The sequence below is a fragment of the Acidovorax sp. SRI_002 genome, assembly GCF_057586455.1.
The window spans coordinates 1-55,757 of the sequence record NZ_JBYCZW010000005.1 but is presented as its reverse complement, the minus strand read 5'-3'; the positions used below and the strand labels follow the sequence as shown (position 1 = coordinate 55,757).

Here is a 55,757-nt window from a genome sequence, read left to right as displayed (position 1 = left end):
CGCACCGCGTATTCGCCAGGGCTGACCACCTGGGACACGTGGCTGTAGCCTGCCAGAGTGAGCTGGGCCTTGAACTTGGCTTCGTCGAGCTTTTGCTTGACCTTGAAGTGGAAGGTGTAGCCCGCGAGGAACGAGGGCGGCGCGAGGCGGTACAGCGCTGTGGTGGCAGGCACCAGCACCACGTCGGCTTCACCCTGGGAGATGCGCCACAGCGTGGCCAGCCGCTCGCTGATCAGGTCCTGGTGCGGCGAGAAGGTGTCGTAGGGCAGCGTCTCCCAGTCCGGGAACAGCGCGCAGCGCAGGCCAGGCGCAAAAAAGGCCATCTCGTCGATGAGCCGCTGCGCATCGGTGGCGTCGGCCGTGACGATGGCGGTGGTGCGGCCCCCTGCCTTGTCACGTTCGGCCAGACGGGCCAGTAGAAGGGAATCGGCGCTGCCCACGGGGCGGGGCAGGGTGAAACGTTTTCCGGGGGAGAGTTTGGGCAGTTCCATGCGGACGGTGTCGTCTGGGCCCACCGCATCCCCAGGGGCGCGAAACACGCACGGGCTGGATCGGAGGGCAACGGAGGATTTTAGAATGAGCGCTTCATGATTGCTCCCTTGCTCCAACCCCCGCTCGCCCCTTTGTCTGCCCATGGGCGATTCTGGGCGCTGGTGCCCTGTGCCGGAATGGGCTTGCGGGCTGTTGCGGCGGGCGCTGCTGCCCCCGCGTCCGCCTCCGGCAATGCTGCGCCATCGACCTCGACCGTGGCTGCGTTTTCGGCTGTGGAAGTTGCGGCGCCCCCGCCCACAGCCCCTTTGCCCAAGCAGTACCACCTGGTGGCGGGCCAACCGATGGTGCTGCACACGCTCGCGGCCTTTGCCGGTGTAGGGCGGCTGCTGGGCACCCTGGTCGCGGTGGCCCCCGGGGACCGGTTTTTGGACACGCATGCGCACCCCACCTTTTTTGTGGTGGAGTGTGGCGGCCCTACGCGGGCCGATACGGTGCTGGGCGGCCTCAAGGCGCTGCTGGAACGGGGCGCGCAGCCGGATGACTGGGTGCTGGTGCACGATGCCGCGCGTTGCCTGGTCACGTCCGAGCAGATCGACTCCCTCATCGACCAGTGCGCTGGCGACAGTGTCGGGGGCCTGCTGGCGCACAAGCTGGCCGACACGCTCAAGACCTCCATCGACGGCCCGGGCGGCGTGCGTGTGGCCTCCACGGTGGATCGCAGCGACAAGTGGCTGGCCCAGACGCCGCAGATGTTCCGCATCGGCCCCCTCATGGATGCCATCGACAAGGTGGGTTCCAACGTGACCGACGAGGCCAGCGCCATGGAAGCCATGGGCCTGCACCCGCGCCTAGTGCCGGGTGGGGCGCAGAACTTCAAGGTCACCTACCCGGACGATTTTGCGCTGGCGGCGGCCGTACTGGCTGCGCGTGCGCACGGCACGACGCTGGAGCGTTTTGGGGGCGACCGGGGCCAGGTGACCACCGCACCGGGCAAAAAGAATCTGTTCTAGAACCGTTTCCTTCAGTGCTTTAACCCCGGCCTCACGGCGCCGTGGATGAGTGCGGCAGGGGCGCAAGGCAATACAACGCCGCAAGGCACGCAACAACAAAGGCAAGCGGATGAATTTCAGGATTGGTGAAGGTTGGGACGTGCACGCCCTGGTGCCCGGTCGTCGGCTGGTGATTGGTGGCGTGGACATTGCCCACCCCACGGGGCTGCTGGGCCACTCGGACGCCGATGTGCTGCTGCACGCCATCACCGATGCGCTGCTGGGCGCAGCTGCCCTGGGCGACATTGGCAGCCATTTCCCCGACACCGACGCTGCCTTTCGCGGTGCCGACTCCGGCGTGCTGCTGGCCGAAGCAGCGCGGCGCGTGCGTGCGGCGGGCTATGAGATCGGCAACATCGACAGCACCGTGATCGCGCAAGCTCCGCGACTGGCGGCGCACATTCCCGGCATGCGCGCCGCCATTGCACGGGCCGTGGGCATCGCTGAGGGGCAAGTCAATGTGAAAGCCAAGACGGCCGAGCGCCTGGGGCCCGTGGGGCAGGGACTGGCGATGGAGGCTCGGGCGGCGGCGCTGATCTATGCGTCCTGAATTTTTGCGCTGACCGGGCCGGGCGGCATTGTCTGTTCGCAGCTGCGCGGCATCCCCCGTCCGGGGGGATGCCTGTCTTGCCCACGCTGCGAGGAGTGCGGGGCCTGAACCACCAGGAGAGGGCCACACACTTCGCAATCCGGTATCCTGAGCAAAAAAGAGCGTTGGGAGCCGCGCTGCGCCCCATGGTTCTGCCACGCTTGCCGCGCGACTTCACTCCATCGTGATCTGGGATGTCGTCACGATATCGCGGTACAGCTTCGCCTGCGGTTTGATGAATGTCTTGAATTCAGGTCCGTTCAAGGGGGCGACCGTAATGCCTGCTTCCTGCAGCTTCTGCCGCAGCTCGGACTGCGCAAGCGCTTCCTGCAGTGCCTTGTCGGCGGCGCTCACAGTCGCGGCGGGCGTGCCCGCCTTCATGAAGAGGCCTTGCCACAATGGCAGAGCCATGCCGGAGAACCCCTCCTCCTCTCCAATGCGCTTGACGTCAGGCAGCTGCTGCACCCGTGCGGTGTCGGAGACCGACAGCGCCCTGATCTTGCCGTCCTTGAGAAATGGCATGGCCGTGGATAGCACCAACATGGCGCTGTCCACCTGTCCGCCGACCAGGTCGTTGGTGATGTGGGTGCCACCTCGGTAGGGTACGTGCAGCATGGACACCTTCGCCTGCTTGTTGATCAGCGCGCCGTACAGGTGCTGCATCGTCCCGATGCCCGGCGTGGCGAAGTTGATGCTGTCCTTGCCACCCTTGCGCAGCGCGGCGACAAGATCTTGCAGGTTGGCGTAGGGAGACGCCTTGCGCACGGCAAAGATCATCGGGACGGTGGTCATGCGCCCCACCGGAATGAGATCATTCTCCCAGTCGAGCTTGACCTTGGGGTTGACCATGGGCACGACCACTGTGTCGGTGCCTCCCATGTAGATCAGACTGCCATCGGCCGGTCCGTTGAGCACCCGCTGTGCGGCCAGCATGCCGCTGGCGCCCGCCACGTTCTCGATGATGACGGTACGGCCTAGGCGCTTGCCCAGCTCGGTCGCAACAATGCGCGCGACAAGATCTGCGCTTCCGCCAGCGGAATAGCCCACGATCAGTGAAATGGGTTTGGTATTGCCGCTGTCGCTCTGCGCCTGCGCGGTGTGGGTGACAAGGATTCCCGTACTCAGGACCGTCATCGCGGCGGCCTGACGGAAGAGTTGTCTGCGTTGCATGTGGTAACTCCTGTTCAGAACGTGTGCTTCACGCCAAAGTCGATGGCTGTGGTGCGTGTGAGGCCGTCGCGCTTGGCTGTGCCGAGGTTCGTGTAGAGCAATGTGCGTTTGCTCAGGTCGTACTGAAGACCAGCGCCGATCATCTGCGAATCGAGTTGGGTGGCGGGTTTCAGGTGCCCAACCATGAGGTAGGTACGACCAAAACTCAGCGGCACCATGGCCGACACGCTGTAGGCCGTGGCATCGCCATTGACCCCGCCTTTGGCGCGGCTGTAGCTGGCCTTGGTGTGAACCATGCCGAAGTCGTACCCGCCTGCCACCAGAGCCAGGTGGGTGCTGGAGTCAAGCCGATCGAACGCAGCGCCCACCCATACAGGCCCGTTCTTGTACTGCAGGTTGCCCGAGGTGGCGTTGCTGCGCACTCCTTCGCCAAAAGCGCCTGCAATCTCCATGCTCACGCCAGAGATCACGGGCGATTTGTAGCCTACGGCGTTTGCCCAACGGATGTTGGATGCTTCTGCGGGAGCCGCCACTGGCGTGTAGTTGGCATAGGTGTAGGCAGAGCCCAACTGGCTCACGTAGCTCCAATATGTGGGGTCTGCATTGAGAGCCACTGTGTAGGCAGCCGAGTATTCGCGCCCCGCGTACACCTCGCCCCACTGCTTGCTGCCTACTGCCACCACCGAGCGGCCCAGCCAGTAGATGCTGGGATTGCTTGGCGCGCCCGTGTCAGCGGCAAAGCGGTGCTCGATCTGAAAGCGCGAGTAGAGACCGCTGCCCATGTCCTCGCGGCCCATGAACCCCAGGCGCGACGTGTTGCCGGCCTTCATGGTCCAGACCCGTGGCGCCACGCCGCGCCCGGGTAGCAGGGCGCCGGGGGTTGTGCCCCCATTGGCACGGGCCAGGCCCTGGTCGACGATGCCATAGATGGTCAGCGAGGACTGGGCCTGTGCTGTGCCGCAGGCCCCGAGGCTGGCCAAGGCGACGCACACAAGTGCGGTGTAGGGTGCTGAAGAGGTTGGGCAAGCCGTGCTTGCCAGGAAATGCCGTGTCATGGATTTGTCTCCGTGGATTGTGGTTTGGCGGTTGCATGTGAATTGTATGTATTGAATTTTATTAATGCAATACAATGCAATCAGTGGGTGGTCGCAAATTCGCTGGCACTTGGCATTTGGAATGCGGCTTGCCCTCGATGGACAATGCAATACAACACAATCTACGGATATACCCGTAGTTGTATGGATGGAGCACACATGGCGATCGGTATGTTCGAATCTTTCATCACGGGTCACTGGTTCAGTGCACCTGCCAAGGCCATCTGGAGCGATTCGGCCACTCTGCAGGCCTGGCTGGACGTGGAGGCGGCCTTGGCCCACGCCCAGGCCGGGCTGGGGGTGATACCTGCCGAAGTGGCTCCGGTGATCGCTGCCCAGGCTCGGGCAGAACTGTTCGACCTGCCGCATTTGGCAAAGGCCATCGCTTTCGCACAACACCCGCTGGTGCCAGTGCTCCACCGGTTCGAGGAGCTGTGCGGTGAGCCTGCGGCTGGCTTCATCCACTGGGGCGCGACCACGCAGAACATCTTCGACACGGCCAGCGCACTGCAAATGGTGCGAACCCACAGGCTGCTGGCAGGGCACCTGGATGCCGCCATAGCAGCATTGGCCGCGCTGGCGTTGGAGCACCAGGCCACGCCCATGGCAGGTCGCACGCATGGCCAGCACGCGTTACCGATGACCCTGGGCTTCAAGCTCGCGGGCTGGGTCGATGAACTGGACCGTGGCCGCCGTCGCCTTGCCGAGCGGCTTGCCTCCTCGTTTCCAGCCAGCATGGGGGGCGCCATCGGCACCTTTGCTGCCACCGGGCCGCTCGGGCCCGCAGTGCAGGCGCTGATGGCGCAGCAACTGGGCCTGCTGTCGGCCGACATGCCGCTGCGGTCGTCCTATGACCGGGCCAGCGACTATCTGGCCGCACTGGGCCTCCTGGCGGGCACGGCACAGAAGATCGCGCAGGACGTGGTCTTCCTGCAGCGCACCGAGGTCGGTGAAGTGGCGGAAGCCTTTCACATCGGGAAGGTGGGCAGTTCCACCATGGCGCAAAAGCGCAACCCTTCCATGGCACTGCTGCTGGTCAGTCTGGCGCGCATGCTGCGTACGCGCACCCAGGCCGCGCTGGAGACCATGGTGCGCATGGACGAGGGTGACTCATCGGCCACCAACGTGGCCGATACGCTGCTGCCCGAGATCGCCATCATCGCCACTTCGGTGGCCGAGACGCTGGCGCGGCTGGCGCAAGGCCTGGCGGTCAACCCGCAGGCAATGTCCCGCAACCTCGCAATGACGCGGGGGTTGATCGCCTCTGAGGCTGTGATGATGCGGCTCACCCGCCTTATGGGCCGGCATGAGGCGCATCGCCTGCTCTACGCGGCGGCGCAGCGCTCGCAGTCTGAGGGCGTGCCTTTCATCGACGCGATCCGCGCACAGCCGCCGTTCAATGGCGGTGCCTTGCCGGATGACTTGCTGCAGGCGCTGGATGCACAAGCCTATGTCGGCGAATCGGCGCGGCTCGTGGTGGACACCGTGGCGCGCGTGGCACCCGGCTGCGTGGAGTCATAGCTACCGCGCAGGGGCTGCTACCGATGTGCCCGCACGGTGCGTGACCGGCGTCAGGTGCACGCCGTAGGGTGTCCCTGCGTCAGCCCAGCGCGCCGTGATGGCGCGGTGCAGGGCATCGACCTGGTCAGCCACGCTGCAACCGATCACCTCGAAAAAGTCCGCATGTTCGCTGGCCAGGTCCGTGCGGCCGAGCAATACCACGCTCAGCTGCGCGGGCACCGAAATCCCGCTGTGGGCCAGCAGGCGCTGGAAGAGTGCGCCATCCTCGATGCCCCAGGCCACCAGGGCTGTAAAGGGCAAAGCGCTCGCGCTGTCGGCGCCCTTCGCGCGGACCTGGATCTGTTCCACCAGTCGGGCGGTGTAGTCCTCGTGCGGCAGCATGTCCAGCGTGATTTCCTGCAGCACCACATCGGACAGCGTGGCTTGCAAATACTTAAAGCGCCGACGCCCGAGCTGGGTGGCCAGAAAGGGGTGGGAGGTGCATGCGTAGGCAATGCGCCGGTGGCCGTGCTCCATCAGCAAGGCGATGGCGGCTGCCAGCGGCTCGCCCCACTCGGTGCCCACGGCCTCGACGTCGGCACCCACCAGCGCCGCCCCGTCCACGGCCAGCACGTCGCACTTGTCGCGCAGAGCCGCCAGAAGGGCGATGGGAATGGCCTTGAAGGTGGATTGCACCACGCAGGCATCGAAGCGCGGCAGGCCCTTGAGCACCGTGAGCGCATGGTCCGGGTCGTTGTACGACAGCTCCAGTACCCGGTGCCCGTCGGCCGCAAGGCGGTGCTGCAGACTTTCGATCAGCACGCGCCCGCGCGCAATGCTGATGGAGCGGCGCAGCAGCAGCACCGATTTCACAGTGGAGGTGACTGCCGCAGGGGCTTTGGGATGCGGGCTTTTGCTCGGTAAGGGACTCGTTTCAGTCGTCGTCACAGGTTGCGAACCTGCGCCCAGGAAGTAGGTGCCCCGACCCACCTGGGCATCAATCAGCCCCTTTTCCTTGAGGCCTTGGAAAGCCCGCTGAACCAGCATTTGCGATGCGCCAAAGCGCTTCATCAATTCGCGGATGGTGGGGAGTCGGTCGCCCGGGCGGGCTTCGTGGGCGAGTTGTTCCAGGAATTGCTCGAGATCTGGCGAGGGGCTGCTGCGCATGGTGTTCATACAATACACCACAAATTGAACGGTATTGGCCTGTAGAGGGATGCCCGTGCGTCCGGCCTGGATCTCTGGTGGTGCCGGGCTACCCGCTATGCGCTCTCGCGCTCCATGATCGAAAAGCCGATATCCACCACCGGCTCCGCCACGGTCTTTCCCTCCGCGCGGTCGGCAATGAAGCCTGCCGCCGTCTGGCCCATGCGCGTGCCATCGATGCGCACGGTCGTGAGGCTGGGGATCACGGTCTGGGCGAACTCGATGTCTCCGAAACCGACGACGGCCAACTGGTCGGGGACCGCCATGGCGCGCGCCCGCGCCTCGGTGAGGACCCCCAAGGCCAGCATGTCGGAGCTGCAGAACACGGCATCGATGTCTGGCTGGGCGGCCAGCAAGGCCGCCAGACCCGCACGCCCTTCGGTGTGGGAGGTGGGTGATTTCTCCAACTGCAGGGCGGGCTCGCGCAAGCCCAGTCGGCCCGCTTCGGCATAGAAACCTTTGCGCCGCCGCGCGGCGCGCTCATCGTCGCCGCTGAGCAGCGCCAGCCGGCGCCGACCTTTGGCATGCAGGTGCTTGCACACGGCGGCGCCCAGTTGTTCGTGCGACAGCCCGACCAGCATGTCGATGGGGTTGGGGGTGAAGTCCCAGGTCTCCACCACAGGGATGCCAGAGGCCTGCAGCAGCCGCCGCCCTTGGGGCGAATGCATGATGCCAGTGAGCACAATGCCGTCGGGCCTGCGGCCCACGATGGCGCGCAGCAGTTCGTCTTCGCGCGAATGTGCATAGCCCACCTGGCCCAACATCACCTGGTAGCCGCGCAATTCCAGCGCGTCGGTGAGCGATTGGACCATCTCGCCGAACAGCTGCCCCGTGGTGGTGGGCACGAGGGCCGTGACCAGGTGGCTGCGCGCCGAGCGCAAGCCCCCCGCGATGAGGTTGGGCACATAGCCCAGGCTGGAGATGGCTGCCTGTACCCGGGTGCGTGTGGGCTCGGACACCTGGCTGGGCGTGTTGATGGCGCGAGAGACGGTGATCATGGACACCCCCGCCTGCTCTGCCACTTCGCGCAAGGTCACCACCGGTCGGTTGCGAATAGGTTCCGGTGTCTCTGGCAGGGTACTTGGGGGAGGGCGCGGCATCCGCCGAGTCTATCCACGAAGCGATGATTCCTCAGGACGGGCGCCTCGCTGTTGGTCAGAAACCGCCCAGCAGTCCGTCGTGTGGGGCGCCCGCCGAACCAGTCCTGCTAGATGGCGTACACGTTGATAACGATAGCCCCGGCAGCATGTCCAATCATTGATTGAAATTTGACCGAAATATCGGGCGTGCCAGCGCCGTTGCTCAACTTGTAGATTTCTTCTGTGCTGAATACCGGGATGCCAGGAACGAGCGTCACGTTGGTGAGGCGGTACTGGCCAGGTTGCAGGGTGTCGTAGTTGTTGGGGCTGTTTGCCAAAATGCCTGTCTGGCCAAAGCCGGTTGAGAGAGTGCTGGGCATGGTGCTTCCTTGAAAGTGAATAAGTAATGCGGAGACAGCAGTCAAATGCAATTGCATTGACTCTTGTGTACTGCAGGTCCTTTGAAAAAGAGGCCCTTGAGGATGACCTGCACAACTCCCTGCGGTCTGTGATAGCGCGGTCTCGGGCGGTCCACTGCGTTGCTTTTCTTGCCAATAGCACGGCTATTGGCTGCAAAAAGACGCCTTGTGCCCCATCTCCATCCGCGCTACCACCGTCTCGCGAGGGTTATGCCGGTCTTCCTTAACAGCACCACTTCAGAATATCGAGCGGGTTGGGCGCAGGCGATTACAGTCCATTACGCCAGCTGCAAATCCACGCGCGCGAGCGCAACCATCAGGACAGCGGCAAGCTGCGATGCTGTGCACACCCACCCGGGTGCGATGGCCTGCGAGCCTCTTTTTTGCACAGTGGGTGCATATGGCTTTGGCTGAGGGCCACAGGATCAAAGAAGCGCGGTCCGCTGATACCGCTGCTACCGTTTCCGCCTTTTCGCTGAAAAGCGAAGTAGGGCGTGTAGTTACCCAGCCTCAGGTAGATATGCCTTGAAAAGCTGCTCGTGCAAGGCTGCCGGGGAGGGCGTGACCTGCGGATTGCCGAGGTCATAGGGGTAGGCGGGCAGGGCGGTCAGACCCAGGCGCAGAAACCATTGGCGGGTCTCGTCGAACGTTCCGCCGTAGCAACACTGGGTCAGGATGGCACCCGCGATGTTCGCGGTTCCGCACACCGAGAACTGCGCTTCGTTGCTCAGTTGCACCACCACACTGTCGGCAATGGGTGTTGACGACGGCCCGCGCCAGTAGCCAAAGTAATTGCCTTCATCATCGGCTACCACAAAAGCAATGTGGCGGCAGACCTCGGCGATGGCCCGAAGGTTCGCAGCAATCTCGGGGTCGGCCCGCTCGGCTTCGCTCAGGTCGCTGGTGTCCAACCAGGGGGCCCAGTCGGCCGCTGTGCCCATACAGACGCCGGTGCGGCGTTGCAGCTCTTCCTGGTGATGGAGAAGGACTGCAAGGTCCTGTGGCAGGGGCTCGCCCTGCAATCGGAGAAGAGAGAACTGTGTTTGGATGCTCATGGGCTGGTTAGGCGGGTGGATGCCTAGCGTAACGCAGACTGCAGGCCAAACGCTCTGGGGCTTCCAAGCGCTTTTCCCATCAATGGGTTGGTGGTCCTATAACTAAGGGTTTTCCATGGTCTTTGATGCCACTGTTAACGTTAACATTTGCCCGTCCAGGCATTCAGAATGCGCCTGTTAATAGGTGTTTGAGGCTTGAATCCGGGTTGATTGATTGAATGAATAGCTGCTTGTATGACCTCTTGCTTTTATTGAGCGGATGTTCACGTTGGTGCCAGCTCGTCGTCAACCTGGGCACACCCCGGTTCACTTTCCCCAACCAAGGCCCCGTAGAAGGCCCTTCCACAACTGTTCAGGAGACCTCCCCATGTTCAAGAAACTGCTGCTGATTGCCAGTACCTGCACCATCGCTCTGGCTGCATCGGCCCAGACCGCCGCCACCCCCTGGCCCGAAAAACCAGTCACCGTCGTCGTGCCTTTTCCGGCAGGGGGCTCCACCGACATGGTGGCCCGCGCCATGGCGCAGCACATGGGCGACAAGCTGGGCCAGAACTTCGTGGTGGACAACCGCCCCGGTGCCACGGGCACGCTGGGGCTGGTGCGGTGAAGCGTTCCGCACCCGACGGCTACACGCTGCTGGTGTCGTCGCTCGGTGCGTTTGTGGTGGCGCCGCACTTGCTCAAAAGCGTGCCGTACGACGCCCTCAAGGACTTTGACTACATCACCGTGCCCGTGCAGGCACCCAACGTGCTGGTGGCTGCCCCCAATCAGAAGGCGCGCACCGTGCAAGAGGTGATTGCCCAGCTCAAGGCCAATCCTGGCAAGGTGAGCTTTGCAAGCTCGGGCAACGGCTCGTCGGACCACCTCTCGGCCGAGGTTTTTTGGCAGCAGAGCGGCACCGAAGGCCTGCACATCCCTTACAAGGGCGGAGCACCGGCCATCAACGACCTGCTGGGCGGGCAGGTGGAGTTCTCGTTCCAGAACGTGAACGCCGTGCTGCAGCACATCCGGGCGGGCAAGCTGCACGCGATTGCCGTCACCGGCGACAAGCGCAGCCCCGTACTGCCCGACGTGCCCACCTTGGCCGAGGCTGGCGTGGCCGGTGCCGAGGTCTACTCGTGGCAAGGCATGGCCGCGCCCAAGGGCCTGCCTGCCGCCGTGAAGAAGAAGCTTTCGGACGCAGCCATCGCCACCATGAACGACCCCGCCGTGAAGAAGCGCATGCTCGACCAGGGCCTGGAGATCGTGGCCAGCACGCCCGAAGCCTTCACCGCCTACCAGGCGCGCGAATTCGCGCGCTGGAAGACCGTCATCGAAACCCGAAAAATCACTGCCGATTGAGCCTTGTCACGGGGCGCTTTAGCCCGCCCCATCTTCGTTTCCAGACCACCATGACCACCTCCTCCATCCCTTCCGTCGCCAGCACCCCCGTTGTCACCGAGCTGCGCGTGGTGCCCGTGGCGGGCCACGACAGCATGCTCATGAACCTGAGCGGCGCACACGGCCCCTTCTTCACGCGCAACCTGATCATCCTGCGCGACAGCGCGGGCAACACCGGGGTGGGTGAGGTGCCCGGCGGCGAGAAGATTCACCAGACCATCGAGGATGCGCGATCGCTGATCATGGGCCGCCCCATCGGGCACCACAACGCCGTGCTCAACGCCATGCGCGCGCAGTTTGCCGACCGCGATGCAGGCGGACGCGGCCTGCAAACCTTTGATCTGCGCGTCACCATCCACGCCGTCACGGCCGTGGAGTCCGCCTTCCTGGACCTGCTGGGCCAGCACCTGGATGTGCCCGTGGCCGCGCTGCTGGGCGACGGCGTGCAGCGCGAGGCGGTGCAGATGCTGGGCTACCTGTTCTACGTGGGCGACCGCGAAAAGACCGACCTGGCCTACCGCACCGAGCCCGGTGCCGACAACGACTGGTTCCGCCTGCGCAACGAGAAGGCCATGTCGGCCGACGGCATCGTGCGCCTGGCCGAGGCGGCGTACGAGCGCTATGGCTTTGCCGACTTCAAGCTCAAGGGCGGCGTGCTGCGCGGCGAGGAAGAGGTCGAGGCCATCCGCGCGCTGCATGAGCGCTTTCCCGAAGCGCGCGTCACGCTGGACCCCAATGGCGGCTGGTTGCTGAAAGATGCGATTCGCCTCACGCGTGATCTGCACGGCGTGATGGCCTATGCCGAAGACCCCTGCGGCGCCGAAGGCGTGTTTTCGGGCCGCGAGGTGATGGCGGAATTTCGCCGCGCCACGGGCTTGCCCACCGCCACCAATATGGTCGCCACCGACTGGCGCGAAATGGCGCACAGCCTGGCCCTGCAGTCGGTGGACATCCCGCTGGCCGACCCGCACTTCTGGACCATGGCCGGGTCGGTCCGCGTGGCGCAGATGTGCCAGGCCTTCGGCCTGACCTGGGGTTCGCACTCGAACAACCATTTCGACGTCTCGCTGGCCATGTTCACCCACGTGGGCGCCGCCGCCCCTGGCCGCGTGACGGCGATTGACACGCACTGGATCTGGCAGGACGGTGAGCGGCTGACGAAGGAACCGTTCCAGATCAAGGACGGCTTCATCCAGCTGCCCAAGAAGCCCGGCCTGGGCGTGGAGCTGGACATGGACGAGGTCGAGCGTGCCCACCGCCTGTACTTGCAGCATGGCCTGGGCGCACGCGACGACGCAGTTGCCATGCAGTTCCTGATCCCAGGCTGGAAGTTCAACAACAAGGCGCCCTGCATGGTGCGCTGAGGGCTCTTGCGGTCTGGTCGCCGCCACCTTCGGATGCCGAGAGGATGCGCCAAAAACAAAGCCCTCCAGGTGAGGGCTTTGTACATGGGGCAGTGCGGGGCGATCACGCCATCCGGTCTTCGGCGCGACGCCGCGGCAGCTGGCGTTTGACGGACGGGCGCTGCAGCCGCTGCTTGGGGTCTGCACCCTCGGGCAGATCAGTGGCCCGCTGCAACTGCAGGTGGGCTACCAGGCCGCCGGTGCTGGAGTTGGCCAGTGCAAAGATGCCGCCCATGCGCTGCACGGTTTTGTCCACGATGGAGAGCCCCAGCCCCGCGCCTGCCGCTGCGGTGCGCGCAGAGTCACCGCGAAAGAAGGGCTTGGTCAGATTCGACAACTGCTCGGGTGGCACGCCGGGGCCATGGTCGCGCAGTTTGACCAGCACCCAGTTCTCACGGCCTTTGGCGGCAATGTCCACGTTGGTGATGCCGGTGTCCTCGGCCTTGCCGTAGCGCCGCGCGTTTTCGAGCAGGTTGGAGATCACGCGGGCCAGTTCCACTTCGTCGGCCAGCACGTTGAGGTCTTCGGGCACGGACATCGTGATCTGCAGTTCGCGATGGTCTTGCACGGCATAGACGCAGGACGACACCACGGCATGCAGGTTGACCGGTGTCAGCGTGACATGGTCCGGCCGAGCGTAGTCGAGGAACTTGTCGATCGTGGCGTCGAGCTGCACGATGTCTGCCACCATGTGCTCGCGGGCCACTTCATCGGTCACGCTCATCTCGGTTTCCAGCCGCAGGCGCGCCAGCGGCGTGCGCAGGTCGTGCGAAATGCCCGCCAGCATCACGGCGCGGTCCTGCTCCAGCTTGGCCAATTTTTGCGCCATGCGGTTGAAGCCGATATTCACTTCGCGGATTTCGCTGGTCACCACTTCCTCGTCGAGGTGGCTGGCTGCGAAGTCGCCGTCCTTGACGCGGTTGGCCGCGTAAGAGAGCTGCTTGAGAGGCCGGTTGATCAGCCGCGCAATGGCCGCCGCACCGGCCAAGGACAACGCCCCTGCCGTGATCAGCCAGATCAGCCAGGTGCGGCCGCCCGCCGGGCTGAAGCGCGAGCGGTCCATCAGCAGCCAGTTGGGATCGCCATTGATGTTGAAGCCGACCCACAGGCCGGTTTCCCCATTCACGTTCTGCGCCACGATGGTGTCGGGCCCCAGGCGCTGGGTGAGTTCGTCGGTCAGGCGGTTGCCCAGGGCCGTGCCCTCCAGAAGCTCGAACTTGTCGCGCGGCTCGCGCGGCAGGATGCGCACGCCTTCCTGGTCGGCCATGGTCTTGATGAGCGACACACGAGCAATGGCGTCGGAATGCACCAGCGCCGCGCGGCTCAGGTTCACCAGCGATGCGATCTGCTGCGCGGTGTGCAGGGTGCGCGGCTCGAACTCCAGCGCCCGCAAGGTCTGCAGCCACGCCAGAATGCTCCCCACCAACAGCAGCGCCAGCAGGAAGAAAGTGCGCCAGAAGAGATTGAGGCCCACACGCGCCCGCTGCTCCCGGGCCTGTCGCAAGGACTCCAGGGGGGCGGGGCTGGTGGCGTCGGGGGAAGCGGTCACGGACTGCCGGACCGATGATGAAGATCTCGACCTCGAATTGCCGTCGGAATTGTGCATACAGGCAAGGAAAGAGGGGTCAGCTGGTTCCGTCCGGCACGAACACGTAGCCTACCCCCCACACGGTCTGGATGTAGCGCGGGGCGGCGGCATCCACCTCCACCAGCTTGCGCAGGCGCGACACCTGCACATCCAGGCTGCGGTCAAACGGCTCAAACTCGCGGCCACGGGCCAGCAGGGCCAGCTTTTCGCGCGAAAGGGGCTGGCGTGGGTGGCGCACCAGCGCCTTGAGCATGGCAAATTCGCCGGTGGTCAGGGGCAGTTCTTCGCCATTGCGCTGCAGTGCGCGGGTGCCCAGGTCGAAGGTAAAGGGACCAAAGGTCACGACCTCGTTGTCGCCCGAGGGGGCGCCAGGCGCTTCCTGTGCGGGGCGGCGGCGCAGCACAGCGTGGATGCGGGCCAACAGTTCGCGGGGGTTGAAGGGCTTGCCCAGGTAGTCGTCGGCGCCCACTTCCAGGCCCACGATGCGGTCCACGTCCTCGCCTTTGGCGGTGAGCATGATGATGGGGGTGCGGTCATTGGCGGCACGCAGGCGGCGGCAGATGGAAAGCCCGTCTTCGCCCGGCATCATCAGGTCGAGCACGATGATGTCCACGGTTTCGCGCAGCAGAAGGCGGTTGAGCGCCTTGCCGTCTTCGGCGACCATGACTTCAAAGCCTTCCTGCGTGAGGTAGCGGCGCAGCAGATCACGGATTCGTGCATCGTCGTCCACCACCAGAACTTTGTCGGTGCGATTGGTTGTTGTGGCCATCTTGATCCCAAGTCCAATTTGTAACAGAGCCGATTCTGACCACTTGGAACGCCGAAGTTCGGGTTTTGGGGCTGGGTTTGACCAACTGTTACAAGTTTTGCCCAGCTTCGCATGCGCGGTGGAGGGGCTTCATCGCAACGCATGGGCAGTGCGGTTAAGGTGGTGCCCCGCATGGCCCGGCCCCGGGCCGTGCACCGATATCAAGGACACCTTTGTGATGAAAATTACTACTAAATTGATAGCTGCTGGCGTTTTGATTGCTTGCGCTGGTGCCTCTTTTGCTCAAAATTCTCCACCCCCCGAGCTGCGCAATGTCGTGCAGCTGTCGGCCACGGGCACGGTGGAGGTGCAGCAGGACCTGCTGGTGCTCAACCTTGCCACCAGCAAGGAGGCTGCCGACGCCGCCACAGTACAGACACAGCTCAAGCAGGCGCTGGACGCAGCCCTGGCCGAAGCCAAGCGCAACGCCCAGCCCGGACAGCTCGATGTGCGTACCGGCCCCTTCGGGCTGTACCCGCGTTATGGCAAGGACGGGAAGATCAACGGCTGGCAGGGTCGTGCCGAGCTGGTGCTGGAAGGCCGCGACTTCGCGCGCATCACGGCCACGGCCGGCAAGATCCAGACGCTGGCCATCAGCAATGTGGCTTTCGGCCTGTCGCGCGAGGCCCGGGCCAAGGTGGAGGGCGAAGCCCAGACCCAGGCCATCGAACAGTTCAAGGCACGCGCGGCCGAACTGGCCAAGGGTTTTGGCTTCAGCAACTACAGCCTGCGCGAGGTGGCGGTGAACAGCAATGAGATGGTGCCCGGGCCACGTCCGCGCATGATGGCCATGGAGGCCAAGGCGGGCTCGTTCTCTGATTCCGCCGTGCCGGTCGAAGCGGGCAAGGCCCAGGTCATCGTGAACGTGTCGGGTTCGGTGCAGATGCGCTGATTTTTTAGGAAATATTGGCCGCCAGCGCTTATCTGGTAAGCGCTGGCAGCTATCAATTTTGCAGTTTACCGGGCGCCTGTGCTGGCATGCCACCAGCGATCAGACGCTCGCGCGTGCTTTCTCACTGCGCTGCCCAGCCGCCATCCATGTTCCATGCCACGCCACGCACATTGTTGGCGGCGGGGGAGCAGAAGAACACAGCCAGCTCGCCCAGTTCTTCGGGCTTGGTGAACTGCATGGACGGCTCTTTTTCGCCCAGCAGCAGCTTCTTGGCGTCATCGTTCGACAGGCCGTGTTCGGCCGCCTTGGCATCCACCTGTTTTTGCACCAGGGGCGTCAGCACCCAGCCAGGGCAGATGGCGTTGCAGGTCACGCCGCTGGTGGCGTTCTCCAGCGCCGTCACCTTGGTCAGACCCACGATGCCGTGTTTGGCCGCCACGTACGCAGCCTTCTGTGCCGAGCCCACCAGGCCGTGCACCGATGCCACGTTGATGATGCGGCCCCAGTTGGCACTCTTCATGGCCGGCAGCGCCAGGCGCGATGTGTGAAAGGCGCTTGTGAGGTTGATGGCGATCACTGCATCCCAGCGCTCCACGGGGAAGTCTTCCACATTGGCCACGTGCTGGATGCCTGCGTTGTTCACCAGGATGTCCACGCGCCCGAACTGCGCGGCGCTGTACTTCATCATGTCCTCGATGTCGGCCACCCGGCTCATGTCTGCACCGTGGTAACCCACTTTGGCGCCAGCAGCTTCGCCAGCTGCCAGCACCTCGGCGCGGGGGCCATCCACATCGCCAAAGCCATTGAGCACGATGTTGGCACCTTGGCGGGCCAGCGCCTTGGCGATGCCAAGACCAATGCCACTGGTGGAGCCGGTGACGAGGGCGGTTTTGCCTTTCAGCATGTGAGTCTCTCCGAATGAATTACGATGCAACGCAAGAAAAAGTCGGCACGCATGAACGAACAATGGGTGCCGACGGCTCCTGCATTATCGAGCGCTGCCCCCGGATTTCGCACCCATGATTGAACCTACGCTGAACTACGTACTGTGCCCTGGCCCGGGGGCGCCTGTGGTGTCTTCCGGTAACTCCTCCGCATCTGCGGCTACACACCATCGCATGGCTTACTGGGAGTGGAATGCCACGGGCAATCCGGCGCATCCCCATGTGGTGGTCTGTGTGCATGGCCTCTCGCGCCAGGGGCGCGACTTCGACACCCTGGCCCGTGCGTTGAGCCAGCATGCCCGCGTGATCTGCCCCGACGTGGTCGGGCGCGGCCAGAGCGACTGGCTGACTGACCCCATGGGCTACCAGATTGCCCAATACGCCGCGGACATGCTGGCCATGCTGGCCCAGGTGCACCAGCATGCACCCATCACCACCCTCGACTGGGTGGGCACCAGCATGGGGGGGCTCATCGGCATGGGCATTGCGGGCCAGCCGGGGTTGCCTTTGCCGGTGCCTGTGCGCAGGCTGGTACTCAACGACGTGGGCCCCGTCATCCAGTGGGAGGCCCTGCAGCGCATCGGCTTGTACCTGGGGCAACAGGCGCGGTTCGAGTCGCTCCAGCAGGCGGCCGACGCCATGTGGGCGATTTCCACCAGCTTTGGCCCCCATACACCCGAGCAGTGGCTGGACTTGTCGCGTGCCATGGTGCGCGCGTTGCCGGAATCTGCGGGTGGTGGCATCACGCTGCACTATGACCCGGCCATCGCGGTGCCATTCAAAACATTGACGCAGGAGTCTGCTGTGGCCGGCGAGGCCATGCTGTGGCAGCTGTACGACCACATCACGGCCCGCACCTTGCTGCTGCGCGGTGCACAGTCTGACCTGCTCTTTCGCGAAACCGCGCAGGCCATGGCGCAGCGCGGGCCCCGGGCACACGTGGTCGAATTTGAAGGCGTGGGGCATGCTCCCACGCTGGTGGCGGGCGATCAGGTGGCTGCGGTCACCGGCTTTTTGCTTTCGGCGGAAGGTGTTGTGGCCGGATGAAAACCTACCCTCCCGCACAGGCGTCCCACACCCCCCAGGCCGACGCCGTCCCCCAGCTCATTGCCGCTACCGCACACACCCTGCCTGAGCAGGTGAACGCGCTGGCGCGTGCGCGCGCGTTTGCCGAGCCCTTGATGGCTGGCGAAACGCTGGATTCCGGCGAAAACACGCTGGCCCACGCCGATGCCGTGGCTGCCATCCTCAAGGGCATTGGCGGCTCGGAGGCCATGCAGGCCGCCAGTTACCTGGTGCATGCGTGCATTCATCTGAACAAGCCTGAGGAGGTGATCGCCAAGGCCTTTGGTGCCAACTTTGCCGCGCTGGCGGTAGAGACCACCAAGCTCATGCGCGTGCAGCAGCAGGCCCGCACCGCAGAGCACCTGGAAGACCCCGCCGTGCAGACCGAGAACGTGCGCAAGATGCTGCTCGCCTTCTCGCGCGACCTGCGTGTGGTGATGCTGCGCCTGGCCTCGCGCCTGCAGACGCTGCGTTTTCATGCGGCCAGCAAGCGCCCCGTATCGCCCAGCCTGGCGCGCGAGTCGCTGCAGGTGTTTGCACCGCTGGCCAACCGCCTTGGTATCTGGCAGGTCAAGTGGGAGCTGGAGGACCTGTCCTTTCGCTTCCTGGAGCCTGACACCTACAAGGAAGTGGCCCGCCTGCTCGACGAAAAGCGGGGCGAGCGCGAGGTGTACATGGAGCAGCTGCGCGCGCGGCTTGAATCCGACCTGCGCGCACGCAGCATCAGCGCCAGCGTGCAGGGGCGCCCCAAGCACATCTACAGCATCGTCAAGAAGATGCGCGGCAAGTCGCTCAACTTCGATCAGGTGTTTGACATCCGCGCGCTGCGCGTGGTGGTGCCCACGGTGAAGGACTGCTACGCGGCCCTGAGCTGGGTGCACGAGCAGTTCAAGCCCATCGTTGAGGAGTTTGACGACTACATCGCCAAGCCCAAGCCCAATGGCTACCAGTCGCTGCACACCATCGTGCGCGACGACAACGGCAAGCCCATCGAGATCCAGATCCGTACCCAGGCCATGCACGACCATGCGGAGCACGGAGTGGCGGCGCATTGGGCCTACAAAGAGGCAGGCAGCAAGGGCTATGCAGGGGTTTCGGCCACCGGTGAATACGACGCCAAGATTGCGGTGCTGCGCCAGTTGCTGGCCTGGGAGCGCGATCTGTCGGGTGCCTTGCCCAACCGGGGCCTGTTTGAAGACCGCATCTATGTGCTGACCCCAGATGCTGCTGTGGTGGAGCTGCCCCAGGGCGCCACACCGGTGGACTTTGCGTATGCCGTGCACACGAGTGTCGGGCACCGTTGCCGGGGCGCCCGGGTGGACGGCGCGATGGTGCCGCTCAACACACCGCTGCAAAACGGACAGACGGTGGAGATATCTACCGTCAAGGAAGGCCGCCCCTCACGCGACTGGCTCAATGCTGAGCTGGGCTACCTCACCAGCAACCGCGCCAAAGCCAAGGTGCGTGCCTGGTTCAACGCCCAGGCCACACACGAAACCGTGGCCCGTGGGCGCGAGGCGGTCGAAAAGCTGCTTCAGCGCGAGGGCAAGACTGCCATCAAGCTCGACGATCTGGCGGTGCAACTGGGCTTCAAGTCCGCCGATGCCTTGTTCGAAGTGGTGGGCAAGGATGAATTCTCGCTACGCAACATCGAAACGGTGCTGCGACCGCCCGAGCCGGTTTTGCAGCCCGACGACTATTTGTTGCTCAAGAAAACACGCACCAACGATGCCGCACCCAAGGGCGGCGTGCTGGTGGTGGGCATTGACTCGCTGATGACCCAGCTGGCCAAGTGCTGCAAGCCAGCTCCGCCGGACCTGATCCGTGGTTTTGTCACGCGGGGCAAGGGCGTGAGCGTGCACCGGGCCGACTGCAGCAACTTCCGCGAAATGGCCGCACGCAGCATTGAGCGGGTGATTGATGTGGAGTGGGGCTCCACCTCCAAATCGGCTGCACTGGCTGCCGTGTACCCCGTGGACGTCGCCGTGGAAGCCGCCGACCGCCAGGGCCTGCTGCGCGATATCTCCGAAGTCTTTGCGCGCGAGAAGACCAATGTGATCGGCGTGCAGACGCAGTCGGTGAAAGGCACGGCGTGGATGACCTTCACGGTGGAGGTTGCCGATTCGGGCCGGCTGAACAAGGTGTTGGGCATCGTGGCCGGCGTGCCCGGTGTGCGCTCCGCGCGCAGACGCTGAGTGGCGGGACGGTAGGCATGGAACAAGAGCCACGAACATCTCTTTGCCGTTTGCTGTGCTGTTTTGATCGAAGCACCCGATTTTTATGGCTATAATCGTGGTCTAAACAACGACAGGCGCGTAGCTCAGCTGGTTAGAGCACCACCTTGACATGGTGGGGGTCGTTGGTTCGAGTCCAATCGCGCCTACCAAGTTTTTCCCTGAAAGAAACCAGCTTTCAGACCACTGAAAAACTTGTGGAAACCTTGAGCAGGTTTCAAAAAGCAAAAAGCCACCTTTTTACAGGTGGCTTTTTCTTTGGTCGCGCTCGAATCAGTCCTCTTTTTATGCGGTGTCGGGCGTCGCGGTCGTTCATCGCCCTGGGGATACCGACGAACTTCTTTGTTGGCTCCTTGCACCCATTGGGTTCACCGAGGGTGACGGCGCCTGCGTGCCTGGCGGCAAATCAATGAATTGGTTTTTGTCTGACACGAAGACGCACGGGGTCGCGATAACTTTGGTGGCTTCAAAGAGAAGGGATGCCACCATGAACACTCCATCCAATTCTTCAAGTGTCCACCAGGGTTTTGTGGACACTGATCCTGAACTGGGTCTGTACGACATCCGGATCTTCTGGCTTGCTGCTCTCGCCGCCATCGTCGCGGTGCTTGCCGTGGCGTACTTCAAGATGGGCTATTGAGGAAGAATGCCCATGCTCCGGCATGGTTGCTATCGTGGCGACATGTGGCGGGGCTTCTTGTGGGTGCATCGATAGCGCTGCCTTGGCTCAGGCCTTCAACAGGGGCTCTTGCTCGAGTGGTCTCGTCGGTGCTTCATCCCCCTATGCAGGCACACGCACTTGTGGAAGGCAGTCCGGGTATTCGCGTTGAATGAACGTCACCAGCGCTTCGCGCACCCTGCACCGCAGGTCGAACGCCAGGCTGGATGATCGTGCGGAGACCAGCACGCGGATCTGGATGGTGCGCTCGGTCACATCGGTGAGCTGCAGCACGTTCACTCGCCTGTCCCACTCTGGTGCGGTTTCCAGCACCCGCTGCAATTCGGCCCGCAGCGGGTCCAGCGGCAGGCGGTAGTCGGCAAACAGGAAAACGGTTCCCAGGATTTCAGAGCTGGTGCGTGTCCAGTTTTGAAACGGGTTTTCTATAAACCACTGCAGCGGGATGATCAAGCGCCGCTCGTCCCAGATGCGCAGCACCACATAGGTGCTGGTGATTTCTTCTACCCGTCCCCATTCCCCTTCGACAATGAGCACATCGTCGATGCGGATGGGCTGGGCCAGTGCGATCTGCAGGCCGGCGATCATGTTGCTGAAGACCGGGCGCGCTGCAATGCCCGCCACAATCCCCACCACCCCGGCTGACGCGAGCAAACTGGCACCTACTTGCCGGGCCCCTGGAAAAGTCATGAGCATGAGCGCGAGGCCCGCCATCACCACGCCGGTCATCGCCGTGCGCGACAGCACGCGTGCCTGGGTGGCGATGCGTCGGGCGGTGAGGTTGTCTTCCACATCTGCGGGGTGTTGGGCAATGACGCCATTGGCCAGGCCGCCAATTGCGGCAATCAGCAGCCAGCAGGCCCCGCCAATCACCGCCAGGCCATTGAGATGGCGGATACCGCCGATGTAAGGCAGATCATCGCTGGCGGCTTGCCATACCAGTTGCAGCGCGATCAACGGCAGCAGAATCCGCATGACCGGTATGCATGCCAGCACCACGGTCTGCACCACAGGGAGGGGGGTTGTTGCGCGGCGCAGAACGATGGCGACCATCCGATGGGCGATGGCTGCCAAGGTCGTGGCAAACAAGGCCGCTACCGCCGTAGCGAGCCAGGGGGAGAGCTGCAAACTTTCGAGCATCGTGTGGAAAAGAGGGCAAACGCCCACTATCGCACCGGCAAACGTATTCAGCTGTCAGACGGTGCGCCGCACCGGTTGATGGGCTGGTGCAGGCCTGTGACGGCTGCGCCTAGCGTGGTGACGCTACCTGGTCTGGCCAGTGTCACCCCGGCGACAGTGGCGCGCAGCTAGTCATCAGGGTATTCCTTTGCTGGTGCCGGGCTGCCCGTTCCCTAGAATGTGCTGCACTGCAATACATGGGCTTCCAGCCCGAGGAGTTCGTCGTGTCCGAACAGAAAAGTGCCGCGCCCAAGTCGGCGCAGCGTGTCATCAAAAAATACCCCAATCGCCGTCTGTACGACACAGACACCTCCACCTACATCACCCTGGCCGAGGTGCGCCAGTTGGTCATGGCCAACCAGCAGGTGGTAGTGCGCGACGCCAAGACGGGCGAAGACCTCACGCGCAGCATTCTGCTGCAGATCATTCTGGAAGAAGAGGCCGGTGGCGCACCCATGTTCACCGAGGCGGTGCTGGCCAACATCATCCGTTTTTATGGCCATGCCATGCAGGGTTTCATGGGCGCGTACCTGGAGAAGAACGTACAGGCGTTTACCGACGTTCAGGCCAAGCTGGCCGAGCAGTCGCAGAGCGTGACGCCAGAGATGTGGGCCCAGTTCATGAGCCTGCAATCGCCCATGCTCAAGGGCATGATGGGCAACTATGTGGAGCAGTCGCAGTCCATGCTCACGCAGATGCAGGAGCAGATGCAAAAGCAGACGGAGCAGATGCTGGGCGCGTTTGGACTCAAGCGGTAGCCCCCCCGGAGCCGCTTCGCGGCTTCCCCCCAGGGGGACGCCGCCAGCGCGGCGGGGCGGCGCTTGCGCGGTGGCCGCTGGCCTAGGATCGCGCCAGTTTCATAGGTCGCGGCGAGTCGCAGGCATTGCAGGCAATTGCCCGTCCCACCGGTCTGACGCCGGAACTGGGACAATACGGGGATATGAGCGAAGCAATTGCCCCCACCAAAACACCCAAAGTCGGATTCGTCAGCCTGGGCTGCCCCAAGGCGCTGACCGATTCCGAGTTGATTCTCACGCAGCTGAGCGCGGAGGGTTACGAAACCTCCAAGACCTTCCAGGGCGCGGACCTGGTCATCGTCAACACCTGCGGCTTCATTGACGACGCCGTCAAGGAAAGCCTAGACACCATTGGCGAAGCCTTGGCCGAGAACGGCAAGGTCATCGTCACCGGCTGCCTGGGCGCCCGCACGGGCGACGACGGCGGCAACATGGTGCGCCAGATGCACCCCAGCGTGCTGGCCGTGACCGGTCCGCATGCCACACAAGAGGTGATGGATGCCGTCCACCTGAACCTGCCCAAGCCGCACGACCCGTTTGTGGACCTGGTGCCGGGCAGCTTTGGTATTGCGGGCATCAAGCTCACGCCCAAGCACTATGCGTACCTCAAGATCAGCGAAGGCTGCAACCACCGTTGCACCTTCTGCATCATCCCCTCCATGCGCGGTGACTTGGTGTCGCGGCCCATTGGCGATGTGCTCAGCGAGGCCAAGGCCCTGTTTGAAGGTGGCGTCAAGGAGTTGCTGGTCATCAGCCAGGACACGTCGGCCTACGGTGTGGATGTGAAGTACCGCACCGGCTTCTGGGACGGCAAGCCGGTCAAGACGCGCATGCTGGAGCTGGTGCAGACGCTGGGCGAGATCGCCGAGCCCTACGGCGCCTGGGTGCGGCTGCACTACGTGTACCCGTACCCCAGCGTGGACGAGGTGATCCCGCTCATGGCCACGGGCCGCGTGCTGCCCTACCTGGATGTGCCTTTCCAGCACAGTCATCCCGACGTGCTCAAGCGCATGAAGCGCCCGGCCAGCGGCGAGCGCAACCTGGAGCGCATCCAGCGCTGGCGCGAGGCCTGTCCCGAGATCGTGATCCGCAGCACCTTTATCGCTGGCTTCCCTGGCGAGACGGAAGAAGAGTTCCAGCACCTGCTCGATTTTGTGCGCGAGGCGCAGATCGACCGTGCGGGCTGCTTTGCCTACAGTGATGTGACGGGTGCTGCTGCCAATGAGCTGCCGGGCATGTTGCCTCTGGAAGTGCGCGAAGAGCGCCGTGCCCGCTTCATGGCTGTAGCCGAAGAGGTGTCGATTGCCAAGCTGCAGCGCCGCGTGGGGGCCACCATGCAGGTGCTGGTGGATTCGGCTCCCGGCCTGGGCCGCAAGGGCGGTGTGGGCCGCACCTATGCGGATGCGCCCGAGATCGACGGCACCGTGCAGCTGCTGCCGCCCGAGAAGATCAGCAAGACCATGAAGGTGGGCGAGTTCACCAAGGCGCGCATTGTCGGCGTGCGTGGGCACGATCTGGTGGCGCAACCCATTTGATAGCTATGTAATTGATAGCTATCTGCGCTTTGCAGATAAGCGCTGGCGGCTAAAAATGCCATGAAAAAAGGCTTCCCGAGGGAAGCCTTTTTTTGTGGTCGTTCTCCCGCAAGGGAGAACTGCGCATGGCAGCTTACACGCGCTTGCGGTATTCGCCGGTGCGGGTGTCGATTTCGATCTTGTCGCCTTGGCTGACAAACAGGGGCACGGGCACTTCAAAGCCGGTGGCGATCTTGGCAGGCTTCATGACCTTGCCGGAGGTATCGCCCTTGACGGCGGGTTCCGTCCAGGTGATTTCACGCTCGACGCTGGTGGGCAGTTCGACCGAGATGGCCTTGCCGTCGTAGAACACCACTTCCACGGTCATGCCGTCTTCCAGGTAGTTCAGCGAGTCGCCCATGTTTTCGGCTTCCACTTCGTACTGGTTGTACTCGGTGTCCATGCACACGTACATGGGGTCGGCGAAGTAGGAGTAGGTGCACTCCTTCTTGTCCAGGATCACGTTGTCGATCTTGTCGTCGGCCTTGAACACGACTTCGGTGCCGAAGTTGCCGATCAGGCTCTTGAGCTTCATGCGCACGGTGGCTGCACCGCGGCCGCCGCGGGCGTATTCGGTCTTCAGGACCACCATGGGGTCCTTGCCGTGCATGATGACGTTGCCGGCGCGGATTTCTTGAGCGATTTTCATAGCAAGTTGCTTGGGTTGGGGCCGCTCAACGCGCGGGCTGGCAAACCGCCTGGTTTGCGCGCCGGTGCATGTTCTGCGGCGAAAGTGCGCGGGGTGGTGGCACTGCTGTGCCGTACCTGATTTGCGCAAAGCCTCGGATTTTACCGTTTTTCGGCGACAAAGCCCAAAAGTTGTGCGACGAGGTTGTCCTGCATCAGCAGGCGCGCACGGGCGGCCTGGGTGCAGGCCGTCCACTCGGCCAGGGTGTCGTCGCCGGGCCATTGCAGCGGCTCGGCGTCCAGTCCGTTCCAGGTCGCGTGGAACTGCCGCAGCGATGTGGGGGCCTGCAGCCAGTCCAGAAACGCCCAGAGCTTGTCGTGGTGCGCGTTGTCGTGCTGTGGGTAGATCTGCCACACAAACGCCTGGCCCGCCCACAGCGCCCGCACCAGCGAGTCCTCGCCGCGTACGGCGTTGAAGTCACAGGCCCAGAGCATCTCGTCAAACGCAGGCTGGGGGCGGTGGGGTAGATATGAAATTGATAGCTGATCGCGCTTGTCAGATAAGCGCTGGAGACCCTTTTGAGCGATATTTTGATCACAGCCCTCAGCCAATGCAGCCCGCACGGCGGCCGTGGGGCGGCCCGGAGTCACCAGCAACTGCGTGGGCCGTGTCTGGCTGTGCCGCAGCAGCTCCGGCAAGGCAGCGGGTTCGTAGCAGAACAGCGAAACCCAGCGCTGCTCGGCGCAACCATCGCCCAGCCCGAAGGCGGCGGCGTGTTCTGCACGCCAGGCGCTGCGGTCAAACGCCTCGCGCCGTGCCATCAGGTCGGGTTCGCGCAGCAAGCCGCCCGTGCCGGGCGTGAAGCCAGGGTAGAAGAACCAGCGCGTCCACCCTGCGGCGGGGCCGGACAGGATGGGCGACGGCAGCCTGTGGTTGCGCTCCACGTAAGCTTCTGCCGACAGGTATTCCAGGTTGATCCAGACTGGTTTGGAGTATTTTTTGCCTTTAGCGCTTGATGGATAAGCGCTATAAGCTATGAATTCAGGAGCAATATCGCAGCCGAAGGCCTCCACCATCACATCGGCGGCGGGTTCATCAGGGCTCGGTGGTGGCGAACCCCAGGCGCGCAACTCCACGCCGGGGCAGCCTTGGGGCGCCATCCACTGCAGGGCCGAAGCGTCGTCCACCCACAGGCGCACGCGGTGGCCCAGCGCGGCCAGTTGCGCCACAAGGCGCCAGCACACGCCGATGTCGCCAAAGTTGTCGATCACGCGGCAGAACACATCCCACTGGAGCGGGGGCAGGGGGCGGCTCATGGTGATGGCCCCGTTGGCTGCGCGCGCAGGTGCTCCACCAGCAGCCGGGCAACGCTGGAGAGCGATTCTTCAGACCGCACACACAGCGCCAGCCGCCGCTGCGCCCAGGTCTCGTTCAGCGTGACGGTGCGGATGGCCAGCGTGCCCCGGTACAGCGCGGCGCTGCCACGGGGCATCACGCCCACACCCAGGCCCGCGTTGACCATGAGGCACAGCGCGTCGTAGCTCGTCACCTGCATGCGCAGGCGCAGTGGCAGGCCCGCCTCGGCGGCCGCGCGGGTCAGCTGGTTGTTGATGGCGCTGCCCGGGTGCGCGCCCACAAAGTCAAAAGGCAGGGCGTCTGCCAGGCGCACGGACTTGCGCCGCACCAGCGCGTGGCCGGTGGGTACCACCAGCACCAGTTCGTCGGTGTGGTAGGGCAGCAGCGTCACGCGTTCGCCGTAGCTGCCTTCGTTGAGGATGCCCACGTCGGCGGCGTTCTCGGCCACGGACTGGGCAATCGCGGTGCTGATCTGCTCCTGCAGCCGCACATCCACCTGAGGGTGTTGCTCTAAAAAGCTCTGCAACTCGGCGGGTAAAAACTGCGTGATGGCCGAAATATTGGCCACCACACGCACGTGGCCGCGCACGCCCGTGCCGTAGTCGCGCATCTGCGTGGCGATGCCGTCCAGATCGTTCAGCACACCGCGCGCCAGGTTCAGCAGCGCAAACGCGGCGGCGGTGGGCTCGGTGCCTTTGTTGCTGCGGGTGAACAAGGCCACCTGCAGCGCGTCTTCCAAGTCGGCCAGGCGGCGGCTGACGGCCGATGCGGCCAGGTGCTCGCGCGCGGCGGCAGCGGCGATGGTGTTTTCTTCCATCACGGCAACGAACAGGCGCAGGGAGACGGGGTCGAGTTTCATGGGGCACCGATGGTAGCAAGCCGCTTGCTTGCCATGCCGGATTGCGATGGTGGCTTGTTGCTTGAGCGTTTTGCAGGAGGGCCGCAGGTGCGCATCATTCCCGCCCAGCATCACCGCCCGCAGGAGACACACATTTCCATGGATTCCATTGCATCCCCCGCCGCACTGCAAGGCGTGCGCGTCATCGAAATGGGCCAGCTGATTGCCGGGCCGTTCTGCGGCAAGACGCTGGGCGAGTTTGGCGCCGACGTGATCAAGATCGAAGCGCCCGAGACCGGCGACCCGCTGCGCAACTGGCGCCTGATCAAGGAAGGCACCTCCGTCTGGTGGCAAGTGCAGTCACGCAACAAGCGCTCGGTGGCGCTGGACCTGCGGCAAAAGGAGGGGCAAACAATAGCTCGCCAGCTGATCGCCGAGGCCGATGTGCTGGTCGAGAATTTCCGCCCCGGCACGCTGGAAGGCTGGGGCATGTCGCCCGAGGAACTGCACGTGCTCAACCCCGGCCTGGTCATGCTGCGCATCTCGGGCTACGGCCAGACCGGGCCGTACCGCGACCTGCCGGGCTTTGGTGCCATCGGCGAGGCCATGGGCGGCCTGCGCCACCTGACGGGCGAGCCCGGTCGCGTGCCGGTGCGCGTCGGGGTGTCGATTGGCGACACGCTGGCGGCGCTGCACGGCACCATCGGCGTGCTCACGGCGCTGTACCACCGCAAGGTCAACGGCGGCAAAGGCCAGGTGATCGACGTTGCGCTGCACGAGGCGGTGTTCAACGTGATGGAAAGCTTGATCCCCGAATACAGCGCCTTTGGCGCCGTGCGCGAGGCTGCGGGCAGCGCGCTGCCGGGCATTGCGCCGAGCAACGCCTACCCTTGCACGGACGGCTGGGTGCTGGTGGCGGGCAATGGCGACAGCATTTTCAAGCGGTTGATGGACGCCATCGGCCGGCCCGACCTGGGCGCGGCGCCGGACCTGGCCAACAACACCGGCCGCGTGGCCCGCGTGGAGGAGATCGACGCCGCGATCGGCGTCTGGAGCGCGCAGCGCACTGTGCAGCAGGTGCTGGATGCATTGGGCGCCGCCCGCGTGCCGGCGGGCAAGGTCTACACCGCCAAGGACATCGCCGAAGACCCCCACTACCGCGCACGCGGCATGCTGCTGACCCAGCAGACGCGCGACGGCTACAGCGTGGAAGTGCCGGGCATCGTGCCCAAGCTCTCGGGCACGCCCGGAACCATCCGCAGCAGCGCGCCGCATTTGGGCGATGACACCGATGCGGTGCTGGCCGAGGCGGGTTTGACGGCCGAACAGATCGCCCTGATGCGCAGCAAGGGGGTCATTCAATGAGTGCATCCAACACCGTGTGGCAGGGCGCGAACCGCCGCATCCACATGCAGGAGGTCGGCCTGCGCGACGGCCTGCAGATGGAGAAGGCCTTTGTGCCCACGGCCGACAAAATCGCGCTGTGCAATGCGCTGTCGGCAGCGGGCCTGTCCAAGATCGAGGTGACTTCGTTCACCTCGCCCACCGCCATCCCCGCGCTCAAGGATGCCGAGGTCGTCATGCGCGAGATCCTGCGCCGCCCTGGCACGGTCTACACCGCACTGGTGCCCAACCTGCGCGGGGCCGAGCGCGCCATCGAGTCGCGCACGGACGAGCTGAATCTCGTCATGTCGGTGAGCGCCACCCACAACCTGGCCAACCTGCGCATGACGCAGGAACAATCGTTCGCGGCGTTGGCGCAGGTGGTGGCGCTGGCGCAGGGCGCCAAAGTGGCGGTGAATGTGTCGCTGTCGTGTGTGTTCGGCTGCCCCATGGAAGGTGACGTGCCCCAGGCCGATGTGTTCGGCTGGGTGCAGCGTTTTGTGGATCGGGGCGTGCGTGGCATCACGCTGTGCGACACCACGGGCATGGCCTACCCCACGCAGGTGCACGAGCTCACGGCGGCGGCCCGCGCGCGCTGGCCGGGTGTGGAGTTCACGCTGCATTTCCACAACACGCGCGGCATGGGCCTTGCCAACGTGCTGGCGGCCATCGATGCGGGTGCGGACCGGTTCGATGCCTCGCTGGGCGGTCTGGGCGGCTGCCCCTATGCGCCGGGCGCCAGCGGCAATGTGTGCAGCGAAGAGATCGTGCATGCGCTGGCGCTGATGGGCTATGACACCGGGGTGGATCTGGTGCATCTGGTGGCCGCTGCGCAACAACTGCCTGCGTTCATTGGCCACGACATTCCCAGCCAGATCGCCAAGGCGGGTCCGCGCCTGGCGCTGCACCCGGTGCCTGCCGATTTCGAAGCGATCCGTGAAAGGGCGCTGGCCCGCTGAGCGCGGGCGAGCCTGCATTCACACATAACACCAGGAGACAAAAGCCATGACCTTCCCCGCCCCACTGACCCGCCGCATCTTCACCGCCGCCGTGCTGTGCTCCGCTGCCTTCGCAGCGGGCGCGCAGGACAAATACCCCTCCAAGCCCATCACCGTGGTCGTGCCCCAGGCTGCGGGTGGCGCCAACGACGCCATTGCGCGCGTGGTGGCGCAAAAGCTCGGCGAGCAACTGGGCCAGAGCGTGATCGTGGAAAACCGCCCTGGTGCCGGCGGCACCCTGGCCACGGGCACCACGGCCCGCGCGCGCAACGATGGCTACACCCTGCTGCTGACGGCCGACAGCGCCCATGTGATTGGCCCCGCGCTGTACAAGAACCCCGGCTTTGACCCGGTGAAAGATTTTGCCCCCGTGGCCCCTGTCGCCACGGCCGGTTATGTGCTGGTGGCGCACCCGTCTTTTCCCGCCAACAACGTGGCCGAGCTGGTGAACTTGGCCAAGGCCAGCCCTGGCAAGTATTCGATTGCCTCGGCGGGCAACGGCACGCTGAACCACCTGATCGGCGAGATGCTGCAAAAAGCCGCTGGCATCCAGCTGCAGCACATCCCGTACAAGGGCTCTGCCGCAGCCGCCACCGACGTGGTGGGCGGGCAGGTGCCGCTGTCGGTGCAAAGCCTGCCGTCGGCCATTGCGTTCATCAAGGCGGGCAAGCTCAAGGTGCTGGGCGTGGTCAATGAAAAGCGCGTGGCTGCGCTGCCCGATGCGCCCACCATTGGCGAGACGATCAAGGGCTTTGGCCAGGCGCCCTGGTACGCGCTGTTTGCCCCGGCCGGCACGCCCGCGCCCATCGTGGCGCAGCTGCAGGCCGAGGTGGCCCGGGCGCTGGAGCACAAGGACGTGGTGGACAAGCTGGCTACCGTGGGCTGTGAACCCTTCAAGGGTACGGCAGCGCAACTGGCGGCGCTGGTGCAGTCCGACCTGCCCAAGTGGAGCCGTGTGGTCAAGGACACCGGCGCCACCGTGGATTGAACGCCTGAGATGGCTATGGCGGGTGCTGGCTGCCCAGCCGCCGCCCCGGAACGACATTCAACAACAGAGAAAGCGGAGACATCGCATGAACCTGCATCGCAAGCAATTCACGTCCCTGGCCCTGGCGGCCATCGCCACCGGCTTTTGGGCTTCTGCCCTGGCGCAAGGCGCCTACCCTACCAAGACCGTGACCATGGTGGTGCCCACCGCCGCAGGTGGCACCACCGACCTGTCGGCCCGCATGCTGGCCCAGGCCCTGTCGCCGGTGCTGGGCCAGTCGGTCATCGTGGACAACAAGGGCGGTGGCAACGGCAATATTGCCGCCAGCATCGTCAAACGCGCCGAGCCCGATGGTTACACCGTGTTCATGCAGTACTCGGGCTACCACGTCATCTCGCCCCACATCACCAAACAAAAGCAGTGGGACCAGGCCGACTTTCAGCCCGTGGCCAACGTGATCTCGGCCCCGCAGATCATCGTGGTGCGCAACGACCTGCCCGTGAAGACGCTGCCTGAGCTGATGGCCTATGCCAAGGCCAACCCCGGCAAGCTCAATTACGCCTCATCGGGCAACGGCTCGCTGCAGCATGTCACGGGCGCCATGCTGGAGCAGCAGGGCTCCATCAAGATGGTCCACGTGCCCTACAAAGGCACGGGCCCCGCGCTGCAGGACCTGCTGGGTGGGCAGGTGGACCTGACTTTTGGCACCGCGCCTCCGTTCATGCCCCACATCGCCAGCGGCAAGCTGCGCGTGCTGGCCGTGACGGGCAAGCAGCGGCTGCCCAGCCTGCCCGATGTGCCCACCACGGCCGAGGCGGGTTACCCCAAGGTCGATGCCACGTCGTGGTTCGCGTTGTTTGTACCCGCTGCAGTGCCCAAGCCGGTGGTGGACAAGCTCACTGCCGACATCCGCACCGTGGTGCAAAGCGCGGCCTTCCAGCAAAAGGCGCAAGAGCAAGGCGCCACGGCTGACTACCAGACCCCGGCGCAGCTGGGTGACAAGGTCAAGGCGGACCTTTCCAGCTGGGCCACGGTGGTGAAGACTTCGAAGATCGAGGCAGAGTGAATTTAATTGGGAGCACCGGTTGCTCTGCAAGGTTGCCTCTCAAGTTAACTATGGTTCGATTTCCCTGCACACCTGTTGCAGTTTCAACGAGTGATGTGAGCAGCTATGCAGTCGTGATGGGCCGTTGAAAAGTCCATATCAGGCATCCCCGGCAGATTGGGTGGTGCAGATTGTCCTCGAGCACTACCGGACGCTGTCATGCGGGCACGGGTTGCCCATACGCCCATGTTTTGCAACGTTGGTAGAACGGTTCGCCCCCCCATGAGCGCCATATCGATGTGCTGATGCCCTTGGGTTCAGGTAGTCCGGTTAACAGTTCGACTACTCGTTTCCGGTCCTGGGCCAGGCAAGCCAGCGCGGCATGATGAACTTGGTTGATTGAGTCCTGGCGGCGGTTGCCGAGGTCGGTGAGGGATGTGTCTATCGTTTTCCAGTCTGTCAGTCCGGGTTTGAATGGGTTGAGTCGCAGCGCTGGCCAGTGGTGGAAGGCTGCGAGGTAGATCACGGCATGCATTCCCGTGCCTTGCGTGTTGGCCGTACGTTGCACTGCGAGGTTAGATAGCTCCCTTAGCTGGGAAACGGCGTCCGTGCTTTTGAGGTTCAGTGCGGCCACCACTTCTTCAAAGAACATCTCGCCCGGCTCCGACATGGCTGGCAGATGGGCTTTCACCAGTGCCAGCGTCTGCGCAGGCGTGGCTCCGCTCATGGACTTCAGGGCGATGTATGTGGCACTCCACATCGGGTCCAGGCGACCTTGCTCTTTGACCTCTTCCAGGGCCCTGGTGGCGTGTGCAGTCTGGTGTTCTTGGGCTACCCAGTCGCGGTTGGCGGGGGCATCGCGCATCGCCAGTCGGCCCAGGAAGATAGCGGCAGGCACGCTATTCGGCGAAGCCTGTATCCATTGCAGCGCCAGGTTCCAGGCGGCTGCAGCTTTGGGCGTGTTGCCACCCGTGCCGCCGCTGCCTACTCGCAGGGCGCTGAAGAAGGATTCGGCCCCATTTCGGCTGGAGTTGCTGGCGGGCTGTTGTGATGCGATGGCATACAGGCGCTCTACCTCTGCGAACTCCTGGCGCTCCAGGCTTTGGTAGGCATCTAAGTAATCACGAAAGGTTGGTTGAGCTACGCACGTACCGACCATTGCGCTAGAGAGAGCAGCCACCGCCAGTGGTGAGCGCCACATTACGGCGTTCCATCCTGCGACCAGCTTTTGCAGCGCGCATACTCATTGCGACCTTCCCAGGCGTCCGGTACAACGTCTTGACCGATTCGCTGTAGCACCGCTGCGGTGGTCTTCTTGTCCTGGGCCGCCACGCAGGCTAGGCGGGCGTATGAGTTGAGGTTGTAGTTGTCCGGGTAGCGTTTGACCAGGTCCTCGAAGCCCGCGCGGATGCGAGTCCAGTCCACGTCCGGACGAGTGAATACAGCGGCGCCCTGGTGGGCTAGACTACCGTAGACATTCCAGTAGATGCGAGCGTAAAAGGTCTGCCCTTCGTCTGTCTTTGTGTTCGCCACGGCCTGCGCCGCCAGGTCGGCAATTGCCTTGTAGCTGCCGCCCCACTGCGGTAGCAGGCTATGCGAGATGGTGAAGTAGATGTCGTGGTTTTTGGGAAAGGCGGCGATGGCGTCCTGGGCCAGCTTGGCATAGTCATGGCGGCTGACTTGGCCATACTGCGCGTAGGTCAGTAATTGGGTCCACCAGTTTGGATCCTTGCGACCGTACTCGGCGCTCGCAAAAAGGGCGCGTAGGGCCTCATGGTTGAGTTCCTGGAACTTCTTCATGTCCTCATCGCGCACGGTGTTGGCATAGCCTCCGCCCCGATAGGCCCACGCCTGCTTGCTGTAGGCGCTGGCCAGGGTCATTGCGGCCAGAGTGGACTGGGGGTTCTGTGCGAGCCAAGCCTGAGCCCGTTGCTGGTGTTCGACCCAGAAAGTGTCGTTCACGCGCGGGCAAGGCTCTTTGGCGCAAGGCGGCAGGGGCGAAACCCCGCCGAACCCTATGGATCGAACCAACCGGTTGGCGCGGTAAACGCCGGAGGGCATGCGTGCGTCTTCCCGCAGTGCCTTGGTGTACCAAGCGTCCAATTTGGCGTAGTCGCCCGAAGAATAGTTTTTGATGAACAGAACGACGATTTCGCCGCGCTCTTCGGCATCGCCCGCCTGGGCGTTGCCAAATGGGGCGACTAACAGTGGCAAAGCCAGTGCAGTGGCGATTACCCTGTATGTGGTGAGATTCCTCATTTATCCCTCTCTTTGTGAGGAGGTTAATTTACACGGATACCGGGGCTATGGATTGGTCACCGTAGCGGAAACTGCCCTCCCTCGAGGGCTTCTAAGGAGCGGTGTCGGCTCTTGAGCGCATTGGCCGCGCAGGTCCTGCGGCGCTAGGTTGCTCCAGTTGACCTCGGTCAGGCCTTTGCTGGCTTGGAAGTTGTTCAGTTGGACCTGGTGTCTTGGCTCTGCGTACCCTTCCATGCCGAGGCTCCCACCTTGGCAAAACGTGTCCTTAGAAAGAAGCACAGCGTTGCCATGACAATAGCGCCCATGTCTGAAGAAGTGCATGCCGAAGAACTCCTGGCCCAGGTGGCTGCGCTGCCCGCGCTGCCGGGCGTGTACCGCTATTTCGACGCCCAGGGCGCGCTGCTGTATGTAGGCAAGGCGCGTCACCTCAAGCGGCGCGTGTCGAGCTACTTCACCAAGAACCATGGCGGCACGCGCATCGGCCACATGGTCAGCAAGATCGTGCGCATGGAGACCACGGTGGTGCGCTCCGAGGCCGAGGCGCTGCTGCTGGAAAACAACCTCATCAAGACGCTGAACCCCAAGTTCAACATCCTGTTCAGGGACGACAAGAGCTATCCCTATCTCAAGATCACAGGCACGCCCACGGCCAGCGGCAATGCGCCCGCTCAAGTGTTTCCGCGCATGGCTTATTACCGGGGTGCGGTCGATAAGAAGCACCGCTATTTCGGTCCGTACCCCAGCGCCTGGGCGGTCAAGGAAACCATCCAACTGCTGCAAAAGGTGTTTCGCCTGCGTACCTGCGAAGACACGGTGTTTGCCAACCGCACGCGGCCCTGCCTGCTATTCCAGATCAAGCGCTGCACCGGGCCTTGTGTGGACTTGATCTCGCCCGAGGCCTATGCCGCCGACGTGCAGCATGCCGAGGCACTGCTGCGCGGCGAAACGCAGGAGGTGCTTAAGGCCATGGAGGTGCGGATGATGGCGCATTCCGACAAGCTTGAATTTGAGCAGGCCGCCGATGTGCGCAACCAGATCCAGGCGCTGTCGCGGGTGCTGCACCAGCAGTCCATCGAGATTGCGGACGACAAGGATGTGGACATCTTGGCCGTACGCGTGCAAGGCGGCCGCGCCTGCGTGAACCTGGCCATGGTGCGCGGGGGGCGGCATCTGGGAGACCGGCCGTATTTCCCGGTGCATGTGGAAGACGCTGCCGCCGTGTTCGAGGAAGAGGGCGGTGATGGCACCGATGAGAATATTCCGGCCGCGCCCATTCGCCGTGTCGAGGTGCTGGTGCTGGAAGCGTTCATCGCCCAGCATTACATCGGCGTGCCGGTGCCGCCGGTGCTGGTCACCAGCGAACCCGTGGACAAGGCGTTGCTGGAGGCACTGGGCGACCAAAGTGGTGTGCGCGTGACCGCCATCCACCAGCCGCGCGAACAGCGCCGCGCCTGGCTGGACATGGCGCAAAAGAACGCCGATCTGCAGTTGGCCCGCCTGCTGGCCGAAGAGGGCTCGCAACAGGCGCGCACGCGTGCCCTGGCCGAGGCGCTGGATCTGCCGCCCGAAGATCTGGACCAACTCACCATCGAGTGTTTTGACATCTCGCACACGGCGGGTGAGTCCACCCAGGCATCGTGCGTAGTGTTCCATCACCACAAGATGCAGAGCAGCGAATACCGCCGCTACAAGATCGAAGGCATTACGGGCGGCGACGACTATGCCGCCATGCGCCAGGTACTGACGCGCCGCTACAGCAAGGTGGCCGAGGCCGCGCGCGAAGCTGGGGGCATCGACTTTGCGGCCAACCCCGCGCCCGGGGGTGAAGAGCCCACCAAGCCCAAAGGTGTGGCACGCCTGCCCGATCTGGTGCTCATCGACGGTGGCAAGGGCCAGGTGGGCGTGGCGCGCGAGGTGTTCACCGCGCTGGGGCTCGATCTGACTCGCATCGTGGGCGTGGAAAAGGGCGAGGGCCGCAAGGTGGGCCTGGAAGAGCTGGTGTTTGCAGATGGCCGCGAGAAGGTCTACCTGGGCAAGGACTCGGCGGCGCTGATGCTGGTGGCGCAGATCCGCGACGAGGCCCACAGGTTTGCCATCACCGGCATGCGCGCTGCACGGGCCAAGGTGCGGGTGGGTGGTGGTCAGCTCGAAGAAATTGCGGGGGTGGGCCCCAAGAAGCGTGCACGGCTGCTGCAGCGTTTTGGCGGGGTGCGCGGTGTGGCTGCGGCCAGTGTGGAGGACCTGGTCACCGTGGACGGCATCTCGCGTGAGCTGGCCGAAGAGATCTATCGCGCCTTGCGTTGAGTCCCCGGCCGGACTGCTCGTCCTGCCGTGACACAATCGACCCATGTTCTGGACTATCCCCACCTTGATGACCTGGACGCGCATCGTCGCGATACCTTTGATCGTGGGGGTGTTCTACGCGCCGCTGGACCCGGCCACGCGCAACCTCATTGCCACCGTGATGTTTGTGGTGTTCGCAGCCACCGACTGGCTGGACGGCTACCTGGCCCGCAAACTGAACCAGACCTCGTCGTTTGGCGCCTTTCTGGACCCGGTGGCCGACAAGTTTCTGGTGTGTGCATCGCTGCTGGTGCTGGTGCATCTGCAGCGTGCCGATGTGTTCGTTGCGCTCATCATCATCGGCCGCGAGATCGCCATATCAGCCCTGCGCGAATGGATGGCGCAGATCGGCGCGAGCAAGAGCGTTGCTGTGCACATGATCGGCAAGGTCAAGACTACGGTGCAGATGGTGGCCATCCCCTTCCTTCTTTATGACGGGCGCCTGTTCGGCGTCATCGATACCGGCGTGTGGGGCACCTGGCTCATCTGGGCCTCGGCTGTGCTCACGGTCTGGTCGATGGTGTACTACCTGCAAAAGGCATTGCCAGAAATCCGGGCGCGTGTGAAGTAGCAGGAGTGGGGCGCGCGCATCCCGTCGGGGGTTTTGTGGATGAATGCGGGGGACTGTGGCCTGCGCTGCATTGTCGGAACTGGGGTGTCAATACGGAGTGCTGCCCATACGGCGTGTTTGAGACAAAAACGCCCCACAAGCCCTGTCGCAGCGTGAAATACGACTAGAATTCATCCCAACGCTGCGCCAAACCAGCGTGTTGTATTGACACCCGGAAACTCGATGGCTTTAATCTGATGCAGCAGCCACTGCTGTGTATGCCAGTCATTCCCCCGTCTGTTTTCAACCAGCCTCCGGCTGCGCTTTCGGACGTGTGAAGACCAGATATCCGCGAGACATTCCATCAACTCTTTTCCGAGAGGCTTCTTGTGAACAAAACCGAACTGATTGAGCACATCGCTACCAACGCCGACATCTCCAAGGCCGCCGCTGCTCGTGCCCTGGAATCCACGATCGAGGCCGTCAAGAAGACCCTGAAGAAGGGCGGCACCGTTTCGCTCGTCGGTTTCGGTACCTTTGCGGTCGGCAAACGCGCTGCTCGCACGGGCCGCAATCCCCGTACCGGCGCTACGATTAAAATCAAAGCTGCTAAAGTTCCAAAGTTCCGTCCTGGCAAGGCATTGAAAGATGCCTTGAACTGAGGATCAGTTTAGGTGGGGTCCTTAGCTCAGTTGGTAGAGCGGCTCCTTTACACGGAGTAGGTCGGCGGTTCGAGACCGTCAGGACCCACCACCACCGAACAAAGGCGAACGCAAGTTCGCCTTTTGTTTTTTGCCTTCTGAAAGATCGACCATGTTTGAATCCATCCGCAAGCACTCCAAGATCGTGATGATCTTATTGTTCTTGCTGATCATTCCATCGTTTGTGCTGGTAGGCATTGACAGCAACTACTTCTCTGAAAAGAGCCCAGTGGTGGCGCGCGTCGATGGCGACAAGATCAACCAGACTGACTGGGACAATGCCCATCGCATGGAGACCGACCGCATGCGTGCGCAGTCTCCCTCGGTCGATCCCAAGCTTCTTGACTCTCCCCAGGCCCGCTACGCCACGCTCGAGCGCCTGGTGCGCGACCGCGTGCTGGCAGCAGCCGCCAAGGAAATGCACCTGGTGACGAGTGATTCGCGGCTGGCACGCAGCCTGCAGGAGATTCCCGCCATTGCAGGGCTCAAGCGCGCTGACGGTACGCTGGACGCAGAAGCCTATCGGGCCCTGGTGGGTACGCAAGGTTTGACGCCGGAAGGCTTCGAGGCCAATGTCCGCCGCGATCTGTCGATCAACCAGGTCATTGGTGGTGTGATGGGTACCGCCTTCAGTACCAATGCCCAGGTCAAGCTCGCGCTGGACCCGCTCTATGAGCAGCGAGAAATCCAGGTGGTGCGCTTCAAGTCTGCAGATTTCTCTGCCAAGGTTGCGCCCACGGATGCAGATCTGGAGTCCTACTACAAGGCAAATCCCGCAAAGTTCCTTCAGATGGAGCAGGCTTCGGTGGAGTATGTGGTTCTGGACCTCGACAGCGTGCGTTCCGGTATCACCCTCAATGAGGACGACTTGCGCACCTACTACAAGGAAAACGTTGCGCGCATGGCTGGCAAGGAAGAGCGTCGCGCCAGCCACATCCTGATCAATGCCTCCAAGGACGCATCGTCTGCCGACCGTGAGAAGGCCAAGGCACGTGCGACGGAACTGCTGGCCCAGGTGCGCAAGGCGCCAGCCACGTTTGCGGATGTGGCCAAGAAGGCCTCGGACGACAAAGGATCGGCCACCGCAGGTGGCGATCTGAATTTCTTCGGACGGGGCGCCATGGTCAAGCCGTTTGAAGACGCGGCCTTTGCCCTCAAGAAGGGTGAAATCAGCGATCTGGTGGAAACCGACTTCGGTTACCACATCATCCAGCTGACCGACATCAAGGCACCCCGCCAGCCTTCCTTTGAAGAACTGCGCCCCACCATGGAAGCCGAACTCAAGCAGCAGCAGGCGCAGCGCAAGTTTGCCGAGGTGGCGGAGTCATTCACGAACAGCGTGTATGAACAGGCAGACAGCCTCAAGCCGGTGGCAGACAAGCTCAAGCTCAAGGTGCAGACCGCGTCCGGCCTCACCCGCACGCCAGCTCCTGGCGCGGTGGGGCCACTGGCCAACCCCAAGTTCCTGGAAGCACTTTTCTCTTCGGATTCGGTGCAGAACAAACGCAATACCGAGGCCGTGGAAATAGGCCCCAGCCAACTGGCTGCTGGCCGTGTGGTGCAGTACACCCCCGCCAAAACCCTGCCGCTGGAAGAAGTGCGAGCCCGCGTGCGCGAACTGTATGTGGGGCAGAAAGCCTCTGAGTTGGCGCGCAAGGAAGGCGAAGCCAAGCTGGCTGCGTGGAAAGCGGCCCCGGCCACCGCCAGCGGCCTGGGGGCTCCCATCCAGATTTCGCGTGAGCAGGCCCAGAACCTGCCCCGTCCTCTGATTGACGCAGCGCTGCACGCGCCGACAGCCGACGCTCTCCCAGCCTGGGTTGGTGTGGACCTGGGGAGCGAGGGTTATGCTGTGGTCAAGGTGAACCGTGTGGTGCCTCGGCCGGCTCCAGAGGGCCAGCGCGCGCAGCAGGAGCGGCAGCAATATATGCAGTGGTGGGCTTCGGCGGAAGGCCAAGCGTACTACGAGATGCTCAAGAAGCGTTTCAAGGCAGAGATCAAAGCGCCGCGACCCTCGGCCACTTTGCAGGCCGCTGCAGAAAATTAAGCAAATTGGTCTTGGGGCTCAAATCCCAGGCTATAATACAAAGCTACGGTGGCTGTAGCTCAGTTGGTAGAGTCCAGGATTGTGATTCCTGTTGTCGTGGGTTCGAGCCCCATCAGCCACCCCAAATCAGAAAAAGCGCCGCAACAAATGTTGCGGCGCTTTTTTGTTTTGGGCCTCCAGCATGTGAGGGGCAGTCCGGAGCCATTACTTCAGCCCACTCTTCGAACAGTCTTTCTTGGCGGGATTTGGGTAGTGCCGGGATGTAGCGCGTCGTATGCAGCGCATACTGCGTCTTTAGCTTTTTCTGGAGTCTTCCATGAGCCTTGTGATCCGCGACGCGTCGCCCAGCGAAAAACGTGGCAACGCCATGTCAGCAGCCCTTGCCAAGGAGCAGCTGGAGTACGCGGTCCAGATCGTTCGGGAGGTTTTGCCTCAGAGTGCGGGCGATGGCGCGCTCATCGGCGCGGTGGTCCAGGCCATCGCCATGAACTACGCTGCCGTCCCGCAGCCAAACCGATAGTGCTCCGAATTTTGATGGAAGGGAGTGTCCTTTCAGGCATCAGTGCATGAAATGTCCGCGCCGAAGTAGAACTGAGCCACCGCGCCGCTTGAATCGTGAGCCAGGGGTGGAAGCCGACGCTGAGATGGTCGGTTGTGAACCGCATTCCACGCTGTGGCTGTGCCGTCTCCTGATCCATTGAACGCTGATGATCCTGACGCTGAGAATCGACAAGATAGAACCCGGCAACTACCGGGCCCAAGTATTTGACGGCCTTGAGGAGCTGGGTGAGTTCGGAGCCCCGGGAGGACATAGACAACTTCACCAGCTTGGCGCCTTGCATCGCCCTTCGGGAGCTGGAGGGGCCGACCTTTTCACCACCCCAAAACCGACCTTACATGGGCCGTGCCCGCAACTTTGGCTTAGGCTGGATCAAAGACATCCTCTACACTTCAAATGATACGTATTCTTATGAAGGGGTGGAGATGAATTTGCGAGACGTTGGCGTGGGCTTGATTTTCTTCCTGGGAGCGAACCTAGCTCAGGCTGTTTACACGATCAACATCAATCAGGTGGGGCCTGATCTTGTGATGAGTGGCTCAGGCTCGATAAACACCAGTTCTTTCTCCTCCGTGGGCCTCATTGGACCGTGTCTTCTTGGTGATGGATTCATCGGTACAAATGCCCTCTGCATTGGCTCAGATACAAACGGAGATTGGTATCCTGGGGCGCTGTCGCCTGGCATTTCGCTGCCTGCTGTAGTGCCGACCGCTGGGTCAAGCTCTTCGGGGCCCAACGTGTTTCTCCTGGGAACTGAGCTGTACCTACCGGAAAACTATGTTTCTGCGTCTCCGATCATCAATCAAACGATTTTTGCAGGCACGACGTTGGCAGCGATTGGCCTTAACGTGGGGACTCAAACGTTGTTCGTGCCATCTGGCGACGAGATCATCATCAATGTGGGGCTAGCGCCACCCGCCGCTCCAGCTAGCATTCCTACGCTCGGTGAGTACACCTTACTTGGACTGTCGTCATTGCTGGCTATGCTGGGCATGGTAGCTATGCGGCGTCAGCGGGGCTAAGTGACGTCCGCAATCGGAAGAAATCTGGTCCTGGGCGACGGGCCCACAGGATCTGCTCCTTCATCCTCAATTTCGCCAACGTAGTCCGGCCCTGATTGGGGGAGCTGGGGCTGCGGGGGGATAGTCGGCGTCTCGGTACTGGGCGGCAGGTCGCCCGGGGGAAGGGGATAGGTCTCGGGGACCTTGTGGGCTGGGTGTTCGTTCGGGTCGGTGGCCATGGCGAGCTCCTTGTGGAAAGAGTTCATTGGGACACTCGCCTGTGTCGGCCGTCGTAGGAGGTCATCCATATAGAACGACCGTCCAGAGCTGGCTTCAGGCGTGAGCTAGTTGGTCAAAGTCCGCCAGCGGCATCTCGGTGCCATCGTGGGCCACAAGAACGCCAGCAGTGGCATCCGATACCTCTATCGGGCTGCCATTGAATTTGCCTTGCTCTGGCTTCACGCCATTCATTGGCACGCAGCCATAGAGGCGGCACAGAAGCAGATCGTCGGCCTGGGCCCTGGTCAGGACCAGCTTCTGCGGTTGCGCTGTACCGTGTGCGCGCCAGTGTGCGCGGAATGCGTTTGTCGCGCGGCGGTGGGTGTCTGCCATGCCTGGGCGGCAGGGTGGGAGGTCTACGATGTTCTGGGCGGCCATGCCTGCGATTTTGTCAGGATGGCGTCGCATGAATCGAAAATTCCTCCCCGATTCTTCCCTCGCGCAATGCAGAAAAGGTGTTTTTCAGAGGCCCGGAGGAGTTCACATAGTGCCTCGAAACCCGCATAAATACTGGGTTTCATGTTTTCGATTTAGAAAAGTACCGTCAAAAGTACCGTCATTTGTGAAAGTGACCCCCTGTGGCACGCTCCCCGCACGCTGGCCCGGCCAATCGTTTGATTGTTTTCAATCGGGAGCTTTTTTTCTACGTGTAAGACCCCGCTATCTGCCTCGCATTCGAATGGCGCGGTGGCTGACTTCACGAACGCGGACAAAGCCCAGGGCAGCGGGTGGAACGCCTTCCAAGACGATTTCGGTGCTGTTCCAGTTGCCGGGCAGCAGAGACTCAGTAGCGGAAAACTCCTTCGACTTAGCTTCGCTGTTGTTCGGTTTTCCCGTTGCATCTACTGGACCCCAATCAATTGTGGCTTTCAGGCCGTCAACTGTCGCACTTGTAAGGTTGCCAAATTGCAAGGTTACTTTGCTTCCGTTGGCGTAAGCAGCCACGTTCGATAGGCCTACGGTGAGATTGCCGAGATCCATACGAACCACAGAATACCCGGCGGAGCCTGGCGTGAGATAAGCGACCCCACCCAAATCTCTAAACAGCTCGTTGATTTCAACTCGCCGCTTCACGTCGGAGAGTTGCGACTCCAGCGCGACGATTCTTGATTCTAGAGTGACGACTTTGGTTTCAAGCGCGACAACGCGGGTGTTGTCCTGGCCGCCAGCGTTGCAGCCAAGTAGCAGCAAGGCGGCGACAAGCGAAATAGGCGCCGAGAGACGATGTGTCTGCAATCTTTGCATGTTTGAATCCCTGCGAAACGAAAGAGTCATGAGTCTGGGTCTAACGAAATTTGTCCCGCAAGTCTTGAGAAATAAGCTGGTCCGTGCTTGATATCCTGAACACTGATTGCTTTTGAAAGTGGCTGGCAGCCTACGTTTGCAAGCGGATGGCTGTTTAGACATGCAAGTATAAAAACTCCTCGGATCCCGGCAAGTACCAACTTGATAGCTGTAGCTTGCCAGCAGGCCGGGACCGGGCACTCCGACAAACGTTTCGGACCGCTAGCAAGCAGGTATTGAATCAACCACAGCTTTGGATGGTGTTGTTCAATGTAGTCTTTGGGCCTATTGCAGTCGGCCACTGTTGCGTTCACCGCGCAACCGATCGGCTGTTGATTACTGGGTCTGCGGTCACGCACCTTTGGACAACTCTTCTTCCAACGAATCGCGCTGCGCCCGCAGGGCCTGGCGCAGCTCTTTGATGGCTCTGCGCATGGCATCGCGCTGGCCGCCGCGATAAGCATTACGCGCCGCCGCCGCCTTTCCTTCGGCGCTTTGTGGGCCGGTGGATTGGCTCCAGGGCTTCCACCGCTGTATAGCCTCGCGCTGGCGTTGTCGTTGCTCCTGCGTCCATGTGCGTGCTGCCATGCCCTGAATCCTCTAATAGTTCGTTCTGCAGTGTTTCTGTTTTTCTCGCGTGCGTGCTGGTGTTTCTTGTTGTCGTTTTGTTGTTGATCTGTTGCGGCCCGTGGGCAATGTTGGCTTGCTTGGCAAAGATCACCGGCGGGTTCTTGATGGCGGCCAGTGTCTCCAGCGTGGCGCGGCATTGGCCCTGGGCCTTGAGTGCCAGCCGCATATAGCGCTCTGTGGCGTCCAGATACTCGCCCATGTTTAGCGCTGCCCGCCGGGCCATCTCGTTAAAGATGGCGTCCAGCGTTGCGGCCTGCGCCGTGAGCGTGGTTTCTGCGTGCTTGAGGTCGCCGCCGTGGGTGGTGTCCACGCGCTTCTTGAGCGTCATCACGCACTCGGTCACGTCCAGCGCACCAAACGTGCCCTTTGCGAACGTGCGTGCAGTCATTGCGTTGGCTGCAACGCTGCCCAGCGCCATTGCCGCGATCTGGGCGGCGTCAGTCTGCGCTGGGTCTTTGTGTAGCTGCAGGGTGTTGGGGTCGGGGTTGCCACTTGGCGCCGCCGGGGCCTGGGCCTTCTTCTTCATCGTGCTTGCTCCTTGAAGCCTGTGCAGTGCTGCAGCATCACCACCAGCCCATGTGCCAGCCCTGCGTCTGCAGCGCGGGTGCCGATGGTCGCCTGCTTCCAGTTGCCGCAGCTCCAGCGGTCCACGCCTTGCAGATGGGCGCACTCCAGGCACAGTCGGCGGTGGTCGTCGTCCCTGTCCCGCATCACCAGCTTGTCGGCCAGCGCTTCGGCATCGTCCAGGGTCAGCCCCTTGTCGGTGAAGCGCGCTAGCCGCTCCGTGAAGGTGTCAATCTCTGCCGCGTTCATCGCAGCGCCATGGGGCCAGCACCAGCGGTCAGGGTCTGCGTTTGCTTCGTTGGCCGGTGGCTGTTGCGGGGTTTTGAAGTTTTCAGAAGCCCCATCGGGGCACGCTACAAAACCTACGAAACCCGGTTCTGTAGGTTTCGTAGCGTCGGCGTTCGGGGTGGGTGCCGATTTCAGGCGCTGTAGCCACTTCATCACGCGCCCCCTTTCACCAGAGCAGGGTGCAATGCATATCGCTCGCTGGGCCTGCCGCCCGTTGTGCCGCTGGGTGTTGCCTCGCGTTCCAGCCAGCCATAGTCGGCCAGCAGGTCTGCGGCCTTGCGCACTGCGTCTGGCGTGCCCAGTCCTGCCCAGTGTTTCACCGCGATCTGTCGGGGCGTGAAGGCATTCAGCAAAGCCCCGTCACTGTCTGCCAGCTTGCCTGCCTTGATCTTGTCCAGCAGTTGCTTGGCCGCGCTGGTTTCAGGCATCACTGCCGCTGCATACAGGCGCTCGGCATGGGTGCGCAGGTAGTCGGCCCATGCCAATGCGCGCATCAGCTCGCGCCCATGGATCAGGTGTCCACTGTCGGGTGTGTCTACCAGGGCAAAGATCAGCGCCAGGGCGGGAACCAGCTTTCGGTATTTGGCTAGGTGAGACACCAGCGCCGGGTGTAGTTCTTCACCGCGCAGCTCGGTTTCAAAAGGGATCAGCCATTCTTCAAACAATGCCTGTGCATCGGAGGTAAAGCGCCATTCCTGTGCATCGCTGTCGGTGACTGGCTGCAGTTGATTCAGGCGCTCAAACACCGCCCATGCAGCTTGTTTTGCGGGGGTGTCGGGCCACCGATCCACATACACAAATTCGCGGTTCACATCAGGCCACACCGTGAGCCCAAAGCGCTGCAGCAAGCCGTCATCACCCGCACCACCTGCCACGGCGTCGCGCACATAGCTTTGCACCTTGCCGGGCTGGATGCCGCCCAGCATCGCCAGACACACGCGGGGCACAAACGATTCACCGCGCCCGATGCGGTCCACCGCATGGCCCTGGTTGCCGTCATAGCCCGTCAGGTAAAAGCCCCGTGCGCCTTCCTGCCCCTGCTTGTCCATGCTGCACAGCAGGCCGTGGATTTCATCGCGATAGACCAGCGTGCCCCACTGGTTCACCGTCAGCAGCTCGGCCAGCTTCTCCACCGTGGCATCGTTCACCACATAGCGCCGCATGGTGGGCTCTGGTGTCATGTTGTCCGCTGACTGCAGCAGCGCCCGCGCTTTGGCTGGGTCTTTGGCGGCTTGGGCTGCAGCCTGCTTTTCGTTGGCCTTGGCGGCCAGCTCGGCCACCTTGCAATCGAGTTGCCAGGCTTCGTGCGCGGCCTGCCACAGTTCCCGTTCTGTTTTTTCAAGGCGCTGCAGGGGCTTCAATACCTCGCTGAGTGCGGGCGACTTCATCACGCCGGGTCGCCCCACGATGGCGCCCCACAGGTTGGGGGTCACTGCCCAATCGTCGCGGGCCTTGGGCTTGACCACTGCACGCGCGCCGACCAGGCTGGATAGAGCCACCACAGCCCCCACCGCCGTAAAGTCGGGCGGGCACTGCATACGGTCTGCAATGTCTGCCACCCAGCCGCGCAGGGCCTCGGGAAGTAGCTCGGCATCAAACGGCGCCACGGGTGGCAGGCCACTGGGCAGGGGCACGGGGTCAGGCCAGCCGCAGTCGGTGGGTGCGGTCACGGCACTATCAATGCACGCCTTCACCGCGTCCAGCCCGCGCAGTTGGTGCAGGTCGTTAAAGTCCGTCGCCTTCTCTGGGCGGCTGTCGCCAAAGTCAGGTTTTGACAGGTTGCCGCCCACCGCCTGCGCCGCCTCGGCGGCTTTGGTCAGGCCGGGGTTTCCATCGGTGTGCCAGTCATCGTCGGCCGCCACGACGATGCGCAGCGCCGGGTACTTGCCGTGCAGTGCCTGGGCCACGGGCAGCAGGTTGCCTGCGTTGAAAGCCACTGCCACAGCGTGCCCTGTGGCCTCATGGATGCTGGCCCCGGTGGCGAAGCCCTCGCACACCACCAGCACGCCCTGGGGCTTGCCCATGGAGTGATAGCAGCCCGCCACCCGCCCGCCGGGCAGGAATCGCTTATCGCCATCGGGCGCAATAGTCTGCAGGCTGTGCAGGGTGCCATCCACATCACGCAAGGGGATCACCAGCCGCTGCCCATCACACCGGGCGCCGTGGGGCTGTATGCCCTTGTGTGCCAGGTACTCATGCTGCATGGCCGGTGCTGCGGCCTGCCACAGCGCCGCCGCTGTCTGGCGGGCCTGTTGCTGGCGTTGGGCCTGCTCTGCATCGCGCTGCGCCTTCATGGCCTTGATGCGCTGGTGGTGTGCGTCGCGCTCGGCCTGGGTCATGGCGGAGTCGGGCTTGCTGCTCCAGGTCTGTGACCAGCCATTGCGCCAGCAGCCAAACACGCCCGCTGCGATGCCGTCCGGGTGCAGCAAATACCAGCCCGAATCGTCGCCGCGCTTGCCGCTGGTACTGAAACGGTGCAGGCTGCCATCAGCCTCAATGGTGGGCGGTGGTGGCAGGCCCGCCGCTTCCATGGCGGTGCTAAATCCATCAATGGCGCTATGCATGGTGGCCCCCCTTGGGTTCCAGAACGTAGAGCCCCACGCGGTGTTTGCCGCCGCCTTCAGTCTCTACCGTCTGCCAGTGTGTGCGGATCACATCACCGGCATGGCGTATTTGCATCACCCGTGCGCGCGGGTCGTAGCAGTCCAGAAAGCGTGAAGCCTCAAACGTGGTGAGTGCAAAGCGGGCCAGCGCTGCCCGGATGCGCGTGCATTGCGCCGTGGTGTCGGTGCCCGGATGTGCGGCCAGAATCTCGGCCAGTGCCTGCCGCTTGGTTGCGTCGGTGTGCATGGTGTGCCCCCTTACGCATCGGCGGTGTGTTGGTTGATCCATGCGCGCACATCGCCCACCTTCCAGGCCGTCACGCGCTCAGATAGGCGGTGCGGCTTAGGGAACGTGCCTGCTTTGACTTTACGCCATAGCGTGGGCGCGCTGAAGGGCAGGGGGGCGGGGCTGTGGGGACGCTTGGGGCTCTGCACCAGCTGCGCTTCGCGGATAAAAGCGCTGTCGGGCAGTGCGTCAAAGCCGCTTGCGTATACGTGGGGCGCGACGCATCCTGGCGTTACGCCATAAGTTTGCTTTTGCATTGGGCCCCCTTACTTGCCGATGGAAGCAATAAGGGTTTCGATTTCGCTGGCGCGCCACATGGCTGTACGCGGGCCGGTCTTGATCGGGGCAGGGTACTTGCCGCACTTGACGCCCGCATACCAGCCGCTGCGGGACACTGGAAAGCGGGCCAGCACTTGCGGCAGGCGCAGGAGGGTTTGCTGGGGAGATGGCTGCATATAGATGCCTTTCATAAACGACCAGAAAGACACCGGAGCCACAAAACGGATCAGAAACTGGGCATTCGTCCAGTAATTCCCCTTACATCCGCTCGGTGCTAGGATCGAGTTGCTTGGCCGTCAAACTAAGCAACGCATCCGGCTCTCCGGTGCACCTAGAACCCCCCTCGCCGCGCCAACGGTTTGGGGGGTTCGCCTTTTGGACTACTGTATGGTTATCTGAGTCCAACAAGTAAAGACACTATATATGTTGTCTCGCACGCCTGTCATGGCACATGTTTGTGGATAACGTGTGTGCAACCTGTCTGACCCCAGTGGAGGAACGTCTTATTCACAGCAGTGGGCAACTCGGCGCGGTTGGGTTTGCTGTCGTAAGCGCGTTTCGACGACTTTTTGCTGCGAAACCCGCATGGAATAAGGGCTCGTGCCAGCGGCGTCCGGATTTGGTCATCCGCATGAAAACCACTGAAAAACACGACTCTGGACGTCCTCTACGTGTATTTCTTGGTGGTCGTCGATGTTGGTGAGGATGTCGCGGTCATCGAAGTTGCCGTTGGATTTGTTGTCCAACTTGTCCATGCTCTTTTCATTGTCGTCGTCGTGGCACAGGGCCTTGCTGTGGATGTAGGTGTCTGGTTGGCGGGCGGCTTACAGGGGATGTCATGCCGTGTGTCGAAGGGGAATTACATCTGCGCCAATACGCAACTTGTCCAGATAATCCGCCCACTCTTTCATCATCCGGCGTCGTTGCTCCATGAATTCCGCTCGGTCATAGGCGGCCCCCAGCGGCCCTGACTTGCCGTGCGCCAGTTGGGCTTCGATCACATCGGCGGATATGCCGTGGATGCGCTCAATCATCAGTGTCCGCGCCATCGCCCGAAACCCGTGTGCGCTCATTTCGTCGGATGCAAAGCCCATGCGCCGAAGGGCTGCATTGATGGTGTTGTCGCTCATGGCCCGTTCGCCGGTGCGCAGGCTGGGGAACACATAGCGGCCATGGCCGGTGAGGGGCTGCAGCTCTTTCAGGATGGCGATGGCCTGCGGGGCCAGGGGCACAAAGTGCGGCCTGCCGTTGAGCTTCTGCGCCAGTCGCCGCTTCATGTCCTGGGATGGAATGGTCAGCAGGGCCTTGTCGAAGTCGATCCACGCCCATTCCATCTGCCGGATGTTGCCGGGGCGCTGAAAGAGCAGGGCAGACAGTGCCAGCGCCGCCTTGGTCATGGGCTGGCCGGTGTAGCCATCAATGGCCCGCAGCAGCTCGCCCGCCTTGGCAGGTTCCAGCACGGCAGCCATGTGCTTGACCACGATAGGTTTCAATGCGCCGTGCAGGTCAGTCACGGGGCTGCGCTCGCAGCGCCCGGTCTGCACACCGTAACGGAACACCTGCCCAGCGGTCTGGCGCAGGGTGTGGGCGGTTTCGTTGGCGCCGCGCTTCTCTACCTTGCGCAGTGCATCCAGCAGCACGGGGGCGGTGATGGCGGGCAGGGTCAGCTTGCCGATGTGCGGGAACAGGTCTTTCTCCATGCGCTCGATCCACCGCGCCCCATAGCGGGGGCTCCACCCGCTGGCTTGGGTGGCGTGGAATTCACGGGCCACCGCTTCAAAGGTGTTGGCTGCGGCTACGCGTGTTGCCAGCTTTTCGGCCTTCTTGGCTGCGCTGGGGTCCAGGCCTTCTGCCAGGAGTTCGCGGGCTTCTTCGCGGCGCTTGCGGGCTTTGGCTAAAGAGACTTCGGGGTACACGCCTAATGCAAGTGTTTTGCGTTTATTGGCATGGGTGTAGTCCATGCGCCAGTACCTGCCGCTGGCCTTGACCAGCAGGTACATGCCACCGCCATCGGCGTGCTTGTCCCCGCTGGCTTTGCCAGTGTGCTTCACCTGTCTAACGAATGTGTCTGTGAGTGCCATTGCTTCCCCTGCTAACGGTATCTGGGGTGCGGTACTTCAGAGATACCGTCAGAGATACCGTTTTTTTGACGGTATCTCATGGTACGTAGTGAAATGGCTTGAGACAACAAAAAACCCGCAACGCTAGGAAACGTGCGGGTTCTGAGAGGGTGTGAGACTGTGTGAGGGGGTATTTTGGCCTGCCCGGAGGGACTCGAACCCCCGACCTATAGCTTAGAAGGCTATTGCTCTATCCAGTTGAGCTACGGGCAGTAGACAAGCTTTTGGCAGAGAAGCGCCTACTTGCTTGTATTGCAAAACATTTCGCAACTGCGCTGTAGCGCAGACCGCGAATCATACCCTGCGTACGGAGCTGGCCCGAAGACGGCGGCTCCGATGTCGGTAGTAGCAAAAGCCCGGTGGATGCGGGTATAACGAGGTCACCTACCCGCTAACGCATTCCCCCACTCCGCCCGCACCATGCCGCACAGCGTCACGCTCATACACACCATCGCTGCCGCGCTGGGGCTGGCCCTGGCGTTGGGTTTTGTGGCTACGCGGTTGCGGTTGCCAGCGTTGATCGGGTATCTGCTGGCGGGCGTGGTCATCGGGCCGTACACACCTGGTTTTGTGGCAGATGCGGCAATGGCCAGCCAGTTGGCTGAAATCGGCGTGATGCTGTTGATGTTTGGCGTCGGCCTGCATTTCTCGTGGGGTGATCTGCTGGCCGTGCGCAAGATTGCGGTGCCCGGGGCGGTGGTGCAGATGATGGTGGCCACGGCGCTGGGCATGGCTTTGGCCACCTGGTGGGGCTGGGGCTTGGGTGGGGCTTTGGTGTTTGGCTTGGCGCTCTCGGTGGCTAGCACGGTGGTGCTGTTGCGTGCGCTGGAGACCCTGGGCATTCTGGACAGTCACACCGGGCGGATTGCCGTGGGCTGGCTGGTGGTGGAAGACCTGGCCATGGTGTTGGTGCTGGTGTTGCTGCCGCCGCTGGCAGGCTGGCTGGGTGGCGGCAAAGGGGGGGAAGGTTCCGCCGCCCAGGGCGTGGATGGCGCGGCGCTGTGGCAGACCTTGGGATGGACGTTGCTGCAGGTTGGAGGGTTTGTTGCGCTGATGCTGCTGGTGGGGCGCCGTCTGTTCCCTTGGGTGCTCTGGCAGGTGGCGCGCACGGGTTCGCGGGAGCTGTTCACGCTCTGTGTGGTGGCCGCTGCGGTGGGCATTGCCTTTGGGTCTGCCGCGCTGTTTGGGGTGTCGTTTGCGCTGGGGGCTTTTTTTGCCGGCATGGTGATGCGCGAGTCGGAATTCAGCCACCGGGCTGCGCAAGAGTCCTTGCCGCTGCGCGACGCTTTTGCCGTGCTGTTTTTTGTCTCGGTGGGCATGTTGTTCGACCCCTCCGTGCTGTGGAGCCGGCCAATGCAGGTGCTGGCGGTGGTGGCGATCATCATGCTGGGCAAGACGCTGGCCGCAGCAGCCCTGGTGCTGGCATTTCGCTACCCGCTCAATACGGCGCTCACGGTCTCGGCGAGCCTGGCGCAGATCGGGGAGTTCTCTTTCATCCTGGTGGCGCTGGGCGCATCGCTGGGGCTGCTGCCGCCCGAAGGGGCCAGCCTGGTGCTGGCGGGGGCGCTGATTTCGATGGCGCTCAATCCGATGCTTTTTCATGCCATTGCCCCGCTGCAGGCCTGGTTGCGCGCCCGGTCGGCATTGGCACGGCGGCTGGAGCAGCGCGACGACCCCCTGGCCGAACTGCCCATGAGCACCGACGCCCGCTATCTTGCGCGGCAGGTGGTGCTGGTGGGATACGGCCGGGTGGGGCGCCGCGTTGCCAATGTGCTGGTGGCCAACGACATCCCGTTTGTGGTTGCAGAGCAGAACCGCGAACTGGTGGAGTCATTGCGGGAGTCCGGCATTGCAGCAGTGTTTGGTGATGCGGTGGACCCTGCCGTGCTCATTCAAGCGCACATCGCCCGCGCCGCCATGCTGGTCATTGCTACGCCGGACACCCTGAATGTGCGGCAGATCATCACCACCGCGCGCACATTGAACCCCCATATCGAAACCGTGGTGCGCAGCCACAGCGGCGATGAAGCGCGGCGGCTTGCGCAGGAGTGCGACAGCACGGTGTTCCTGGCCGACGAGGCGCTGGCTCAGGCCATGGCCCGCCATGTGCTGGAGCGTACCGAAGCACGCCTTGCGCGGCATACCCGCCCTGCATCGCTGCACGGTGGGGCCTGAATTCAATGCATTTTTGGCTGCTAGCGCTTGATGGATAAGCGTTGGTAGCTACTATTTTTATAGTATTTTCTCTGTCGGGGCGCTGGTTGCAGACTCCTTTGGGCTGCTTCAGCGTACTACCCCCTGCGCCTTGGTCCGCATTTCTGCCGCCTCGACCCACAAGACCTTGCATTGTTCGTCGGTGGGTTGCAGGCAGGCGCGTTCAAGCGCTAGTTGATGTCTTCAAACACCAGGGCAGGGGGTGACATGATGCGCGCGGTATTTCCCAGCTCTTCAATCAGGTGGTTGGCGAAATAGCTGTTCTGCGTGTCGGGCTCCAGGGCGGCCACTGCCAGGTTGGCGCGGGGCTGGTTCAGTGGCACATAGAAGCTGCCCGCAGGCACGTCGATGGCACTGCGCACTGGCGATACCTGCACGCGAACAATGCCCTTGCCGCCAGCGATGGTGCCGATCACGTCCTGCCGGTCGCCGGACTCACGCGCGGTTTCGCGGTAGATATCGGCCAGTGCCGATCCGGATTCGGCCACGCGCATCACCTGCAGGCCGAGCATTTTCAGGCGCTCAACGGCGGCGGTGGAGTTGGCCGACAGCCAGTAGCCGCAGGGGCGGGCGCGGGTTTTGGTGGGGCGCAAGGTGAGGGATGAGTTCCAGTCCACCCGGATGGCGCGGTCTGCACCCGTTTCGGGGTCCAGGAAGTCCAGCTCGCGCTGGGTGGGAGTGGCCGCTGCCTCTACCACCACTTGGTCGCGGCAGGCCTGGGCGCTCACGTCGCGCACGACGAAGGATCGGACCTGCTCCAGGTTGGCCGCCCGCTCTGCGGTGCTGCGCAGCGCACTGGTGATGGCAGTGACCTGAGAATGCACGCGGCGCTGGATGTGCATGCGCCCGATGCCCACACCCCGTGTTTCGATCAGCAGGCTGACGGTATTCTTCAGGCCGTTCACATTGCGGCCGGTGTCGGGTTGGGTGCCCCCCATGGAGATGCGTTTGTCGTCCGGGTTCGTCGAGGTGGTGTAGTACCAGTCGCTGGTCAGGCCCTGGGCCTTGAGGGCCGCCACCATGGGCTGGTGGTACCACTCTTGCGAGGCCTTGGTCAAAAACTCGGGGTAGTTCGCGGTGGTGGTGTACTGCAGCAGGGCGTCATAACGCTGGATGGCGTTGAATTTCTGCAGGTAGCGGCCCACCACCGTGTATTCATGGGCATCCACCACCAGGATGGGGCGGTAGTCGTTCACCACCTTGGCCAGAGCGCGGGCCTCGGGGGTGTTCAGCAGCAGGTGGTCGCGGTTCATGTCCACGCCATTGGCCGTGACGCGGGTGCCAACGGCGGCGCCATCGGGGTTGGCGCGCGGCACTACCACCACGTTGACGCGGTCCAGCAGGGGTTCCAGCAGGCCATGGGCCAGTTCGCGGCTTATCACGAGCAGCGCTTCGCTGCCTGCGGGCTCGTCGCCGTGCTGCTGGCCGACGAGCACTACGGTGGGCCGCCCGCTGGTGTCCAGGTTGGCGGGTTCCGTGCCCGCAGCGCGGGTCACCAGCAGGCCCAGGATGGGTTCACCGCGCTGCGACATGCCCAGGTTGAGCAGCTTGGTGCGCGTGGGCCCACGGGGAGCCGGGTCGGCCAGTGAATGCAGCCACTGGCCCAGCTCCGCGTTGGTGGTGAATGCCCTGCGGTCCGGCCCCAAGCCGGGCGTGCTGTAGGCCATGGGTGGATCAGGGAACCGGGCAGCCACGGCCGCACCGTAGGGTGGCGCCATCGGGCCTTCGTTTTGCACAACCAGCGGAGCGGGCGGTGGCAGCGGGCTGGCGATCGCCCCTTGGCGCGGGGCCTGTGCCTGTGGTGCCTGGCCCAAGGGCGCTGGCACCACCGTACCTGGCTGAACGCGGGGCAAGGGGGCCGGCGCGCTGGTTCGCGTGGCTGGCGTTGACGGCCAGGGTGGAAGAGGAGTGCTGGAGCACGCCGTCAGCAGAACGGCCGCCAGCAACGCCGAGACCTTCCAGGGCATGCGCTGTGGGCGAGCCGGTGGCGGCAGGGCCGAGGAGGCTTCTGGTGGGGTGCGGTGAAGGTCGGGGTACATGTTCATGGTGGTATCTGCCTTTTGGGGCCTGGCCGGGCGGCTTTGTTACGGTGATGTTACCTGCCCGTCACCGCCATGCCGTGTCAGCGTACATCCCGTTGCAAACCCGGGGTTGACGCGCCAAAGCCCTGCGGGATGTCACAGTTTTGGGGCCGATGGGACTGGATTCGAAGCCAGCGAGGTGCCGGCGGATGTGGACGGTGCAGGTGAGGGCTCCGTCTGCTGTGCCATCTTCAGCCGCAGCAGTGCGCGCACAAAACCGTGGTCCGATCGGGTCCTGTCACGTCCTTCGTGCAGGTGGTCGTTGAAGTAGTCCACGCGCCGCACGTCGCCCATGCTGTTCCTGCCGTTGTGCACGAACTCCTCGCTCACCAGAATCTGGTCCAGCACGCTGGGCGAGCCTTGGTGGATGTGTGAGTACGCGACATCCTTCTTCAGCGCCGCATCGCCCTGCAGGTCGTAGGCATTGAACAGCGCGACATCGCGTGCCGAGCGGTCGTAGGCGATCTCATTGGTGGCGCAGATGAGCTGTGTGGTGACGCTGTCCGGGGTGTCATTGAAATCGCCCAAGACCACCAGCGGCACGCTGGTGCGGTGCAGCAGGTCGATGACCAGGCAGCGCAGCGCCATGGCTTCGGCGCCCCGCATGATCAGCGAGCGCAACGATGCCAGCGCCATCACCTTGCGGTCGTCCCGGTCTTCCGTGGGGTTGCCCTGTGCATCCTGCAGGAACTTGGGCCGCTTGGATTTGAGGTGGGCCGTCAGTACGTTCAGGCTCTGTCCGTGTTTCATGCGCAGTGTTGCAACCAGAGGCGGCCGTTCAAAGCGCGTGTGCAGGCCCAGGCCCGGTATTTCTACCTGGAAGCCCGGAGGAAATTCCGCAAACGACTGCAAGGCATCCACCTTGAGCCGTGTCGCAATGCCCACCCGGGGCGTGCCTTGTGCTCCAGTGTGCGTCGCATCGTTCTCCGCCCCGGGTACCGCCACGAAGTCGTAGCGCAGGCCGCTGCGGCCGAGGGCGCCCTTGAATGCTGCGTCGTCCCACACCTCCTGTACTGCCAGCACGTCGGCATTGAGCATGCGAAACCGGTCGCCCAGCCAGGTGAGCTTGCGATCAAACTCCGTCTGGCTGTAGGGGTCTTGGTTCTCGTAGAACTGGCGGCCAGGATTGGCCAGGTTGAGCACATTGCAGGTGGCCACCATCAAAGTGGCCAGGGGCTGGGGGAAGTCGTTGGGGCGCATAGGCCACAGCATCGCACAGGCAACTGCAGTGGACTGGGGAGGAGGTCAGAAGACCTGCAGCGCGTTGCCTGACAGGACGTGCAGCCCCGAAGGCCGCGTTTGCACGGCATGGACAAGCGCTCGCGCCACATCGGCACCGGGGCGGGCGCGGTAGCTGGCGGGGATGAGCGGGTCCAGCAACTTGAAGGCCTTGATGGACAGGGACTCGGCGGGGCGCGCGGCCTGGCCCAGAGCCCGGCGTTCACCCAGCAGCAAGGATGGGCGCGCGATCACGAGCGTGTCAAAGCCCAGGCTTTTGAGCGCCTGCTCGACCTCGCCTTTGATACGGTTGTAGAAAATGCGGGAATTTGCGTCTGCGCCCATGGCGGTTACCACCCCGCAGCGGGTGGCACCGGCCGCCATCGCTGTGCGCGCGGTGGCGATCACCGCGTCGTGGTCCACCGCGCGAAAAGCCTGCTGGCTGCCGGCCGCTGCGATGGTCGTCCCCAACGTGATGTAGACATCATCTACATGCGGCAGGGCCGGGACCGCGGGCCGGGCGCCCAAGGCCGCAAAATCCACTGTGTGCAGGTGCAGCCGTGGATGCGTGATGTCAGGCATGCGCCGACCAAGGGCATACAGCGCATGCACCTCGGGTGGCAGCGCTTCGCCCGGCGCTGTGCCGGTATGGGCTGTATTTTTGCCTACCGACGGATCAGCGGCCAAAAGAGCCGCGAGAACCGCCCGGCCCACGAGACCCGTTGCCCCGGCCACCAGAACCACCCGCGCCTCCGCCATAGCCGCCACCTCCACCGTTGTTGCCACGATAGCCACCACCGCCACGGCGACCGCCGCCGCCCAAGCTGTCCACGCTGGTGCGCATGGGATCTGGCTGGCCGCCAGCGCCGCCGCCTGCATGGCTGGAGTTGCGATGGCCTGGGTTGGCATGGCCCATGTGCGTGCCCAGGTGGGCATTCGCGCGTGGGGGTTGCGAGTCGTCGTAGCGATTGCCGCCTTCGTAGCCGCCGCCTCCGCCACCGGCGCTGCCGCCGGAGCGGCCGCGT

50 protein-coding genes, 4 tRNA genes and 1 pseudogene (1 of these 55 running past the window's edge) are annotated in these 55,757 nt (G+C 63.3%); 25 read left to right on the top strand and 30 right to left on the bottom strand.

Going from position 1 to position 55,757, the window contains the following annotated elements:
* Positions 1-491, bottom strand: the start of a protein-coding gene (mfd, locus tag AC2YJX_RS14310; RefSeq protein ID WP_487256396.1) for a transcription-repair coupling factor. 2,974 nt of this gene lie to the left of the window's left edge; the window shows 491 of its 3,465 coding nt (coding positions 1-491); its start codon is at positions 489-491; the stop codon falls past the left edge of the window.
* A gap of 96 nt (positions 492-587) precedes the next feature.
* Between mfd and AC2YJX_RS14305 the strand changes: the two genes are divergently transcribed.
* Positions 588-1,502, top strand: coding sequence for an IspD/TarI family cytidylyltransferase (locus AC2YJX_RS14305; protein WP_228894664.1), 915 nt, complete (start codon positions 588-590; stop codon positions 1,500-1,502).
* 109 nt (positions 1,503-1,611) lie between these two features.
* Complete coding sequence (gene ispF, locus AC2YJX_RS14300; RefSeq protein ID WP_055393645.1) at positions 1,612-2,091, top strand: 2-C-methyl-D-erythritol 2,4-cyclodiphosphate synthase; 480 nt, start codon at positions 1,612-1,614, stop codon at positions 2,089-2,091.
* Between the two features lie 213 nt (positions 2,092-2,304).
* Here ispF and AC2YJX_RS14295 read toward each other — a convergent pair whose 3' ends face one another.
* Together AC2YJX_RS14295 and AC2YJX_RS14290 are read right to left on the bottom strand one after the other, a co-directional pair.
* The gene (locus AC2YJX_RS14295; RefSeq protein ID WP_487256395.1) at positions 2,305-3,300 is read right to left on the bottom strand and encodes a Bug family tripartite tricarboxylate transporter substrate binding protein; all 996 of its coding nucleotides are present in this window, start codon (positions 3,298-3,300) and stop codon (positions 2,305-2,307) included.
* 14 nt (positions 3,301-3,314) lie between these two features.
* Positions 3,315-4,355, bottom strand: coding sequence for a porin (locus AC2YJX_RS14290; protein ID WP_487256394.1), 1,041 nt, complete (start codon positions 4,353-4,355; stop codon positions 3,315-3,317).
* Between the two features lie 210 nt (positions 4,356-4,565).
* Here AC2YJX_RS14290 and AC2YJX_RS14285 point away from each other — a divergent pair, with 210 nt between their 5' ends.
* On the top strand, positions 4,566-5,915 hold the full coding sequence (locus AC2YJX_RS14285) for a class-II fumarase/aspartase family protein (RefSeq protein WP_487256393.1): 1,350 nt from the start codon (positions 4,566-4,568) through the stop codon (positions 5,913-5,915).
* Here AC2YJX_RS14285 and AC2YJX_RS14280 read toward each other — a convergent pair whose 3' ends face one another.
* The 4 genes from AC2YJX_RS14280 to AC2YJX_RS14265 all read right to left on the bottom strand — a co-directional run bounded on the left by AC2YJX_RS14280 (position 5,916) and on the right by AC2YJX_RS14265 (position 9,653).
* A complete protein-coding gene (locus tag AC2YJX_RS14280; RefSeq protein WP_487256392.1) occupies positions 5,916-7,070 on the bottom strand; it encodes a GntR family transcriptional regulator in 1,155 nt (384 codons plus the stop codon).
* Positions 7,071-7,156: 86 nt separating this feature from the next.
* Complete coding sequence (locus AC2YJX_RS14275; protein ID WP_487256391.1) at positions 7,157-8,200, bottom strand: LacI family DNA-binding transcriptional regulator; 1,044 nt, start codon at positions 8,198-8,200, stop codon at positions 7,157-7,159.
* A 107-nt stretch (positions 8,201-8,307) separates the two neighbouring features.
* A complete protein-coding gene (locus AC2YJX_RS14270) occupies positions 8,308-8,559 on the bottom strand; it encodes a hypothetical protein (RefSeq protein ID WP_055393637.1) in 252 nt (83 codons plus the stop codon).
* 539 nt (positions 8,560-9,098) lie between these two features.
* Entirely contained in the window at positions 9,099-9,653 is a 555-nt protein-coding gene (locus tag AC2YJX_RS14265; protein WP_147433763.1) for a hypothetical protein, read from the bottom strand.
* Positions 9,654-10,020: 367 nt separating this feature from the next.
* Between AC2YJX_RS14265 and AC2YJX_RS14260 the strand changes: the two are divergent.
* Both AC2YJX_RS14260 and gudD read left to right on the top strand, forming a co-directional pair.
* A pseudogene (locus tag AC2YJX_RS14260) lies at positions 10,021-10,994 on the top strand (Bug family tripartite tricarboxylate transporter substrate binding protein).
* A gap of 50 nt (positions 10,995-11,044) precedes the next feature.
* The gene (gudD, locus tag AC2YJX_RS14255; RefSeq protein ID WP_487256390.1) at positions 11,045-12,397 is read left to right on the top strand and encodes a glucarate dehydratase; all 1,353 of its coding nucleotides are present in this window, start codon (positions 11,045-11,047) and stop codon (positions 12,395-12,397) included.
* A 103-nt stretch (positions 12,398-12,500) separates the two neighbouring features.
* Here gudD and AC2YJX_RS14250 read toward each other — a convergent pair whose 3' ends face one another.
* Together AC2YJX_RS14250 and ompR are read right to left on the bottom strand one after the other, a co-directional pair.
* Positions 12,501-14,042 carry an ATP-binding protein gene (locus tag AC2YJX_RS14250; protein ID WP_228894678.1) on the bottom strand — a complete coding sequence of 514 codons (1,542 nt, stop codon included), beginning with the start codon at positions 14,040-14,042 and terminating at the stop codon, positions 12,501-12,503.
* Positions 14,043-14,061: 19 nt separating this feature from the next.
* The gene (ompR, locus tag AC2YJX_RS14245; protein WP_010460834.1) at positions 14,062-14,793 is read right to left on the bottom strand and encodes an osmolarity response regulator transcription factor OmpR; all 732 of its coding nucleotides are present in this window, start codon (positions 14,791-14,793) and stop codon (positions 14,062-14,064) included.
* Between the two features lie 217 nt (positions 14,794-15,010).
* On the opposite strand from ompR, the gene AC2YJX_RS14240 reads away from it, so the two are divergent.
* The gene (locus tag AC2YJX_RS14240) at positions 15,011-15,724 is read left to right on the top strand and encodes an SIMPL domain-containing protein (RefSeq protein WP_121419678.1); all 714 of its coding nucleotides are present in this window, start codon (positions 15,011-15,013) and stop codon (positions 15,722-15,724) included.
* A 121-nt stretch (positions 15,725-15,845) separates the two neighbouring features.
* Here the strand turns inward: AC2YJX_RS14240 and AC2YJX_RS14235 are convergent, their stop codons facing one another.
* Positions 15,846-16,628 (bottom strand): 3-hydroxybutyrate dehydrogenase, encoded by a 783-nt coding sequence (locus AC2YJX_RS14235; RefSeq protein ID WP_487256389.1) that lies wholly within the window; start codon positions 16,626-16,628, stop codon positions 15,846-15,848.
* 115 nt (positions 16,629-16,743) lie between these two features.
* Between AC2YJX_RS14235 and AC2YJX_RS14230 the strand changes: the two genes are divergently transcribed.
* The 4 genes from AC2YJX_RS14230 (at position 16,744) to AC2YJX_RS14215 (ending at position 20,607) form a co-directional block, all read left to right on the top strand.
* Positions 16,744-17,715 (top strand): alpha/beta fold hydrolase, encoded by a 972-nt coding sequence (locus tag AC2YJX_RS14230; protein WP_487256388.1) that lies wholly within the window; start codon positions 16,744-16,746, stop codon positions 17,713-17,715.
* Positions 17,712-19,928, top strand: coding sequence for a RelA/SpoT family protein (locus AC2YJX_RS14225; protein WP_431152623.1), 2,217 nt, complete (start codon positions 17,712-17,714; stop codon positions 19,926-19,928). Before AC2YJX_RS14230 ends, AC2YJX_RS14225 begins: the two co-directional genes overlap by 4 nt.
* Before the next feature lie 114 nt (positions 19,929-20,042).
* Positions 20,043-20,119: transfer RNA gene (locus tag AC2YJX_RS14220), tRNA-Val, on the top strand.
* A gap of 335 nt (positions 20,120-20,454) precedes the next feature.
* Complete coding sequence (locus AC2YJX_RS14215) at positions 20,455-20,607, top strand: hypothetical protein (RefSeq protein WP_158603795.1); 153 nt, start codon at positions 20,455-20,457, stop codon at positions 20,605-20,607.
* 141 nt (positions 20,608-20,748) lie between these two features.
* Here the strand turns inward: AC2YJX_RS14215 and AC2YJX_RS14210 are convergent, their stop codons facing one another.
* The gene (locus AC2YJX_RS14210; RefSeq protein ID WP_487256387.1) at positions 20,749-21,783 is read right to left on the bottom strand and encodes a mechanosensitive ion channel family protein; all 1,035 of its coding nucleotides are present in this window, start codon (positions 21,781-21,783) and stop codon (positions 20,749-20,751) included.
* A 236-nt stretch (positions 21,784-22,019) separates the two neighbouring features.
* On the opposite strand from AC2YJX_RS14210, the gene phaR reads away from it, so the two are divergent.
* Both phaR and rimO read left to right on the top strand, forming a co-directional pair.
* Positions 22,020-22,580, top strand: a complete 561-nt coding sequence (gene phaR / locus AC2YJX_RS14205; RefSeq protein ID WP_055402453.1) for a polyhydroxyalkanoate synthesis repressor PhaR — start codon at positions 22,020-22,022, stop codon at positions 22,578-22,580.
* Between the two features lie 182 nt (positions 22,581-22,762).
* Entirely contained in the window at positions 22,763-24,154 is a 1,392-nt protein-coding gene (rimO, locus tag AC2YJX_RS14200; RefSeq protein ID WP_121506860.1) for a 30S ribosomal protein S12 methylthiotransferase RimO, read from the top strand.
* A 133-nt stretch (positions 24,155-24,287) separates the two neighbouring features.
* Here the strand turns inward: rimO and efp are convergent, their stop codons facing one another.
* From efp to AC2YJX_RS14185, 3 genes are all read right to left on the bottom strand, one after another.
* Positions 24,288-24,842 carry an elongation factor P gene (gene efp, locus AC2YJX_RS14195; RefSeq protein WP_008906801.1) on the bottom strand — a complete coding sequence of 185 codons (555 nt, stop codon included), beginning with the start codon at positions 24,840-24,842 and terminating at the stop codon, positions 24,288-24,290.
* Positions 24,843-24,982: 140 nt separating this feature from the next.
* Complete coding sequence (earP, locus tag AC2YJX_RS14190) at positions 24,983-26,137, bottom strand: elongation factor P maturation arginine rhamnosyltransferase EarP (RefSeq protein ID WP_487256386.1); 1,155 nt, start codon at positions 26,135-26,137, stop codon at positions 24,983-24,985.
* Entirely contained in the window at positions 26,134-27,036 is a 903-nt protein-coding gene (locus AC2YJX_RS14185; RefSeq protein WP_487256385.1) for a LysR family transcriptional regulator, read from the bottom strand. Before AC2YJX_RS14185 ends, earP begins: the two co-directional genes overlap by 4 nt.
* A gap of 138 nt (positions 27,037-27,174) precedes the next feature.
* On the opposite strand from AC2YJX_RS14185, the gene AC2YJX_RS14180 reads away from it, so the two are divergent.
* The 4 genes from AC2YJX_RS14180 (at position 27,175) to AC2YJX_RS14165 (ending at position 31,450) form a co-directional block, all read left to right on the top strand.
* Positions 27,175-28,380: a CaiB/BaiF CoA transferase family protein gene (locus AC2YJX_RS14180; protein WP_487256384.1), complete on the top strand. Its 1,206-nt coding sequence runs from the start codon at positions 27,175-27,177 to the stop codon at positions 28,378-28,380.
* Entirely contained in the window at positions 28,377-29,357 is a 981-nt protein-coding gene (locus AC2YJX_RS14175; protein ID WP_487256383.1) for a hydroxymethylglutaryl-CoA lyase, read from the top strand. The genes AC2YJX_RS14180 and AC2YJX_RS14175 overlap by 4 nt, the downstream gene beginning before the upstream one ends.
* A 46-nt stretch (positions 29,358-29,403) precedes the next feature.
* Positions 29,404-30,384 (top strand): Bug family tripartite tricarboxylate transporter substrate binding protein, encoded by a 981-nt coding sequence (locus tag AC2YJX_RS14170; protein ID WP_487256382.1) that lies wholly within the window; start codon positions 29,404-29,406, stop codon positions 30,382-30,384.
* 85 nt (positions 30,385-30,469) lie between these two features.
* On the top strand, positions 30,470-31,450 hold the full coding sequence (locus tag AC2YJX_RS14165; protein WP_487256381.1) for a Bug family tripartite tricarboxylate transporter substrate binding protein: 981 nt from the start codon (positions 30,470-30,472) through the stop codon (positions 31,448-31,450).
* 196 nt (positions 31,451-31,646) lie between these two features.
* On the opposite strand, the gene AC2YJX_RS14160 is transcribed toward AC2YJX_RS14165, so the two are convergent.
* A complete protein-coding gene (locus AC2YJX_RS14160) occupies positions 31,647-32,630 on the bottom strand; it encodes a hypothetical protein (RefSeq protein ID WP_487256380.1) in 984 nt (327 codons plus the stop codon).
* Complete coding sequence (locus AC2YJX_RS14155; protein WP_487256379.1) at positions 32,630-33,688, bottom strand: hypothetical protein; 1,059 nt, start codon at positions 33,686-33,688, stop codon at positions 32,630-32,632. The genes AC2YJX_RS14160 and AC2YJX_RS14155 overlap by 1 nt, the downstream gene beginning before the upstream one ends.
* Before the next feature lie 303 nt (positions 33,689-33,991).
* Here AC2YJX_RS14155 and uvrC point away from each other — a divergent pair, with 303 nt between their 5' ends.
* The 8 genes from uvrC to AC2YJX_RS14115 all read left to right on the top strand — a co-directional run bounded on the left by uvrC (position 33,992) and on the right by AC2YJX_RS14115 (position 40,907).
* A complete protein-coding gene (uvrC, locus tag AC2YJX_RS14150) occupies positions 33,992-35,992 on the top strand; it encodes an excinuclease ABC subunit UvrC (RefSeq protein ID WP_487256378.1) in 2,001 nt (666 codons plus the stop codon).
* Positions 35,993-36,035: 43 nt separating this feature from the next.
* Positions 36,036-36,602 (top strand): CDP-diacylglycerol--glycerol-3-phosphate 3-phosphatidyltransferase, encoded by a 567-nt coding sequence (gene pgsA / locus AC2YJX_RS14145; protein WP_055400785.1) that lies wholly within the window; start codon positions 36,036-36,038, stop codon positions 36,600-36,602.
* A gap of 368 nt (positions 36,603-36,970) precedes the next feature.
* Entirely contained in the window at positions 36,971-37,243 is a 273-nt protein-coding gene (locus tag AC2YJX_RS14140; protein ID WP_008906675.1) for an HU family DNA-binding protein, read from the top strand.
* Positions 37,244-37,258: 15 nt separating this feature from the next.
* Positions 37,259-37,334 (top strand) — tRNA-Val (locus AC2YJX_RS14135).
* Positions 37,335-37,394: 60 nt separating this feature from the next.
* The gene (locus AC2YJX_RS14130; RefSeq protein WP_487256377.1) at positions 37,395-39,326 is read left to right on the top strand and encodes a SurA N-terminal domain-containing protein; all 1,932 of its coding nucleotides are present in this window, start codon (positions 37,395-37,397) and stop codon (positions 39,324-39,326) included.
* A gap of 48 nt (positions 39,327-39,374) precedes the next feature.
* Positions 39,375-39,450 (top strand) — tRNA-His (locus AC2YJX_RS14125).
* A 192-nt stretch (positions 39,451-39,642) separates the two neighbouring features.
* The gene (locus AC2YJX_RS14120) at positions 39,643-39,846 is read left to right on the top strand and encodes a hypothetical protein (protein WP_055400780.1); all 204 of its coding nucleotides are present in this window, start codon (positions 39,643-39,645) and stop codon (positions 39,844-39,846) included.
* A gap of 377 nt (positions 39,847-40,223) precedes the next feature.
* A complete protein-coding gene (locus AC2YJX_RS14115; protein ID WP_487256376.1) occupies positions 40,224-40,907 on the top strand; it encodes an IPTL-CTERM sorting domain-containing protein in 684 nt (227 codons plus the stop codon).
* A gap of 312 nt (positions 40,908-41,219) precedes the next feature.
* Here AC2YJX_RS14115 and AC2YJX_RS14110 read toward each other — a convergent pair whose 3' ends face one another.
* The 11 genes from AC2YJX_RS14110 to AC2YJX_RS14060 all read right to left on the bottom strand — a co-directional run bounded on the left by AC2YJX_RS14110 (position 41,220) and on the right by AC2YJX_RS14060 (position 49,432).
* Entirely contained in the window at positions 41,220-41,498 is a 279-nt protein-coding gene (locus tag AC2YJX_RS14110) for a hypothetical protein (protein WP_156358811.1), read from the bottom strand.
* A 327-nt stretch (positions 41,499-41,825) separates the two neighbouring features.
* Positions 41,826-42,410, bottom strand: coding sequence for a DUF3251 domain-containing protein (locus tag AC2YJX_RS14105; protein WP_228894702.1), 585 nt, complete (start codon positions 42,408-42,410; stop codon positions 41,826-41,828).
* A 502-nt stretch (positions 42,411-42,912) separates the two neighbouring features.
* The gene (locus tag AC2YJX_RS14100) at positions 42,913-43,605 is read right to left on the bottom strand and encodes a hypothetical protein (protein ID WP_487256375.1); all 693 of its coding nucleotides are present in this window, start codon (positions 43,603-43,605) and stop codon (positions 42,913-42,915) included.
* Positions 43,602-43,892 (bottom strand): hypothetical protein, encoded by a 291-nt coding sequence (locus AC2YJX_RS14095; protein ID WP_228894705.1) that lies wholly within the window; start codon positions 43,890-43,892, stop codon positions 43,602-43,604. The genes AC2YJX_RS14100 and AC2YJX_RS14095 overlap by 4 nt, the downstream gene beginning before the upstream one ends.
* Before the next feature lie 191 nt (positions 43,893-44,083).
* Positions 44,084-46,495 carry a DUF3987 domain-containing protein gene (locus AC2YJX_RS14090; protein ID WP_487256374.1) on the bottom strand — a complete coding sequence of 804 codons (2,412 nt, stop codon included), beginning with the start codon at positions 46,493-46,495 and terminating at the stop codon, positions 44,084-44,086.
* Positions 46,488-46,781 (bottom strand): helix-turn-helix domain-containing protein, encoded by a 294-nt coding sequence (locus AC2YJX_RS14085; RefSeq protein WP_487256373.1) that lies wholly within the window; start codon positions 46,779-46,781, stop codon positions 46,488-46,490. The genes AC2YJX_RS14090 and AC2YJX_RS14085 overlap by 8 nt, the downstream gene beginning before the upstream one ends.
* An 11-nt stretch (positions 46,782-46,792) precedes the next feature.
* The gene (locus tag AC2YJX_RS14080; RefSeq protein ID WP_487256372.1) at positions 46,793-47,077 is read right to left on the bottom strand and encodes a helix-turn-helix transcriptional regulator; all 285 of its coding nucleotides are present in this window, start codon (positions 47,075-47,077) and stop codon (positions 46,793-46,795) included.
* Positions 47,078-47,086: 9 nt separating this feature from the next.
* Positions 47,087-47,275: a helix-turn-helix transcriptional regulator gene (locus AC2YJX_RS14075; protein WP_487256371.1), complete on the bottom strand. Its 189-nt coding sequence runs from the start codon at positions 47,273-47,275 to the stop codon at positions 47,087-47,089.
* Positions 47,276-47,722: 447 nt separating this feature from the next.
* Entirely contained in the window at positions 47,723-47,854 is a 132-nt protein-coding gene (locus AC2YJX_RS14070; RefSeq protein ID WP_487256370.1) for a hypothetical protein, read from the bottom strand.
* Between the two features lie 81 nt (positions 47,855-47,935).
* The gene (locus AC2YJX_RS14065; RefSeq protein ID WP_487256369.1) at positions 47,936-49,180 is read right to left on the bottom strand and encodes a tyrosine-type recombinase/integrase; all 1,245 of its coding nucleotides are present in this window, start codon (positions 49,178-49,180) and stop codon (positions 47,936-47,938) included.
* Positions 49,181-49,355: 175 nt separating this feature from the next.
* Positions 49,356-49,432: transfer RNA gene (locus AC2YJX_RS14060), tRNA-Arg, on the bottom strand.
* 207 nt (positions 49,433-49,639) lie between these two features.
* Here AC2YJX_RS14060 and AC2YJX_RS14055 point away from each other — a divergent pair.
* Positions 49,640-51,394, top strand: coding sequence for a cation:proton antiporter domain-containing protein (locus tag AC2YJX_RS14055; RefSeq protein WP_487256368.1), 1,755 nt, complete (start codon positions 49,640-49,642; stop codon positions 51,392-51,394).
* Between the two features lie 209 nt (positions 51,395-51,603).
* On the opposite strand, the gene AC2YJX_RS14050 is transcribed toward AC2YJX_RS14055, so the two are convergent.
* The 3 genes from AC2YJX_RS14050 to AC2YJX_RS14040 form a co-directional block, all read right to left on the bottom strand.
* Positions 51,604-53,478, bottom strand: a complete 1,875-nt coding sequence (locus AC2YJX_RS14050; RefSeq protein ID WP_487256367.1) for a M14 family metallopeptidase — start codon at positions 53,476-53,478, stop codon at positions 51,604-51,606.
* 132 nt (positions 53,479-53,610) lie between these two features.
* Positions 53,611-54,726, bottom strand: coding sequence for an endonuclease/exonuclease/phosphatase family protein (locus AC2YJX_RS14045; RefSeq protein ID WP_431173702.1), 1,116 nt, complete (start codon positions 54,724-54,726; stop codon positions 53,611-53,613).
* Between the two features lie 33 nt (positions 54,727-54,759).
* Positions 54,760-55,641, bottom strand: coding sequence for a Rossmann-fold NAD(P)-binding domain-containing protein (locus tag AC2YJX_RS14040; RefSeq protein ID WP_487256366.1), 882 nt, complete (start codon positions 55,639-55,641; stop codon positions 54,760-54,762).
* Between the last annotated feature and the right edge of the window lie 116 nt (positions 55,642-55,757).

Bases quoted from the DNA above. Each gene is read 5' to 3' on its own strand.
- AC2YJX_RS14305 (WP_228894664.1), top strand. From the start codon at position 588: ATGATTGCTCCCTTGCTCCAACCCCCGCTCGCCCCTTTGTCTGCCCAT.
- ispF (WP_055393645.1), top strand. From the start codon at position 1,612: ATGAATTTCAGGATTGGTGAAGGTTGGGACGTGCACGCCCTGGTGCCC.
- AC2YJX_RS14295 (WP_487256395.1), bottom strand. From the start codon at position 3,300: ATGCAACGCAGACAACTCTTCCGTCAGGCCGCCGCGATGACGGTCCTG.
- AC2YJX_RS14290 (WP_487256394.1), bottom strand. From the start codon at position 4,355: ATGACACGGCATTTCCTGGCAAGCACGGCTTGCCCAACCTCTTCAGCA.
- AC2YJX_RS14285 (WP_487256393.1), top strand. From the start codon at position 4,566: ATGTTCGAATCTTTCATCACGGGTCACTGGTTCAGTGCACCTGCCAAG.
- AC2YJX_RS14280 (WP_487256392.1), bottom strand. From the start codon at position 7,070: ATGAACACCATGCGCAGCAGCCCCTCGCCAGATCTCGAGCAATTCCTG.
- AC2YJX_RS14275 (WP_487256391.1), bottom strand. From the start codon at position 8,200: ATGCCGCGCCCTCCCCCAAGTACCCTGCCAGAGACACCGGAACCTATT.
- AC2YJX_RS14270 (WP_055393637.1), bottom strand. From the start codon at position 8,559: ATGCCCAGCACTCTCTCAACCGGCTTTGGCCAGACAGGCATTTTGGCA.
- AC2YJX_RS14265 (WP_147433763.1), bottom strand. From the start codon at position 9,653: ATGAGCATCCAAACACAGTTCTCTCTTCTCCGATTGCAGGGCGAGCCC.
- gudD (WP_487256390.1), top strand. From the start codon at position 11,045: ATGACCACCTCCTCCATCCCTTCCGTCGCCAGCACCCCCGTTGTCACC.
- AC2YJX_RS14250 (WP_228894678.1), bottom strand. From the start codon at position 14,042: ATGCACAATTCCGACGGCAATTCGAGGTCGAGATCTTCATCATCGGTC.
- ompR (WP_010460834.1), bottom strand. From the start codon at position 14,793: ATGGCCACAACAACCAATCGCACCGACAAAGTTCTGGTGGTGGACGAC.
- AC2YJX_RS14240 (WP_121419678.1), top strand. From the start codon at position 15,011: ATGAAAATTACTACTAAATTGATAGCTGCTGGCGTTTTGATTGCTTGC.
- AC2YJX_RS14235 (WP_487256389.1), bottom strand. From the start codon at position 16,628: ATGCTGAAAGGCAAAACCGCCCTCGTCACCGGCTCCACCAGTGGCATT.
- AC2YJX_RS14230 (WP_487256388.1), top strand. From the start codon at position 16,744: ATGATTGAACCTACGCTGAACTACGTACTGTGCCCTGGCCCGGGGGCG.
- AC2YJX_RS14225 (WP_431152623.1), top strand. From the start codon at position 17,712: ATGAAAACCTACCCTCCCGCACAGGCGTCCCACACCCCCCAGGCCGAC.
- AC2YJX_RS14215 (WP_158603795.1), top strand. From the start codon at position 20,455: ATGAACACTCCATCCAATTCTTCAAGTGTCCACCAGGGTTTTGTGGAC.
- AC2YJX_RS14210 (WP_487256387.1), bottom strand. From the start codon at position 21,783: ATGCTCGAAAGTTTGCAGCTCTCCCCCTGGCTCGCTACGGCGGTAGCG.
- phaR (WP_055402453.1), top strand. From the start codon at position 22,020: ATGGGCTTCCAGCCCGAGGAGTTCGTCGTGTCCGAACAGAAAAGTGCC.
- rimO (WP_121506860.1), top strand. From the start codon at position 22,763: ATGAGCGAAGCAATTGCCCCCACCAAAACACCCAAAGTCGGATTCGTC.
- efp (WP_008906801.1), bottom strand. From the start codon at position 24,842: ATGAAAATCGCTCAAGAAATCCGCGCCGGCAACGTCATCATGCACGGC.
- earP (WP_487256386.1), bottom strand. From the start codon at position 26,137: ATGAGCCGCCCCCTGCCCCCGCTCCAGTGGGATGTGTTCTGCCGCGTG.
- AC2YJX_RS14185 (WP_487256385.1), bottom strand. From the start codon at position 27,036: ATGAAACTCGACCCCGTCTCCCTGCGCCTGTTCGTTGCCGTGATGGAA.
- AC2YJX_RS14180 (WP_487256384.1), top strand. From the start codon at position 27,175: ATGGATTCCATTGCATCCCCCGCCGCACTGCAAGGCGTGCGCGTCATC.
- AC2YJX_RS14175 (WP_487256383.1), top strand. From the start codon at position 28,377: ATGAGTGCATCCAACACCGTGTGGCAGGGCGCGAACCGCCGCATCCAC.
- AC2YJX_RS14170 (WP_487256382.1), top strand. From the start codon at position 29,404: ATGACCTTCCCCGCCCCACTGACCCGCCGCATCTTCACCGCCGCCGTG.
- AC2YJX_RS14165 (WP_487256381.1), top strand. From the start codon at position 30,470: ATGAACCTGCATCGCAAGCAATTCACGTCCCTGGCCCTGGCGGCCATC.
- AC2YJX_RS14160 (WP_487256380.1), bottom strand. From the start codon at position 32,630: ATGTGGCGCTCACCACTGGCGGTGGCTGCTCTCTCTAGCGCAATGGTC.
- AC2YJX_RS14155 (WP_487256379.1), bottom strand. From the start codon at position 33,688: ATGAGGAATCTCACCACATACAGGGTAATCGCCACTGCACTGGCTTTG.
- uvrC (WP_487256378.1), top strand. From the start codon at position 33,992: ATGTCTGAAGAAGTGCATGCCGAAGAACTCCTGGCCCAGGTGGCTGCG.
- pgsA (WP_055400785.1), top strand. From the start codon at position 36,036: ATGTTCTGGACTATCCCCACCTTGATGACCTGGACGCGCATCGTCGCG.
- AC2YJX_RS14130 (WP_487256377.1), top strand. From the start codon at position 37,395: ATGTTTGAATCCATCCGCAAGCACTCCAAGATCGTGATGATCTTATTG.
- AC2YJX_RS14120 (WP_055400780.1), top strand. From the start codon at position 39,643: ATGAGCCTTGTGATCCGCGACGCGTCGCCCAGCGAAAAACGTGGCAAC.
- AC2YJX_RS14115 (WP_487256376.1), top strand. From the start codon at position 40,224: ATGGGCCGTGCCCGCAACTTTGGCTTAGGCTGGATCAAAGACATCCTC.
- AC2YJX_RS14110 (WP_156358811.1), bottom strand. From the start codon at position 41,498: ATGGCAGACACCCACCGCCGCGCGACAAACGCATTCCGCGCACACTGG.
- AC2YJX_RS14105 (WP_228894702.1), bottom strand. From the start codon at position 42,410: ATGCAAAGATTGCAGACACATCGTCTCTCGGCGCCTATTTCGCTTGTC.
- AC2YJX_RS14100 (WP_487256375.1), bottom strand. From the start codon at position 43,605: ATGAAGAAGAAGGCCCAGGCCCCGGCGGCGCCAAGTGGCAACCCCGAC.
- AC2YJX_RS14095 (WP_228894705.1), bottom strand. From the start codon at position 43,892: ATGAACGCGGCAGAGATTGACACCTTCACGGAGCGGCTAGCGCGCTTC.
- AC2YJX_RS14090 (WP_487256374.1), bottom strand. From the start codon at position 46,495: ATGCATAGCGCCATTGATGGATTTAGCACCGCCATGGAAGCGGCGGGC.
- AC2YJX_RS14085 (WP_487256373.1), bottom strand. From the start codon at position 46,781: ATGCACACCGACGCAACCAAGCGGCAGGCACTGGCCGAGATTCTGGCC.
- AC2YJX_RS14080 (WP_487256372.1), bottom strand. From the start codon at position 47,077: ATGCAAAAGCAAACTTATGGCGTAACGCCAGGATGCGTCGCGCCCCAC.
- AC2YJX_RS14075 (WP_487256371.1), bottom strand. From the start codon at position 47,275: ATGCAGCCATCTCCCCAGCAAACCCTCCTGCGCCTGCCGCAAGTGCTG.
- AC2YJX_RS14070 (WP_487256370.1), bottom strand. From the start codon at position 47,854: ATGGACAAGTTGGACAACAAATCCAACGGCAACTTCGATGACCGCGAC.
- AC2YJX_RS14065 (WP_487256369.1), bottom strand. From the start codon at position 49,180: ATGGCACTCACAGACACATTCGTTAGACAGGTGAAGCACACTGGCAAA.
- AC2YJX_RS14055 (WP_487256368.1), top strand. From the start codon at position 49,640: ATGCCGCACAGCGTCACGCTCATACACACCATCGCTGCCGCGCTGGGG.
- AC2YJX_RS14050 (WP_487256367.1), bottom strand. From the start codon at position 53,478: ATGAACATGTACCCCGACCTTCACCGCACCCCACCAGAAGCCTCCTCG.
- AC2YJX_RS14045 (WP_431173702.1), bottom strand. From the start codon at position 54,726: ATGCTGTGGCCTATGCGCCCCAACGACTTCCCCCAGCCCCTGGCCACT.
- AC2YJX_RS14040 (WP_487256366.1), bottom strand. From the start codon at position 55,641: ATGCCAACCCAGGCCATCGCAACTCCAGCCATGCAGGCGGCGGCGCTG.